The following is a 57,671-nucleotide window of genomic DNA, read 5'->3' on the forward strand; positions in this document are numbered from 1 at the left end:
GCCACACACGGCTTTAAAATACAAAACGCCCGATGAAGTGCATCGAGCGTTTTAATATTAAAAGTGTCAACCCATGCTAGGATGGGTCAGCTAAGTGCACGCCTATTTGTTTGCATCTAGCACAGCTTGTGCATTATTTTTTAATTCACTCAGCCCAAGTTTTTCGTAGCTTTTTACCATTAGCTCAAGGGCTTGTTTGGTATAGCTGCTTTTTGAAAAGTGCTCTACCACATACTTACAGCGGTTTGCCGCAGCAAGGTAGGCCTCACGATCATAATAATAGTTTGCCACTTTTAGCTCGTAACGTGCCATTTTATTAAGCAGCCACGCCATGCGTTTTTTGGCTTCGTTGGTGTATTTACTGTCTGGGTAATTTTTAACAAGCGTAGCAAAATCTTCGTATGCGATTCGTGTACGCTTGGTGTCGCGATCAGCGCGATCAATACCAAAATACTCTTGGAATGCATTTTCATGGGCTTTAATATTTACTAAACCACGCATGTAATACATGTAATCTAAATCTTTGTGATTTGGGTTTAATTTAATAAAACGGTCAATGGTTGCCGTAGCCTGCTCAGTATTATTTGATTGATAATAGGCGTAAATAAGGTCCATCTGAACTTGTTTTGATAGTGGTCCAAATGGGTAGCGTGAGTCAATCGCGCTTAGTAACTCGATTGCGCGTACATATAAACCTGAATCAAGCGTTTCTTTGGCATCTTGATAAAGTGCCTGTGGCGATTTATTCGGAACTCTTTGAATGTCCTCTTCGTCCGGCGCTGAAGAACATGCTGATAACACTGAGATTGCAAGCGCTAGCGCTAATGAACGTTTACTAAGCGAACGCTTCCCAACTACGTTTGTCATTAAAATACACCTTTTTATTATCTTGTTTGGGATTCCACCCTAGGCTCAGTCAGCAAAACCGAGTAAACTATGCATATTAGCGATTCTAACCGAGTAAGCAATAGCTTGCATTGGATTTTACATAATTAAGCGGAACAATGGCAGAGCAAATTACACTATCAGCTGAAGTACCAATTGAACTGGGCGGTAAACGTCTAGACCAAGTTTTAGCAAAAATGTTCCCAGATTATTCGCGTTCGCGAATTAAAAACTGGATCCTCGACAATATGGTAAAGGTCGATGGTGAGGTACGTAACGTGCCGCGTGAAAAATTAATGGGATATGAGCAGATTGAAATCCATGCTGAACTCGAAACCGAAGTGGTGTTTGAAGCACAACAAATCGACCTCGATAAAGTGTATGAAGACGATCATATTTTAGTTGTTAACAAACCTGCTGGCTTAGTTGTGCACCCAGGTGCCGGCAACCCTGATGGCACTATGCTTAACGCGTTGCTGCACGATTATCCTGACATAGATTCAGTGCCGCGTGCCGGTATTGTGCATCGTCTTGATAAAGACACTACGGGGTTAATGGTAATAGCCAAAACAGTTCCTGCACAAACTCATTTAGTTGCTAATCTTCAAGCAAGACGCAACTTTACGCGTGAATATGAGGCGATTTGTAATGGCACAATGACCGCTGGTGGCATGGTAGATGCGCCAATTGGTCGCCACCATACAAAGCGTACGCATATGGCGGTAACTGAATTTGGCAAACCTGCTGTAACGCACTACCGTGTGGCAGAAAAATTCAGAGCGCACACGCGATTACGTTTGCGACTTGAAACCGGGCGTACGCACCAAATCCGTGTGCATATGGCGCACTTAAATCATGCCTTGATTGGTGATCCGCTATATCACGGCAGACCGCGTCCACCTAAAAATGCGACTCCAGAGTTTATTGAAGTGCTTCGCAACTTTAAACGTCAAGCACTGCACGCGGTAAAATTGGAACTCGAACATCCAATTACTGGTGAAATGATGAGTTGGCAAGCGCCTATTCCTGACGATATGAAGTTATTAACAGAAGCGCTTCGTCAAGATACCAAAGCTAATCCTAATATTGGGTACTAGTGGACACACTTGTAGCAAAATGGCAAGTACCAAGCGAGGTAGTTGCCTTTTCCACAACGCGACAAGGCGGCGTTTCTAAAGCGCCGTTTGCGTCGTTAAACCTGGCGCAGCACGTAAATGATAACCCGCTAGATGTAGTAGAAAACCGCAAGCGTTTAACAACCCTATTACCACAAGCCCCTTTTTGGTTATCGCAAACCCACAGTACTCGCGTGGTGTGTGTCGATGCACAAACTGATGTGAATCAATTGTATGACGCTGATGCACTTTACACGCAACAGGTTAATCAACCTTTAGCGATTATGACGGCAGATTGCTTGCCTGTATTTGTGTGCTCAAAGCAAGGTGATGAAGTCGCGGTAATTCATGCCGGTTGGCGTGGTTTATTAAATGGTGTGATTGAAAATACACTCAATTGTTTTAAATCAAGCCAATTAATTGCGTATTTAGGTGCGGCAATTGGACCGCAAAAATTTGAAGTAGGCGATGACGTAAAAAATGCGTTTTGTAACAAGCATGAAGGCACTATTAGGTGTTTTCAGCCTATTGATGAGAAGCCTAATAAGTACCTTGCGAATATTTATCAATTGGCACATATTGTACTTGAAAAGCAAGGTGTTAGCTCAATATCAGGTGGTGAATACTGCACTGTAACGCAACATGATTTATTTTTTTCCTATCGTCGCGATGGCGTCACTGGTCGTAATGCACACATAATTTATATTGCTGATTGACCTTACTTTTTGTGTAATTATTTTTAACCTATTTTTACCTTTCTCTTGATCTTAAAAAAATTTATACCCATTTATAATTACAGTTAAGTTTTTTAAGGGTATCAAGCATGCGATTAGATCGTTTTACTAGCAAATTTCAAGCTGCACTTGCTGATGCGCAATCATTGGCACTAGGCCGCGACCATCAGTTTATTGAGCCAATTCACTTAATGTACAGTTTGCTTACGCAAACTGGGTCAAGTGTACGAGCATTGTTGGCACAAGCCGGTGTAAATGCCGACGAAATGATGACCAAGGTATCTGCGGAAATCGACAAGTTATTTAAAGTTGACGGTGTAGGTGGTGATGTTCAGTTGTCACATAATATGGCTAATTTGTTGAATTTATGTGATAAGTACGCACAAAAACGCAAAGACTCGTACATTTCTAGCGAGATCTTCATTTTAGTTGCCTGTGAAGATAAAGGGCCGCTGGGCAGCTTGTTTAAGCAATTTGGTTTAACGCAAAACAAAATTGAAACCGCAATAAGCGCGATTCGTGGTGGTCAAAAAGTTGATAGCCCAAATGCCGAAGACACCCGCCAAGCGCTAGAGAAATTTACGGTAGATTTAACTGAGCGCGCCGAGTTAGGTAAACTCGATCCTGTGATAGGTCGTGATGAAGAAATTCGCCGTACGATTCAAGTATTGCAACGCCGTACTAAAAATAACCCCGTACTCATTGGTGAACCAGGAGTGGGTAAAACGGCGATTGCGGAAGGGCTCGCACAACGTATTATTAATGGTGAAGTGCCTGAAGGACTGAAAAACAAGCGTGTACTATCACTTGATATGGGCGCGCTTGTAGCTGGTGCAAAGTACCGAGGTGAATTTGAAGAACGCTTAAAGTCTGTTCTCAATGAGCTTGCCAAAGAAGAAGGGCAGGTTATTCTATTTATTGACGAAATCCACACCATGGTGGGAGCTGGTAAAAGTGATGGTGCAATGGATGCCGGTAATATGCTTAAACCTGCACTTGCTCGCGGTGAGCTTCATTGCGTTGGTGCAACAACACTTGATGAGTATCGTCAGTACATTGAAAAAGATGCTGCGTTGGAGCGCCGCTTCCAAAAAGTATTGGTTGAAGAGCCAAGCGTAGAAGACACCATAGCGATTTTACGTGGATTAAAAGAGCGCTACGAACTTCATCATACGGTAGAAATTACCGATCCAGCGATTGTTGCTGCGGCAACACTTTCTCATCGTTATATCAGCGACCGTCAATTGCCAGATAAAGCGATAGATTTGATTGATGAAGCGGGTTCACATATCCGCATGCAAATTGATTCAAAGCCTGAAGAGTTAGATCGCTTAGAGCGTAAGATTATTCAGCTAAAGCTTGAAGATAATGCGCTGGCAAAAGAGACTGACGATGCATCAAAGTCGCGTCAGGCAGACATTCAAGCACAGATCAAACAACTTGATAGCCAGTATAATGAGTTAGACGAAGTATGGAATGCGGAAAAAGCCTCGCTGCAGGGCACGCAAGTAATCAAAACTGAGTTAGAGCAAGCGCGATTAGATTTAGAAGTGGCAAGACGTGCTGGCGATTTACAGCGCATGAGTGAACTGCAATATGGTCGTATTCCTGAGTTAGAGCGCAAACTTGATTTAGCCTCGCAAGCTGAAATGCAGGATATGAGCTTACTCGTTAACAAGGTTGGTGAAAACGAAATTGCCGAGATCCTCTCTCGTTGGACTGGTATTCCGGTGGCGAAAATGCTGCAAGGTGAACGCGATAAACTACTTTCAATGGAAGCAAAACTGCACGAGAAAGTAGTGGGGCAAGATGAAGCTGTGGTGGCGGTGTCAAATGCGATTCGTCGCTCGCGCGCAGGCTTGGCTGACCCGAATCGTCCAATCGGTTCGTTTTTATTCTTAGGCCCAACTGGGGTTGGTAAAACCGAGCTGACGAAAGCACTTGCCAACTTTATGTTCGATACAGAAGAAGCCATGGTGCGCATTGATATGTCTGAGTTTATGGAAAAACACTCAGTCGCGCGCTTGGTGGGTGCACCTCCCGGTTATGTGGGCTATGAAGAAGGTGGCTATCTAACAGAAGCGGTTCGTCGTAAGCCGTATTCAGTTGTATTGCTTGATGAAGTTGAAAAGGCGCACCCAGATGTTTTCAATATCTTGTTGCAAGTGCTTGATGATGGTCGTTTAACTGATGGGCAAGGGCGCACTATCGACTTTAAGAATACGGTGATTATTATGACCTCCAACTTAGGTTCAGATGTGATCCAAGAGCAAGCAAGTAATAACGACTACCAAGGACTTAAAAACACTTTGATGTCGGTGATTGGTCAGCACTTTAGACCTGAATTTATTAACCGTATTGATGAAACAGTGGTATTCCATCCGTTAGCACAAGCGCACATTGAAAACATTGCGAAGATCCAATTACAACGCCTCGAGCAACGTTTGCAAGATAATGGATATCAGCTTGAACTTACGGATGCGGCGCTGGCTAAAATCGCAGAAGCGGGCTTTGACCCAGTGTTTGGCGCACGTCCATTAAAACGTGCCATTCAGCAAACCATTGAAAACCCATTAGCACAAACGCTGTTATCGGGCGAGTTCAAAGCGGGAAGTTGTTTTGTTGTCGATTGTTATGACGGTGAAATAGCCATTGCTTCAAAGTAAAACATAACAAAGAAAAAACCACCCAATTGGGTGGTTTTTTTTATTCACAAAATGCTTTTATACGCTGTTGTGCTTGTTTTTTGTATTTATCTTTAGCACTACCTGAAATAGTCACTTCTTGGCCGTTTTCATCAACCTGACTAACTTGGTCGTAATTTTCTAATACGCTTAAATTATGTTTTGCGTTTTCACAGTATTCTTTTTTACGTGAAATCAGTGGGTCTGCATTGTCTGAAGTTGTATCGCTACCGAGTTCTAGTTTTCGTTTTTCGGCACCAAACGACGTATGATCTTTTAGCTCAAATGAGCGAACACCACTTTTGTGCGATGGTTCTACATATGAAAAATGGGCAATGCCTTTTTCATCAACCCAACTATAAACGGTTAACTGTTTCGCATCGACCTTGGCGATGAAGCAGCTAAGGGTTGTTAGTAGCAGGGTTATGACAGTAAACCTGTACATAGTTTAACTTTCCTTTGACTAAATATAATGTAACTATAGCGCAAGCTTTTGGCTAAGGCTACTGCCTTTTTAAGCGCTGGTTATCTACCTAAGCTACTAATCTCATTATTCTTTTAGGTAGAGTAAATAATCTTGTACTAATGCTATTAAAATCTAGTTACGAATAATTTTACCATCGCACCTTGAGGTATCGTAATGTTGACCATACATTGTTAAGATATTGAAAAAGCGACCACCTTACTAGGACTCGCGGTGAGAGGACTGAATTTTTGAAAACAGTGTCAATAGATTCGATACTAAGTACCTTATCTGAACAAGGCTCAGCGAGCGTATTAAAGGGTATCAAACGAGGTGTAGAGCGAGAGTGTTTACGTATAGATAAGCACCGTCTTGCAAAAACGTCACATCATAATGCGCTTGGCAGCGCGCTAACGCACCCATATATCACAACCGATTTTTCCGAGTCTTTACTTGAATTTATTACGCCTGCCTGTAGTGATATCGAGCAAACACTTGCGCAGCTTGAAGATATTCATAAATTTACGCTAGCAAATATTGATGGCGAAGAGTTGTGGCCGTTGAGCATGCCTTGCTTTATTGAAGATCAGGATGAAATTCGATTAGCGGACTATGGCAGTTCAAATGTCGGTAAAATGAAGACTTTGTATCGCCAAGGGTTAAAAAATCGTTACGGCAGTATGATGCAAGCAATTGCCGGTGTGCATTTTAACTTATCGTTTCCTGAAGCGTTTTGGACACAGTTGCAGCAAATTGAAGGCAACAGCGATAAATTAAGTGATTATATTTCAGATAAATACTTTTCGTTGATTCGAAATTTCAAACGAGAGTTGTGGCTGATCAGCTATTTATTTGGCGCATCTCCAGCACTGTGTAGTTCGTTCTTAGGTGGACGTAAAACCAATTTGCCATTTGAGTCATTAGGTAAAGGCACATTATATTTACCTTATGCCACGTCATTGCGATTAGGTGATTTAGGTTACACCAACAGTGCGCAGTCAAGCTTGCGTGTTACCTACAACAGTCTTGAAGAATATTTAGAGGGCTTTAAGCAGGCGATTTCAATGACTTCTGATTTATATCAGCAGTTTGGCGATTACCGCGACGAGCCAGCAAAGCAGCTTAATCAAAATATTTTGCAAATTGAAAATGAGTTTTACTCACCGATCCGACCAAAGCGAAACGCGCAATCGGGGCAAACGCCAAGCGAAGCACTCGCTGATGGTGGAGTAGAATACATTGAAGTGCGAGCACTTGATGTTAACCCGTTTTCTGAAGTTGGGATAAGCAAAGAACAGATTCAGTTTTTAGATGTATTCTTACTTTATTGTGCAATCAAACCAGCACAGGACCTAGCGTGGCAAGAACAAGTAGAAACGCAGGCAAACTTAGACCTTGTTGTTAATCAAGGACGTGAGCCTGGATTAGCATTGTCTGACAAAGGCAAAGCGCATTTACTCAGTGATTGGGCTGGCGATATTTTCACTGAGCTTAAGAAAATTGCGAAACTCTTTGACGAGGCATTTGGTACTCAAGAGTATAGCGCGGTGATTAGCAAGCTTGAACAATCAGTTGCAAATCCTGAATTAACTTACTCAGGGCTGTTCTTAGCACATTTGTTGGAACAGCAAGAAGATAATGGTCATTACGCGCTAAAACTGGCAAGTGATTATAAACAGAATACGCTTGGCAAAGGCTATCAAGTATTTGATCAAGCCTTGTTTGAACGTGAAGCAGTGGCATCACACAGCAAGCAAAAAGAAATAGAGGCCAGCGATACGCAAAGCTTTGTTCAGTTCTTAGATGATTATTTTAAGTAATAAAAAACGCGGCTGAATGGCCGCGTTTCACTTTCAGGGATGAAACAATGTGTTTTGCTTAATAATTGAGATAGGGTTTTGACGCAAAAGTTCAAAATTATTATGAAAAAAATTATCCCACTTGTACTTACCGCCACATTAGCCGGTTGTGCCACGCCACCACCGCAAAATCCGAATAACCTATGTGATATATTTTTTGAACATCGAGATTGGTATTTTGATGCCAAAGATGCGCAAGAAAAATGGGGAGCGCCAAAGCACTTACTGATGAGTATGATGTTTCAGGAAAGCTCGTTTAAGCATAATGCAGCGCCTCCAATGGAATACTTCCTTGGCTTTATTCCAACAGGCCGAGCGAGCTCTGCTTATGGGTACTCACAGGCAAAAACACCAACATGGAATGATTATGTGAGTAAAAGTGGCAATAGCGGCGCAGACAGAGACGACTTTGCTGACGCTATCGATTTTATGGGGTGGTTTGTATATAACACGCATAAAATAAATGGTGTATCGAAGTGGGACGCATACGGGCAATATTTAAATTACCATGAAGGGTGGGGAGGCTATCGCCGTGGTACCTACAAGAAAAAAGCATGGTTAATGAAAACGGCGCAAAAGGTGAAGGTGCGTACTGGTAATTATGGTGTGCAGCTTAAAAAGTGCGAAGATGATTTAAATAAAAATTGGCTACAACGTTTGTTTAGTTAATAAGAGATTTTAGCCTTTAGACAACAGGTTTTAGACTATTACTAAAACCTGCTTTTAATTTCTGCTGAAACCTGAAACCTGAAACCTGAAACCTGAAACCTGAAACCTGAAACCTGAAACCTGAAACCTGAAACCTGAAACCTGAAACCTGAAATCTATCGCTTATACTCAGGCATAATACGCGCTAGCTTAATCGTGTTCTCGTTTACTTCAACAATTTCGATTGGGTAGCCTGAAATTCGCATACTGACTTTTTCATTTGGAATATCTTCTAAAAACTCGATAATCAAACCACTTAAGGTCTTTGGGCCATCAATAGGAAAATCCCAACCCATTTCTTTATTCAGATCGCGCACGTTGGCACTGCCATCAACTAAGAATGAACCATCTTGTTGCGGATGCACGTTTTCACTTAACGTTGGTGTCATGCTGGTGGTAAAATCACCCACTACTTCTTCAAGAATATCTTCTAAGGTTACGAGGCCTTGAATATCGCCGTATTCGTCTACCACAATACCAATGCGCTCTTTTGCTTGTTGAAATTTAAGTAGCTGTACGTTTAACGATGTACCTTCAGGTATGTAGTAAATTTCTCGTACCGCGCGCAGCAAAGTCGCTTTTGTAAATTGCTCTTTAGTCAGTAAACGTAGCGCATCGCGAGCGTGAATAAAGCCAACTGTGTCGTCAATATTCTCACGGTATAGCAACACTCGGGTATGTTGTGCATGGGTAAGCTGACGCATAATCAACTTCCAATCGTCGTTAACATCAATCGCCACAATTTCGTTGCGCGGCACCATTACGTCTTCAACTTTTACCTGCTCAAGGTCAAGAATCGATACCAACATATTTTGGTGACGCTCAGGTAATAGAGCAGCAGATTCGTTCACTACAGTTTTAAGTTCTTCTTTACTTAAACTGTGCTCTTCAATTTGTTCTGGGCTAATGCCAAACAGTTTTAAAATACCGTTGGTTATAAGGTTTACTAAAATGACCAGCGGGTAGAGCAACTTAAGTAAAAAGTTAAGAATAAATGAACTTGGAAAGGCCACTTTTTCTGGATACAGTGCCGCCAATGTCTTTGGTGTTACCTCAGCAAAAATTAAAATAACAAAGGTTAAACCAAAGGTGGCTACGGCAATACCGATTACGTCGCCAAATAGGCGAATACCGATAATAGTTGCAACAGATGAAGCCGCAATGTTAACAAGGTTATTGCCAATTAGGATTAACCCTATCAGTCTATCTGGACGTTGTAACAGCTTGCTAACCCGTTTGGCGCCTTTATGGTGTTCTTTTTCAAGGTGTCGTAAACGGTATTTGTTTAGCGACATCATGCCCGTTTCTGAGCTCGAGAAATAAGCTGAAAGTAGTATCAATACACCAAGAATGATGAATAAAGTACTCGTCGATATGGCGTCCAATGAGGGATCCTTTAAAAACTGTCGAAAGAGTATTAACTCTTAGTTGAGATGATTAGTCAAGTGCTCTATTTGTATAAGCTCATTCGTACCAAAGGTACTAAAACTTACCTAAAATAATTTCTTGAACAAAGCGGCTACCAAAATACGCAAGCGTAAGTAATGTTGCCGCACAAATTGTCGTAATTACACTGCTTTTACCGCGCCAGCCACGGTACTTGTGGCCCCACGCAACTGTGACAAATAACGCCCAGGCAAGTAACGATAATACTGTTTTATGGATATAGCCTTTATCAAACATATTATCGATAAATAAAAAGCCAGTTGCGAGGGCAAATGTAAGTAGCAATGAGCCCATTGAAACCAGGTGGAATAGTTGTCTTTCTACCAGCATTAAAGGTGGTAAGTGACTGGTCACTATCGACATATCTTTTTGCTTTAATCGGCGATTAATAAAGTAAAATTGAATTGCGTATAACGTTGCAATAATCAGCACACAGTAGGCCATAAAGGCAAGTGAAATATGCGACACCAATCCGAATTCAAAATTAACCGATTGCAAAATAACATGATGTGGAATAAATAAACTGGCGATTAATAAAATTGCAGCAAAGCCATAAACAACTGGCAGTAATAAGGTGGCAGGAAAGCGCAGGGAAACAGTTGTTACCGACACCACAATTAGCCAACATATTAATAGTGCAACGTTGGCAAAGCTGAGGTCTTGCCCGCTTTCAGTAAAAATTGAATTAACAATAACAGCAAGGTGCAACAAAATAGCAACGGTACTAAGCAATAAAGTCTTCTTTTGATTTGGACCTTGCTTATCGAATAACTTACTCACCACATGCATAGTGGAAAGGCTATAAAACAGACTCGCAATTACAGTTAAAACAATTAAATTCATGACTTTGTTTAAAATCGGTTTCGATTAAAATTTTTACCTCATTGTATTTTATCAATCGCTAAAAGCCTAGCCCAGAATAGGAAAATAACCTTTAGTTACCGTTGCAAAGCTTTTTTATTCCTGTTTCTTAGGTATAATTCTCGCAAAATATTAGTTTGGATTAACGTGAATGTTTCAGAACTTACAGGAACGCCTTGGTAAAACCCTGAAAAATATCAGTGGTCGAGGCCGATTAACTGAAGACAATATAAAAGATACGCTGCGCGAAGTGCGTATGGCACTACTCGAAGCAGATGTAGCCTTACCGGTAGTGCGTGAATTTGTAAAAACAGTTAAAGAACGTGCTGTAGGTGTTGAAGTCACTAAAAGTTTAAGCCCGGGTCAGGTTTTCATTAAAATCGTTCGTGAAGAACTTGAAAAAGCCATGGGTGAAGCAAACGAAGAGCTTAACCTAGCGGCACAACCGCCAGCGGTTATTATGATGGCAGGTCTGCAAGGTGCAGGTAAAACCACCAGTGTGGGTAAGCTTTCTAAATTCTTAAAAGAGCGCAAAAAGAAATCTGTGTTAGTAGTGAGTGCCGACGTGTACCGTCCTGCCGCGATTAAACAGTTAGAAACACTTGCTAACGAAGTGGACGTGGAATTCTTCCCAAGTGATATTTCACAGAAACCAATCGATATTGCCAATGGCGCAATTGACCACGCTAAAAAGAAATTCATCGATGTCGTGATTGTTGATACCGCAGGTCGTTTGCACGTTGATAACGAGATGATGGAAGAAATCATTGAGTTACACGGTGCGATTAAGCCGGTAGAAACACTCTTTGTTGTTGACTCAATGACAGGTCAAGATGCTGCGAATACGGCAAAAGCATTTGACGAAGCGCTGCCGCTAACAGGTGTTGTACTGACTAAAACTGACGGTGATGCCCGTGGTGGTGCTGCACTATCTATTCGCCATATCACAGGCAAACCAATTAAGTTTATTGGTGTCGGTGAAAAAACCGATGCGTTAGAGCCATTCCACCCAGATCGTGTTGCGTCACGTATTTTAGGCATGGGTGATGTGCTTTCTCTAATTGAAGAAGTCGAAATGAAAGTCGACAAAGAGAAAGCTGAAAAAATGGCTAAGAAGGTAATGAAGGGCGATGGCTTCACATTAGAAGACTTTGCTGACCAATTACGTCAAATGAAAAATATGGGTGGCATGATGGGGATGCTTGATAAACTACCAGGTATGTCAAACTTGCCTGATGCGGTTAAAGATCAAGTAGGTGATAAAACCTTTAATCAAATGGAAGCCATCATTAGCTCAATGACGCCAAAAGAGCGTGAGCGCCCAGACATCATTAAAGGATCTCGTAAAAAGCGTATTGCTGCAGGTTCTGGTACGCAAGTACAAGACGTAAATAAGCTATTAAAGCAATTTACACAAATGCAGAAAATGATGAAGAAGATGAAAGGCAAAGGCGGCATGATGAAAATGATGCGCAATATGAAAGGCATGATGCCACCTGGCATGATGGGCGGCGGCCCTAAATTCTAAACTTTGCAAAGTTGTTAAAAAAGCACCAGTTTTGGTGCTTTTTTTGTATTGATGTTGGCATAACTGTCACAAAGTAGTCAAAAGAGTGCATTTTAACTTGCAATCAGAGTAAAAATTCGTACAATTCTCGGGCTTCCCGTTAGGGAAGTAAAATTAGTTTTTATGTTAATGAAATCAATCAATCTATGTAGAGGACGGTATGGTAACTATTCGTTTGCAACGTGGCGGCGCTAAGAAGCGTCCATTCTATCAAATCGTGGTTGCGGATAGCCGTTTCTCGCGTGATGGTCGTTTCATCGAGAAAGTAGGTTTCTTTAACCCGCTAGCTCGTGGTCAAGAAGAATCACTTCGCCTAGACCTTGATCGTGTAGATCACTGGGTAGGTCAAGGTGCAGGTCTTTCTGATCGTGTAGCTAAGTTAGTTAAAGACGCTCGTAAAGCGGCTTAATAGGCGTAATGTAACCATGAGTCAAGAGCAAGCCAAATTTATAGCAGGCAAACTCGGCGCCCCTTACGGCATTAAGGGTTGGCTTAAGGTGCATTCATTTACTGATGATCCCGAAGGGATCTTTGATTTCAGCCCATGGTTGATAGGGCAACAAGGAAACTGGCAAACCGTTGAAGTGGTCGACTGGCGTCGTCACAACAAAGGTTTTATCGCCAAGTTGGCAAATGTTGAAGACCGTGACCAAGCAAATGTGTTAACAAATGCTGAAATCGCTGTTTTTGAAGAACAATTGCCAGACTTACCTGATGGTGAGTTTTATTGGCGAGATCTCATCGGTCTTACTGTGGTAACTGATAAAGGTTACGACTTAGGTAAGGTCGACGACATGCTAGAAACAGGTTCTAATGACGTTTTAGTGGTTAAAGCTAACCCTAACGACGGATTTGGAAGAGGTGAACGTTTAATTCCATATTTAACCGAGAGCGTAGTGTTAAAGGTGGATTTAGATGCTAAAGAAGTTACCGTAGACTGGGATCCTAGCTTTTAAATGTCGCAACAGGCACACATGTGGTTCGGTGTTATTTCACTGTTCCCTGAAATGTTTGATGCGGTAACAAAGCAAGGTGTTACTGGTCGCGCAGTTAAAAACGGTTTAATCGATTTTAACTGTTGGAGTCCGCGAGATTATGCTTTTGATAAGCATAAAACTGTGGATGACCGCCCATATGGCGGTGGCCCTGGTATGCTAATGATGGTGCAACCATTGCGAGATGCCATCGATGCAGCGAAAGCTTCAGCGGGTGAAGGGGCAAAGGTAATCTATCTATCACCACAAGGTAGAAAGCTAGATCAACAAGGTGCGCAAGAACTTGCAAACCATAAAAAGTTGATTTTAGTGGCAGGTCGTTATGAAGGTATAGATGAGCGGTTAATTGAATCACATATTGACGAAGAATGGTCAATTGGTGACTTTATATTATCCGGTGGCGAACTCGCTGCAATGACATTAATCGATTCAGTATCTCGTTTAGTGCCAGGCGTGTTAGGTCACAATCAGTCTGCCGAGCAGGATTCATTTTCTGACGGCTTATTAGACTGCCCTCACTATACACGGCCAGAATTATTGGATGGTAAGCAGGTGCCCGCTGTATTGCTCAGTGGAAACCATAAAGAAATTGCTCGCTGGCGCTTAAAGCAACAGTTGGGTAGAACTTGGCTTAGACGTCCGGACTTGTTGCAAAACCTAGCTCTGACTGAGGAGCAAGCAAGGTTACTCGCTGAATTTCAGCAAGAACATAATGTTTGTGGCTAGAAGACAGTTACTCCTAGGAAATGTGAGAAATATAATGGCAAAAGTAAACCAAAATATTATTAAAGTGCTTGAAGATGAGCAACTTAAATCTGACGTACCAGAGTTCGGCCCTGGTGATACAGTAGTTGTTAAAGTACGTGTTAAAGAAGGTAACAAAGAGCGTCTACAGGCGTTCGAAGGTGTGGTAATCGCTAAGCGTAACCGTGGTCTTCATTCTTCTTTCACTGTACGTAAGATCTCAAGCGGCGAAGGTGTAGAGCGTGTTTTCCAAACACACAGCCCACTAATCGACAGCATCGAGCGTAAGCGTCGCGGTGCAGTTCGTCGTGCGAAGCTTTACTATCTACGTGAGCGTTCTGGTAAGTCTGCACGTATTAAAGAAAAACTTAACTAATACGTCTGAACTTTCAGAATCTAAACAGGCTGAGCTTTGCTCAGCCTGTTTTGTTTTTATAAAACAAAAGATTACCTTTCAAACAAAGAACGTATCTACACAAGCCTGCCAGACTCAACTCCTTATTAACTTCGATAAACTCTTACTTGATGTGCGTTGCGGGTATTATTGAATTACACACTAAAGCTTGATAGTCACAGCAATGCGAATTTACTCAACAAGCCTTTAATTCTTCGCACGCTACTAGCTATATTGTGGAGAGGTTTACTGATTCACTCACTTAAAATTGTGATATTTATACCAACCAACTTAAACTCGTATTTTTAGAAAGCTGAATATTTGCGTGCGATATTCAGGTTTATTGATGTGGAATAACCGCTTAAAAATAGCGATTTCAGAAGCTAATGTCATAAGTCTGTTAAAAATCCAGCGCTGTATCTAACAAGAAAGCTAACACCATCGAAAGCCTTCTTAAATAGTGGCTAAATAGCTAACTTGTATAACGTATTTAATTTTAACACTTTTACTTAGCGAGATAGCTTGATATGATTTTGTATATATTATTTTACTTGCTGTAAAGAAAGGTTTACTTTGTGATGGGCGCACTGAATACGTTAAGAGATCAAATTGATGAATGCGATAGGCAACTTGTTGAACTATTAGCTAAACGAAATCATATCACAGCTCAAGTTGGCGCTTATAAGCAACAACAAGGTCAACCCGTTTATGTACCATCGCGAGAAACTGAATTAATTGATGCACGGCGTTCACAAGCAATTGCAGCTGGGGTCAGTCCTGAATTAGTCGAAGATGTATTACGTCGACTTATGCGTGAATCTTACCAAAACCAACAACTCGGTTTAGCGTGCGTTGCGCCGCACTTATCGCCAATGGTGATAGTGGGTGGTAAAGGTGCAATGGGTCAATTGTTCAAGCGTCAGTTAGAGCGCTCGGGTTATCAGGTGAAGGTGCTTGATAAAGATAACCAAAGTGAACGTGAGACTATATTAGTTGAGGCACGTTGTGTGATTGTTTCTGTACCAATTCATGCGGTTGAATCAGTTATTGCAGATATGCCAAAACTACACCCTGAGTGTTTATTAGTTGATATTACCAGCGTTAAATCATCACCACTTAAAGCAATGGAAACTCACCATCAAGGACCGGTATTAGCGTTACACCCGATGTTTGGTCCCGATATTCCTCATTGGGTGAAGCAAACCGTTGTTGTTTGTCAAAATAAGCCCTGTGACGTAGCGAGTTCCTTACTCGAACAGCTTACTGTATGGGGGTGTAATTTAGTGTCTATGGATGCGAAGAAGCACGATGAAGCGATGCAAATTGTGCAGGTAATGCGCCACTTAACGACCTTTGTTTATGGTCAATTTTTGGCGAAACAAAGCCACAGCCTTGAAGAAATAGAATCTTGCTCTTCGCCTATTTATCACTTGGAATTAATGATGGTAGGGCGCTTATTTGCGCAGTCGCCAGAGCTTTACAGCGATATTATGTTGGCGCAATTTGAAGATGTCGCACCTTTGATGAAAGAGTATTGTGAGGTGTTCCAGCAAACCTTTGAAAAATTGAAGAACAATGATAAAGCGGGGTTAATTGATGACTTTGCCGCTGCAAAAACCTTCTTTTCAGATTCTGCCAGTACCTTTTTAAGTCAAAGCAAAGCGTTACTGAGTAAGGCAAATGACGCGAAAGTGTTAGATTATTAAAAAGGGGCGAAACGCCCCTTTTTTATTCCGTTGCAACGCTTACAGCGCTCAACGTTTCACTTTGGTAACAACCAAGAATACGAATGTAAGCAGTCACTTCTTTAAGCGCATCTAGCGCTTTTTTAACTTCTGGTAAATCGATGTTCGCTTCTAGGTCAACATAGAATACTTCTTCCCAAGGATTCCCCGGTACAGGTCGAGACTCTAGTTTTACTAGGTTAATGTTATGCTGTTTGAAGATCATCAGTGCATCAGCAAGCGCACCGGCCGACTGTTTAGTCGCCATAATTAATGTTGTTTTAGTTGGGATCTGCTTAGATACTTTAACTGCTTTACGCGCAACAACAATAAAGCGACTGTGGTTGTGGCTCTGATTGGCAAGGTTGGGCTCAAGTACCACTAATCCAGCTTTGTGAGCTGCGTCTTCAGAAGCAATTGCAGCACCTGCATCATCTTGTAACGCCTCTTTTAGTGCGCTTGATGTTGAGTCGCTGTAGGCCAGTTGTACGCCGCTTAAATTACTAATAAATTGGCTGCATTGAGCAAATGGCTGTGGGTGACCATATATTTTCGTCACATTCTCAATGGCGACACCTGGGCTTGCTACTAAACAATGTTCTACCGCTTGCGTTAGTTCGCCAACGATTGACACCTGTGTGTGCTGCAATAGGTCATATACTTCGTTGATACTGCCAGAGCAGGTATTCTCGATTGGTAATAAACCAAAATCGGCCTGTCCAGTTTCTACTTTATTGGTGATTTCATTAAAGCTGCTGCAACCCAGTTCAACAAGTTTGCCAGGACGACGGCTGAAGTACTTATGGCATGCAAGTTGGCTATAAGAGCCCTGACCACCTAAATAAGCAACGCGATTAGTTTCTGTGTGCAGATCTGGATTTAGGTTCTGCTGTAACATTGCCTGTTGATGCAGTACAGAATCTTCAATAATGGTTTGAAACACGCGATTTACGTAATAACCGTCAAGCCCCAGTGAACTGCCATAACTAATGAGTTTTTCTAGTAACGCCTGTTCACGTTGCTCATCACGGATTGGTTTGTTGTTGGCAATTTTATACTCAACAACACCATGGCTGACGCGACGTCTTTTGGCGAGTAAGACTAGCAACTCCGAGTCTATCTCATTGATATCCCGACGTAGGGACTCAAGTGCATTGGACATTTTCTTTTCCTCATTCCCAATTGCAAAAAAAAACCTCCCAGTGGGAGGTTTAGTTTGACTTTAGCTTGTTCGTGACAAAGTCGCCTCCCGAGTTACGGATGGTGAAAAAAGAAGCTAAAGTTAAAGATTAATTTGTTCATAACCCCGAATTTAGAAATAAGTGCTGTTAAAGTCAACAGTAAATTGAGAGTAACTTATGACAAAACAGATTTTTTCATTATTTATTATGGCTTTTTTGCAATAAACCGAAAAAAAGGTGTAGAAATTAGTGAGATTCTTTTATAGTTCCAAGCACCACAATCAACGAGTTGCAGCAGAAGTAAGGTTACATTGTGAACTCTAAACATTTGGATGCGAGTTTTGGCATTAACGCACTTAGTACCAAGTTATCCATATTAATATCAGCCATTTGTTTAATAGCTGGATTATCTGCTGCGTACTTGATGGTTAAATCTGAGCGCAAACAACTGCTTTTTGAAGAGTTTGGTGTGCTAACAGAGTTATCGAAGCCGTTTGTTAGCCGTTTTGAAAACCTACTTAATGAGAAAAAACGCATCGCAATTGATGCCAATACCATAGTTACAGAAGCCCTTTATTCCGAAAGCGCCCTCGCTGAAAAAATTGTTCCTAGTAAGTTGGTTTTTGGTAAAGACGGTAGTATTCGCAGCTCTTCAAGTACTAACGTAGCAGGAGTTCGTTCTGCAGCTTTTCTTCCCCAGCAAAGTTATAGTCACGAATATAAACGTATTTTTTCTCAAACAGAAAAAGTATGGTCGCAAATTGCACCAATTTTAACCGACGAAACCTTTTTTAACTTCTATTTTATTAGCCAAGACCGTTTTATTCGCATATCGCCACCAAACTGGGCGTTAAATGTGCCGGCAAGCCATGACTTTAGGCAAGATGTTTTTTACGAAATTGGTACTCCTGAATTTAACCCTAACTTAGAAGCAACCTGGACCCCTATCTATTATGATGATATCTGGGAGCGTTGGGTTATTAGCCTTATTGTACCGCTACATTACGGCGGAGAATTTAAAGGCGTTACTGGCAGTGATATTGAGTTGCCAAAGCTGCAGGCGATGTTCCCTGACAAAGTGGGTGATGCCAAGCTGTTTGTGTTAAACGGCAAAGGACAAATTATTCAGTTTGAAGGTAAAACAGATATTATCAATCGCCTCAGCGGCAGTATGAACGATTCGTTGGATACTAAAAACCAGTTACCAGATGAATTGCGTAATCAAGTTGAGCAACTATTAACAAGTCAGCGTCATGAGTTGCAGGGTGAATTTGCCATTGACGACAGCAAGCATATTTTTAGCATCAAAAAGTTTAGTGATTTTGATTGGTATATTGGTGTTTATAAAACCCATTCTGAAGCACTTTCGGCGATTGATGAAATAGAAGTAAAGTTTTTTGGCTTGTTTATTTTATATGCCGTGCTGGTCGTATTGTTGCTGCATCAAACGCTTTCTCATTTAGTAATTAAACGTATTAAAGCATTGGTTGCAAGCTCGCGAGAAGTTGCAAGAGGGCAATTTACTACAGCGCAAAACCTAACGGTTAACAAAGACGAAATCGGCTTGCTCAATTTTGAGTTTGGCGCAATGGCAGGCAAGCTCGAAAAGACCATGCGTGATTTACGCCAAGAGCTAGATGAAAAAGAGCAAGCAGAGCAGCGCGCAAGAAGGTTATCAAAAGCCGTTGAATTCTCTGGTTCAGCTATCGTAATTACCGATGAAAATCTCAATATTGAATACGTGAACCCTAAATTGCTTGAAATGACAGGGTTTGAGAAAAGTCATTTTATTGGGCAACCATTACTTGTTTTAATGGAACCCGATATGATGATTTTGGTTGAGGATATCGTTCAGGACTTACTTTCGCGCCATCACTGGAAAGGTGACACGTTACTGCATAACAATGACAAACGTGCACTTTGGGTGTCGTTATCTGTTTCACCAATTCGCGATGATAACCACAAAGTGTATAGCTATGTTGCCTCTGCGCAAGACATTTCCTTTGTAAAAGAAAGTCAGCGCAAAATGGAACAATTGGCGTATTACGACACACTAACAGGGCTTGCTAACCGTGCGTTATTTAGAATGCAGCTTAAAAAGTCTTTAGCCTTAGCATCGCGCGGTCATTACTCATTTGCTCTGTTCTATTTTGATTTAGATGAATTTAAACGTATCAATGATACATTAGGTCATGATGCGGGTGACCAACTGCTGTTGGAAGTAGCACAACGCCTACAAAAGCGTCTTCGAGCAGAAGATACCATTGCCCGTCTTGGTGGTGATGAGTTTGCCGTGTTGCTCAGTGGTATTGATGACCGCGAGAAAGCCACAGATGTGGCGCTCACCATCCAAAATACCTTAAGTCAGCCAATTCGCTTAGGCAGCAACGAGGTGATTGTTAGTGCCAGTATCGGTATTACAATGGCATCGGATCAAAGCCCTGAAGAAGATGTGTTACTGAAACACGCCGATCTTGCAATGTATGAAGCAAAAGCGTTAGGTAAAAACACTTATTACTTCTATAACGACACCCTTGATGCAGCGGCAAAAGAGCGATTATTTATTGAAAATGAACTGCGCATTGCGATTAAAGAACAGCAGTTCGAGCTTTATTATCAGCCGCAAATTGATATTACCAACGAGAAGATAGTCGGTTTTGAAGCACTGATCCGCTGGCACCATCCTACACTTGGGCATATTGCGCCAGATAAGTTTATTCCAATTGCTGAAACAACAGGGTTAATTGTTGAATTAGGTGAGTGGGTATTGTGGGAATCGTGTGCATTTGCTCAGCGTATGGCGCTTAAAGATCATGAGAGCAGCATCTCTATTAATTTATCAGCACGCCAATTTAAAGATACGAGTCTAATTCCTTTACTAGAAAAGGTGATTAAGAAAACGGGTATCGTACCTGAGCGCGTGCACCTAGAGTTAACTGAGAGTATGCTAATGGGCGATGTTGAAGGCTCTATTAAGCAAATGCATCAATTAAAATCGCTTGGGCTATCGCTGTCGATAGATGACTTTGGTACGGGATACTCGTCACTCAGTTATTTAAAACGCTTCCCATTGGATATCTTAAAAATTGACCGCTCATTTATTAAAGATATTCCAGAAGATAGTAATGATATGGAGATCACCGCAGCAATTATCGCGATGGCGCAAAAGCTTAATTTAGAGCTGGTTGCTGAAGGCGTTGAAAGCGATGAACAAATTGAGTTTTTAAAGCTGAATAAGTGTGATGTAGTACAAGGTTATTATTACAGTAAGCCAGTACCAGAACATGAGATTTCGTTGATGATAGATAAAACGAAAGGTATACACTTTTAGTGTTTAATTTGGTGATGGCTAGCTGCCATCACCAAGCAATGCTTATTATCCGCCTGCAATTTTCACCTTGAAGCCTTGCTGCTCAAGCAAACCCTTCAACTTATCGCGGTCATCGCCTTGAATTTCAATGATACCGTCTTTGACTGCACCACCTTGACCCATTTTAGACTTTAATGTTTTGGCTAGCTTTTTTAAGTCATGAGCGCTTGGATCAATTCCCACAACGAGCATCACGCCTTTGCCTTTTCGTCCTTTTGTTTGGCGTTCAATACGCACCGCACCGTCTTTAAATAATTTTACATCGAGCTCAGGTGCTTCTTTTGGCTGTTTTATTCTTCCGGTTTCTGTGGAATAGACTAAATTTGAGTCTGACATAATAAATCCAAGTAAATACGCATGACGCAAGTTTATCATAATTTTGCAACCATATTATTGTTCAATTTATTTTTAGTTTTTTTAAGATAATATTTGCAAATTAGCGGGTTAAGTACTTAATTTAAATAAAGCGAATGGCGTAAATTTAGCAGGCATTAGGACATTCCAAGGAGAATTAAATGAGTTTGAATAAGGCTCTATCGCCAGATGGCAAATTATTTACGATTGAGATTAAAGGCAAGTTTGACTTTAACTTAGTACAATCATTTAGGAGCGCATATGCCGACGTTGGCGTAAGCACTCCGAAAGTTATTATCGACTTACGTGAAACCGATTACATGGATAGTTCGGCATTGGGAATGTTATTAAATATGAAAAAATCGTTAGGCGACTCTGTGAGCAGTATTCATATTACAAATTGCAGACCTCAAATTAAGAAAATTTTACAGATCTCTCGTTTTGATAAAAAGTTCGACATCGACTGAACCATGAAAATTCTGGTTGTCGATGATCAGGAGCTAAATCGTAACTTACTGCGTTTTATGCTAGAGCAAGAACAGCACCATGTTGCCCTTGCGTCGGACGGGGTACAAGCACTAACGGTTTTCGATGAGCTTTCTCCCGACTTGGTTTTGCTTGATGTTGTAATGCCTAAAATGGATGGCTTTGAAGTAGCGCCTTTGCTTAAAGCCAAATCTGCAGATGTGTATCTTCCCATCATTTTTATCACCGCATTGGATGACAAAAGCAGCCTAGAAAAATGTTTGCAGGTTGGCGGTGATGACTTTTTGAATAAGCCTTTCGATAAAGTAATTCTCTCGGCAAAAATTAAAGCACATGCGCGGACACGCGAATTCAGTGTAAAAACCTACAAACAAAACCAAGAACTTGCGTATTATCAGCTGCATACTGAACGCGAACACGAGTTAGTTGAACATATTTTCGAAAATGCGCTGGAAAAGCGTTTTTTGTTACCTGAACTTGTTGAATTTAATTTATCACCGGCATCCATGTTTAACGGTGACTTATTTTTAATGGCACCGAGTTGTACCGGTGGCATTTATGTATTGATGGGGGACTTTACCGGCCATGGGTTAGCAGCGGCGATGGGGGCGCTGCCAGCATCAAAAATCTTTTACTCAATGACACAAAAAGGCTTACCTGTTGGCGATATTGCCGCTGAATTAAATTCAACTCTCAGTGAATTATTACCAGGCAACATGTTTTGTGCGGCAACGATTCTTGAGCTTAATAGCTCGGGACGTTCATTTTCAGCTTGGTTGGGAGGGCTTCCTGATAGTTTTCTGTTGAGTAAAGAAGGCAAGGTTAAGCAGAAACTAACATCGCGCCATATGGCATTAGGTATACTCGAAGATTACGAATTTGAACGCGATACCATTTATGTGGAAACGGAATTAGATGACAAAATTATTTTGTATACCGACGGTGTCATCGAGGCAGAAAATACCAAAGGTGAATTTTTTGGTGAAGAACGATTACTGCGTAAGGTGACTGCTTCATCGTTTACTGAATTAGGTTCCATTGTTGATTCGGTTAAGCGTTTTACGGGTAAACAAGATCAGCAAGATGATTTAAGTTTAGCGTTAGTAAAATGCAGACCATCAAATATTGAGCCCCAATTGAGCGATGAATACATGACAACGCCGTTAAACATGGCAATGACATTGGATGCAGAACGCTTAAAACAAACTGATCCAGTTGTTGATGTTGTTGAAATGATTTGTGCAATGAAAGGCTGTGCTGAGCATCGCTCTAATTTGTTTTTGCTGATCTCTGAAACATTTAATAATGCGCTAGAACACGGTGTTTTAGGGCTCGAGTCCTGTTTAAAAGATAGTGATGAAGGGTTTTGTGAATACTACGAACTCCGTGCTGAGCGATTGGCAGAACTCTCGGCAGGAGTAATTAATATCGATGTGAGCTACTTGCCAGAAGACCCGAAAATAAGGTTTACAATAACGGATTCAGGTGATGGTTTTGCAGGGAAAAATATTGCAAATAACGACGATAACTATCATGGTCGTGGTTTGGGGCTAATTAAAGAGATTGCAGAATCAGTTTCACAAAACGATCGCGGTAACAGTATAACGGTGACGTATTCGCTATTACATGATTAATCTGAACCCATCGTTAAAACGGCGTGTTTGTGGCTGCTTTGACTTCTTATTTTGTCATATTTATTTGTTATAGATACAAAGGTTTAGGTGACCTCAATAAAAAGCGCCAAAGTTGCAGTACAAGTTAATACGCTCAATTGGTTGGCACATTTAAAATGTACATTTCACCTTATAATATTCCCTTTATTTGTTACGAGCCCAAAAAAGCAATTAAATGCGTTATCTAAATTTATTTATAAATTAAGTTAAGAATAGTATTGCATAGACCAATATAAGCCATGTACACTTTATTTTTTTAAAGATGTTTAGATGGCTAAATGGCTGGTTCAATATATTTTTCAGATTACGTTTTAGATACGCAAAAAGTGGCTGATTTCCGTCAATTAATTGAAAATGAAATTACGCAAACAGAACACTTGGATATTACTTGGCAGTACCTTATTCCTGAACTGGGCGAGGGTGGAACCTGTAGCTTATTCGGTCAGTTGCAAGAAGCGCCGTTTGATCTTACGCAGTGTGTAGTTAAGAGCCAAAAAAATGTTGATGCAATGACTGCACTCGCTCGCATCGTTAAATTTGTGGAGCAGCAAAACCTAATTGATTGGTTTGGTATTTACCAATCACGCGCGATTGATAATCAAACACAACTACTTAAATTAAGCTATTTTGGCAAACCAAGCCGCCCACTTTTTCCTGTTGATGAAGACTATGCGCGTATTAGTAATAACGCCTTTGTTGCGCTTTACGGCAAAGGGCGCGTGATTAACAACGTAGAACACTATGTTGCTAATGGTGGCGAGTACTACACCTGCGATCCAGCAGTTAAATCGGAAGTTTGTCTGCCTTATTTTTCGCAATCGGGCGAAGTACTTGGCATTATCGACGCTGAAGCGTTCAACAACGATGTATTTACGAGTGATGCACTTGCTTTATTACAAGCAGTATGTGAAATAGTACCCAATTACTTACCTGAATAATCTAAAGCAAAAAGTTCTATTGATTATCGCCATGAAATTTTCTTTAGATACTTCTCCACAACAGAGAGTATGGTAAGCTAGGGCTTCATCCCATAGCAAAAATTCAATTTAAGAGATAACTATGTTTGCAAACTTAAAGCCATTACCAACGGATCCAATTTTAGGTTTGATGGCCAAATATCGCCAAGATACAAATCCAAATAAAATCGACTTAGGCGTTGGTGTTTATAAAACAGAACAGGGTGATACCCCAATTTTAAGCTGTGTAAAAAAAGCTGAAGCGTTTCGTTTAGAAAATGAAACAAGTAAATCATATATTGGCTTAGCTGGTGATTTAGGTTTTTGTGCAAAAATGGAATCTCTATTACTGGGTGAGCATAAAGCGCTTTTAGAAAACCGTGTTCGCACAGCGCAAGCGCCAGGTGGTACAGGTGCATTACGTGTTGCTGCAGAATTTATCGCAAAAGCAAATCCAAATGCGAGCGTATGGGTAACTACGCCAACATGGGCAAACCATATTGGTTTATTCTCAGCTGCTGGTCTAACAGTTAAAGAATATCCGTATTACGATTACGAGAATAAAGGCTTATTGTTTGATGAAATGATGGCCACGTTAAAGACAGTTCCTAAAGGCGATATCGTGTTGTTACACGCATGTTGTCATAACCCAAGCGGTATGGATTTAAACGCAGAGCAATGGCAACAAGTTGCAGATCTTGCAAAAGAAGTTGGTTTTACGCCGTTAATTGATATTGCTTATCAGGGTTTTGGTACTAGCCTTGAACAAGATGCGGCAGGCTTACGTTTATTAGCTGAAACAGTTGATGAAATGATCATTTGTTCTTCGTGTTCTAAAAACTTTGGTCTTTATCGCGAGCGTATCGGCGCGTGCTCAATTATTTCAGAATCGAGCGCAGTTGCCGACGTTGCTAACTCAGTACTATTAAGCGTTGTACGCAGTATCTATTCAATGCCGCCAGCTCACGGTGCAGCAATTGTTGATACTATTCTTGGTAGTGACGAGCTGACTGCCGAGTGGCATCAAGAGCTTGCTGAAATGCGTAATCGTATTAACGGTTTACGTAGCACGATTGTTGAGGCGCTTCATAGCCGTGGCGTTACACAAGACTTTTCATTTATTGAAAAGCAACATGGTATGTTCTCTTTCTTAAGTATCACGCCAGAGCAAATTGAACGCTTACAAAAAGAATATTCAATTTACATTGTTGGCTCAAGCCGTGTAAATGTAGCAGGCGTTAGCCAAGCAAACTTAGATTACTTTGCCGATGCAGTTGCAACTGTAATTAAGTAAATTTACGCATAAATAAAAAGGCCACCGAATACGGTCAACTCCTATCAATTAAGGTGTTTTGAGCGAATTGGGTAGCGAGTTTTACTGATACGAACGGTCCTGCTTTTGGGCCGTTTTTTTCGTTCGGGTAATATATATCGTTTTACACGTTCCCGCATTGCCCTCAGCTTTTTGGGGATTGAACCTGGCGATGCTATCGCGCACCACATCAGCTCATCCTGAATATCCCGTAACGCCATCATAAAGCTTATTCTTAATGGGGAGACCTTGGCTTCCTTGGCTATTCGACTGATTTCCAAACGTACAAGATTATAGGCGATGAGTATGCCCCTGATTTCTTGCTCTATTCCCTCTACAGACTGGCTGCGAAGCAACACCTTGTCTTCCAGCATATCGTGTTTTATTTCGCCATAGCTGTTTTCTATCTCCCATCGTTCAAAATAAACATCGAGTAAAGACTGAGTTTCATACTGTTTGTCCGTCAGTGAGGTGAGCACGCCTTTGATGTGATTTGGCTGGGTTTTTTCCGGATATAACACGAGTCTTGCCCGCCATTTCTCAGGCAGGCTTGGGTCTTGCTTTCTGGCATGTCCAGAGACCTTCATTTCAACGATGAAGTCACGTCCTTCTTTGTCCAGCTGCTCTACCACTTCATATTGTGTGTTGGATTTCACCGGCGTCATCCAGTGGCTTGAACCATGTTGGCGCTGCCAGTTGAGCATCAGTTCGGCACTTAAGTAACAGCGATCAAAAATGGTCAGAGAGTCGGCAGGAACCGACATCGCCAGCTTCTTGGGGTGGTTCACTTCCCCGGTGGAACTCGGACCAAAGGCGACATCGTGCAACAAGCGGCTGCGCAGTGAACACAAGGCGCATAGCCTGACAACTGGGTACTAGGTGTGACGATTTTCACTGTGCTTAACGTAATTGAAGTGCTCGGCAAGGGCCTGCGTGTCATGGGTTTTGAATTGGGTTCCGTCAACAGAGAAGAGTCTCAATCCGCAACAGGTATCATCGCTGTCTTCGGCTTGCGTCTAGTGCTTGGCAGTTGTTGAGAACAAAGCTTCGAGTGGCTTGGCTGTGAGTCGCTTTCTGGCTTGCGGGATAGCGCTCGGTGCAATTGATTCTCCGAGCGAGTTTGAAAGTTTAAGATCCAACTTATCAAGTACATCGTTGACGGGCCTGTCGCGATAAAGGCCAATACCAATGATCAACCAAACAACCAGCTCAGCAGGCAACTTACGCCGTCTCATACTCGCTTTATTAGTGTCATCAAGCGCTTGAGTTATCCACTCCAATGGAAGCTCTTTTTGAAAAAGAGCGAGTGAGTCAGGGGAAGCGAAATCATCCACATCGATAAGCCAGTGTTCCAACATAAAAAATACCCTCAAACAAATTGCTTGAGGGTATTTTCACTTGATCTCAGGATCAGTCAACCGAACAAATGCTTAACTGATTAGTGTTAACCTTCACGGTGGCTTTTTTATTTAACTTACTTTTTTAATATCAGTTACTTTTGCTTTATTGTTAGGCGGGGTTGGTTTTCCCCCTTTTAAAGCTGCAATAAATTGGTCTTTACGTTTTGCCATTTCGAGGGCCAGCGCTTCATTTTGTTGCTCGCTTAACGGCACATCAACTTCACCAAGCATGGTTTCAAGTGCTTCCGCAATATCCAGCATTTTGTCATATGCGTCTGCCTCTTTTTTTGATGTAAATGTCATGCGTTCGACTCCATCTCTAACTACTTTGTAACATACCTCAACGGCCATATTGCACCTTCTTAACTGTTGTTTTATACAGTACTATAGCAGTAACTAAAAAAAAATAAAGTGTAATTATAATCACACCTTACAGAACCCCGCTGTGGTAAGCAATGTGGTAAGCAATTTTAGAGACTAAATGCTTGATAACATTGCACCGCTACCGCAAGTACATTAATCTTACACTATGTAAAAGATTAGGGGTTCTAATGTCAATTGATCAGATAATAACGTTTCTCGGATGGGCCACAATTGCTAATTGCTTAATTGTCAGTATTAGCATGGTGATTTTTTTACTTTTCCGCAGCACTATTGTCAGTATTCATAGCCAGCTATTTAACGTAGAGCATAAAGCATTGAATGTGGTTTATATTCAATATTTTGCTTTTTATAAGATCTTAATTGTTTTCTTTAATCTAGTTCCTTACCTTAGTCTTAAGTTAATTATGTGATTAGTCATTTATATGTGAGTAACTTTGTGACTGATAGATTTAAATAGTAGCTAGCATAGTGAAAACATAACGTATCGTTTGATATTAAGCTACCCACTGTTGCACCTGTTGCAAAAATATAATGAGTTTGAATCGGGCCCGAACATAAAGGTTCAGACCCAAAGTAGCATTTATTACTTTTTGATGCCTTCAATGTGAAGGTCGAAATCGATTTGGCCAAAATCCATTTTATAGCCGAAGTCTTTCATTTGAATCGCTGTAGTACCTGAAAAACCAGCGCGGTAACCGCCCCAAGGATCTTTACCTTCACCGATTTTTTCTACATCGATAGTAATTTCTTTCTCAATTCCTTGTAGCGTTAAAAGACCGGTAATAGCCAGTTTACCATCACCTAAATCTTTCACTTTTGTGCTGTTAAATGTCGCTGTAGAGAATTTTTTAACATCTAAAAAGTCGCTATCGCGCAAATGCTTGTCGCGCTCTGCATGGTTTGAGTCAACGCTGGTGGTATCAATATTAACTGAAATTTTACTTGCTTCAGGTTGTTTCTCATCGTAGCTGAACTCACCTGAGAAGGTATTAAAACGGCCTGTTAACCAGCTGTAGCCTAAGTGCTTCACTTTAAAATTAATTGATGCGTGAGCGCCTTTGGTGTCAATTACATAATCTGCAGCCATTGCTGGCATTGTTAAGCTTGCCATCGTAAGTGCTGTTGCTAAAAGTGTTTTTTTCATAATTGTTTCCTTTAAATTTATACAACCTGAGCTTTGACTAGCCAAATCTGAGGTTACTTAATCATTCGGCGTAATGTGTCATCTTTATCAATAAAGTGATGCTTTAACGCCGCTAATATATGAATACCGACAATCGCCATTAAGCTATAAGCGGCATATTGATGAATACTGCCTGCAATATCTTCTTGATTTGCAATTAATTCGCCTAAACTTGCTACTTCGAACCAGTCAAAAACAGCAATTGCGCGACCATCAGCGGTTGAGATCAAATAACCACTGGTTAAAATTATCAATAAAATCCCATACAAGGCTAAATGGCCTAGTTTTGTTGCAACGCGAGTTTTAGATGAATGGGTAGAGATCGGCTTAGGTGATACCGTAATCACTTTCCAAGCAATGCGCACTAGCGTGAATGCCAGCAATAAAATGCCAATACTTTTGTGCCAATGGGGCGCTGTGCGATACCATTCACTGTAATAATTCAAATCAACCATCCAAAATCCAACGCCGAATAATGCAAAAATAACAAGTGCACTAAGCCAGTGAAGCAGCTTACTAATAGTACCGAATTTAGTGTTGGAATCGAGAAGCATAATCATTTCCTTAAATAGATAGAAACACTTTAATTGAGCTTCATTTGAATGTGAATAGCTCAAAAGTGAATTCATTGTTCACTTTTGACTATTAATAGAGGTGTTTAAGTTGAAAGGGTATTAGAAAAGCGATGAGTAAAGTGCAATCACTTCGTCTTTGCGAAAGCATTGATTGTGATGATCATTAACCATGCCGCATGCCTGCATATGAGCATACACAGTGGTCGGTCCTAAAAACTTAAAGCCACGTTTTTTAAGGTCTTTCGCAAAAGCTTGCGACTCGGCAGTGGTGGCTTGGTAATCAGCTTTACTGTTGATGTTATTGACAATAGGTTTATTGTTTACAAATTGCCATTGATAGTTAGCAAAGCTATCAAACTCTTTTTGTATTGCTAAAAAGCACTGTGCATTGTTAATTGCGGCATTAATTTTTAAGCGGTTGCGAATAATGCCTTTATCTTCCATTAAGGCAAGCGCTTTTGCTTCATCAAATTGGGCAACCACAGTTGGGTCAAAGTTGGCGAACGCGTTGCGGTAGTTATCGCGTTTTTTTAATACTGTGTACCAACTCAGTCCAGCTTGCGCTGATTCTAGTGTGAGGAATTCAAACAGTGCATTATCATCAAACAAAGGCACGCCCCATTGGGTATCGTGATAGGCTACATAATCAGCTTTAGTGGTATCTAACCACTCGCATCTAAAACACATAAAAATCCCCTAGACAAATAATTGACGTCTTATTTTTGAATTTAACTTGTTGTATTTATTGAAAATAAAAATTGGCACGTTTTGTGTATCTACACCGATTAGTTAGAGTAAATTATTTGGTGTAACTATGGCGTTAGCTCAAATCATACCCCAACAATTTCAAGAGGTATACAACCCGTGTTTGATGCAGGAAAAGTACGTGGGTGAACTTAGTGAATTAAGAAAACAGGCAAGCTGGCTTAGCCATTTGGTTGATACCATGCCTGCGGGCGTCATTGTGCTTGATGGTAACGGCATGGTAGCAAAGGCCAATCAAATCGCGATTGACTTACTCGGAGAGCCGTTAGAAGGCGAGCGTTGGTTTACTATTATTCAGCGTTCTTTTGCGCCTAATGGTAGTGATGGTCACGAGGTAACGCTTCGTGACGGTCGATTAGTGAAACTTGATATTTCACCACTTACACCTGAACCAGGCCAGTTGATTTTAATGACCGATCTTACGCAAACACGTCAATTACAATCACGCATCGCACATATGCAGCGTTTGAGTGCGCTAGGTAAAATGGTAGCGTCATTAGCGCACCAGGTAAGAACCCCATTATCAGCGGCGATGTTGTATGCCGCTAACTTGTCGTCAGAAAAATTAAACCCAACAGCGCGTAGTAATTTTCATGAAAAGTTAATGTCGCGTTTGCAAGATTTGGAAAGCCAAGTAAACGATATGCTGTTATTTGCCAAAAGTGGCGAGCAACAGGTACTTGCACCTGTATCTATGCAAGCCTTGCTAACTGATGTAACGCACGCGTCAGAAGCAATGATTATGCGCCAGCAATGCATTCTCGACCTTAAATTGCCTGAGCCTGATATTGAAATTATCGCTAATAAAGTGGCTCTGAGCAGTGCAATTAGCAATTTAGTGCACAATGCGGTGCAAGCTTGTGGCCAAGGTGGAAAAATTGAGTTAAGTGCAACGCGGTCTGAAAAATTCGCAGATCACGTCAAAATTTCGGTGAAAGATAACGGCACGGGGTTAAGTGAAACGGCTATCCAACAGATCTTTGAGCCGTTCTTCACCACTAAATCACACGGTACCGGGTTAGGTCTTGCCGTGGTTCAATCGGTCGCTAACAGCCATCAAGGGTTTGTAAAAGCAGGCAATAGTGAGCTTGGTGGGGCTGAGTTTAACTTGTACCTACCGATTATCTCTAAAACAGCATGTTAGGAGTAATTATGAACGATGCAAAAGTATTAGTCGTAGAAGATGATTCTGGTTTACGAGAAGCGTTAGTCGATACCCTAGCATTGGCTGATATTAATTGTGTTGAAGCCGACAGTGCCGAACAAGCGATTATTAAGCTTAAAGAAGGCGGTATTTCAATGGTGGTCAGTGACGTGCAAATGGGCACTATGTCAGGTATCGATTTACTTAAAAGTATTAAGCTTAACTACCCTGATTTACCTGTGTTAATGATGACAGCTTACGCGACTATTGATGATGCGGTTGAAGCGATGCGCTTAGGGGCCATCGACTACATGGCGAAACCATTCGCACCAGAAGTGTTATTAAACATGGTAAGTCGTTATTTACCAGAAAAAGAAGCCATTAAAGATGGGCCAATTGTTGAAGACCCAGCCAGTAAAGCGCTGATGCAACTTGCAGAGAAAGTGGCTAAATCTGATGCATCCGTTATGGTGCTTGGGCCAAGTGGCTCAGGTAAAGAAGTGATGGCACGTTATATTCATGATAGTTCACCGCGTGCAGAGCAGAACTTTGTTGCGATTAACTGTGCGGCGATTCCTGAAAATATGCTAGAAGCCACTTTATTTGGCTATGAAAAAGGCGCGTTTACCGGCGCTATTCAAGCATGTCCTGGTAAGTTTGAACAAGCGCAAGGCGGCACTATTTTACTCGATGAAATTACTGAGATGGATTTGAGCCTACAGGCGAAATTACTGCGTGTACTGCAAGAGCGTGAAGTGGAACGTCTTGGCTCTCGCAAGACCATTAATTTAGATGTACGTGTGCTTGCAACGTCTAACCGCGACTTAAAAGAGGCGGTGGCGCAAGGCGTTTTTCGCGAAGATTTATATTATCGCCTTAATGTTTTTCCGCTCGAGTGGCTGCCACTTGCTGAGCGTCCAGGGGATATCGTCCCGTTGGCTGAGCATTTAATTCAGCGTCATAATAATGACATGCCGGTGCAGTTTGACGTACAAGCTAAAGAAAAATTACTTAGTTACAACTGGCCAGGTAACGTTCGTGAGCTTGAAAATGTCGTGCAGCGCGCATTGATTTTACAAAGCCATAAAATGATTACCGCAGATGATATTTTCTTAGGCTCGGTAGCAAGCATGCAACCAACAAGCCTGTCGCCAAAGATACAGCTGACTTGTGAAGAACCTGAGCAAGTAGCACCAGACGTCGCAACAGTGCAATCAACCCAAGTAGATGATGCTCAGGGTTATAAACAAGAGCTTAAAGATAAAGAAAACTCAATTATCTTAGATATGCTTCGCGCGTGTGATGGCAAGCGTAAAGACGTTGCTGAGCGTCTTGGTATGAGCCCGCGAACACTGCGTTATAAACTTGCAAAAATGCGTGAGATGGGAATTGAATTACCTGCATAAGAAATCATTGTACTGAGCAAAGCAGATACACCTACTTTTTAAATCGAGCCTCTGACAGGAGGCTTTATTTCTGTCTAAATTTTATCAAAGTCAAAAAAATGCCATTATAAACTGTTGATTTTAAATGTTTTATTTTTGGCATTAAGCTTGCATTAATCGTATTAAGTCAATTTTTACGGTTTGTTAGTATGAACATTTCACCAAACAATCTTTATCAAGAAATGCAGTCACTTGCGGTAGAAGCAAGTAACTTTTCTAAACCGAAACAGCCTATTGAATCTATTCAAGGTAGCTCACAGGTTGAATTTAATAATTTATTAAAAGATGCGCTCGATACGGTTAACGGTTTACAGCAAGACTCTAAAGCGAAAGCAACGGCGTTAGAAATGGGTGACCGCAATGTGTCACTGGCTGAAGTAATGATCGCATCGCAAAAATCTTCGGTGGCGTTTGAAGCAACCGTTCAAGTGCGTAATAAGCTTATTGAAGCTTATAAAGACATTATGAACATGCCTGTATAAGAAATAGTGGAGTAGGGTTGTGGCTAATACATCAACAGATTTATCAACACTAGACGCTAACGACTTAGGTGTCGGCGATGTAGGTGGTGGTAATCAAGAACAAAAATCAGGGTTTCTTGGCAGCTTAAGTGGTGTTGATGTAATGCGCCAAGTCACGCTCATTATCGCACTAACAATTTGTGTCGCAATTGCCGTATTTATCATGATTTGGGCGAAAGAGCCTGATATGCGTCCTCTTGGCAAAATGCCAATGGATGAACTGATCCAAACGCTTGAATTCTTAGACGCACAAAAAGTGGAATACAAGCTCGACGGCAATGTTGTTTCAGTACCGGTTGAAGCGTATCAAAATATCAAGTTGTTGATGGCTAAAGAAGGTCTTGAGCAAGTACCTTCATCGGGCACCGAAATTTTAATGCAAGATATGGGCTTTGGCGTGAGTCAGCGTCTAGAGCGTGAGCGTTTAAAGCACTCACGTGAGCAGCAGCTTGCACGTACTATTGAAGAGCTTAGTAAAGTAGCGCGGGCTAAAGTTCTGTTAGCGATTCCAAAAGAAAACGTCTTTGCCCGCCGTGAGAAAAAACCAAGTGCAACGGTTGTATTAACGGTAAGACGTGGTCGCACACTTGACGGTGAAGAAGTTGATTCGGTTGTTGATATGGTCGCCTCTGCGGTACAAGGGCTAGAGCCTAGCCGAGTAACGGTAACAGACCAAAATGGCCGCTTGCTTAACTCGGGTTCACAAAACTCACTTACCGCGCGTTCGCGTAAAGAATATGAAATTGAACGTAAGCGTGAACAAGAATACTTAGAAAAAATTGATTCAATTATGATCCCTGTTGTTGGTTTAGGTAACTATACTGCGCAGGTCGATCTGGTGATGGATTTCAGTTCAATAGAAGAAACGCAGAAGCGTTTTAACCCAGACTTACCGGCGGTACGCAGTGAAATGACACGTGAAGACACTAATATTGGTGGCCTTGCAGTGGGCATTCCAGGCGCGCTAACGAACCAACCGCCAGTTAACTCGCAAATTCCAGAGCAAACAGGCGATGAATCAGCACAAAGCACATTACCGAGTAGAAACAGTAAAGAAGCAACCCGTAATTATGAGCTCGACACCACCATTTCACATAAGCGTCAGCAAACCGGTGTGATCCGTCGTATCAGTGTATCGGTTGCGGTGAACTACACAAACGGTGTAGCAGAAGGTGGCGAAGCGACACGTGATCCGCGTACTCAGCAAGAATTAGCGAACATCCGCCGTTTACTGCAAGGTGGCATTGGCTTTGATATGCAGCGTGGCGATGCGTTAGAAGTCGTGACGATTCCGTTTGTACAAGAAGAATTCAGTGAAGCGATTGAGCTACCAATTTGGGAGCAACCTTGGTTCTTCAAAGTAATCAGACTAGCTTTAGGTGCCTTGGTTATTATCGTACTTATTCTTGCAGTAGTGCGTCCAATGTTACGCAAGTTGATTAATCCAGAAGACACGACAGAGGATTATGATGACGCAAGCCTATCAGCAGGTGTAGACTTAGGTGATGATACCATTGATATGCTAAGTCAAGAATTTGACGAATCGGCAGTCGGCTTTAGCCCAGATGGTACGTTACAATTACCAGACTTACATGGTGATGAAGACTTACTGAAAGCAGTAAGAGCATTAGTGGCAAATGAGCCAGAACTTTCTTCTCAAGTAGTTAAAGCGTGGTTAACTGAAGATGACTGATCAAGATACGCAAGTAGCAGAACAAACAACAAGTAGCGGCTTTGACGTAGATAAACTTGATGGTGTAGAAAAAGCATCGATTTTATTACTGAGTTTATCTGAAGAAGATGCTGCGCAGATTTTAAAGCACTTAGAACCAAAGCAAGTACAAAAAGTAGGTATGGCGATGGCGGGCTTGGATGATTTAAGCCAAGACAAAATTGCCGCGGTACACAAACTGTTTATCGACCAAATTCAAAGCTTTAGTACTATTGGTTTCCAATCTGAAGACTTTATTAAGAAAGCGCTTACCGCAGCGCTTGGTGAAGAAAAAGCGGCGAACCTAATTGACCAAATTATCATGGGCTCAGGTGCGAAAGGACTGGATTCACTGAAATGGATGGACTCAAAACAAGTAGCGAATATTATTCGTAACGAGCACCCGCAGATCCAAACCATTGTTTTGGCGTATTTAGAACCAGAGCAATCTGCTGAAATTATTAATCAATTCCCTGAAAAAGTGCGTCTTGATTTAACCATGCGTATTGCCAATCTTGAAGAAGTGCAACCTGCCGCACTGCAAGAATTGAATGAAATTATGGAAAAACAATTCGCAGGTCAGGCTGGTGCACAAGCTGCTAAAATGGGTGGCTTAAAAGCAGCGGCAGATATTATGAACTACCTAGATACTAATGTTGAAGGGCAGTTGATGGATTCAATTCGTGAACATGACGAAGAAATGTCACAGCAAATTCAAGACTTAATGTTTGTATTTGATAACTTAATTGACGTTGATGACCGCGGTATTCAAGCGATTCTACGTGAAGTACAGCAAGATGTACTGATGAAAGCAATTAAGGGCACAGATGAAGGGCTTAAAGACAAGATCCTTAAGAATATGTCTAAACGTGCGGCTGAAATGATGGCTGATGACCTTGAAGCAATGGGGCCAGTTCGCATTAGTGAAGTAGAAGCGGCACAAAAAGAAATTCTGAGCATAGCACGACGCTTAGCTGATTCAGGCGAAATTATGCTTGGCGGCGGTGGTGGTGAGGAGTTCCTCTAATTTATGAAATTAGGCAAGTACCGCTCAGGGCATAAAATCGAAAATGCAGAGGCGATAGAAACGCTGCTTGAGAATTGGCCGATCCCGGATGTTAAGGATGAAAGACGCAATTTAAGAGGCCGCTCAACGGCAATGGGCAAGTCGCTAGAAGAGCTCTATCAGAAAAAACAAGCCGAACAAGAACCCGAGCCAGAAGAAGAGTTTACGCCACTAAGCATTCAAGAAATTGAACAAATTCGACAAGAGGCGTACCAAGAGGGGCACGCTGAGGGCAAAGAAGCTGGCTATCAGGAAGGTTTTGAACAAGGTAAGTTAGAAGGTGCGCAAAAAGGCTATGAAGAAGGTTTAGAGCAAGGTAAAGAAGAAGGACTTGAGCTGGCAAAACCTGAAGTCGAAGAGAAAATCGCGCAACTTACCAAGCTGTTAGATGAAATAGCCACGCCCTTTGAGCAAGTGAGTGACGAAGTTGAAAAGCAAGTTGTGATTTTAGCATCTGAGCTGGCGAAAGCGGTAGTTCATGGCGAACTTAGCATTAATGAAAAAGCTATTTTCAGCGCCATGAAAGTGGCAACTGATGCATTAAAAGGTCAACACCGTGCCCTTGAAGTATTATTGAATCCAGAAGATTTTGAATTGGTACAACAAGCCATACCAGCCGAGCAACTCGCCGATAGAAGTTGGAAGCTAGTTGTTGAGCCGAGTATCACTAAGGGTGGCCTCCATATCAATTCTGACAATTCATCAATTGATTACTCGGTAGAATTGCGCCTTAAAGAAATACTGGAGAGCTTTTTGCAAGAAGCAGGTATCGATAGTCAAAAACGCGACGGTTAATTATGAGCCAAGGGCTTGCACAGCGTCTTGCTAGTTACCAATCAAAAATTAAAACTCACCGCCCAGCAGTTGCCGGCAGTTTAAAGCGTGTAGTCGGTCTTACGCTTGAAGCCGAGGGGCTAAAAGCACCCGTTGGCAGCAGTTGTCAAATTGAAACCCAACAGGGCTTAGTGGATGCTGAGGTAGTAGGCTTTAGTGGCGAGACACTCTACTTGATGCCAAACGATGCCATTTCGGGAGTACTACCTGGGGCGCGCGTGATTCCTCAACAATCAGATGTGGGCTTACCTGTCGGTATGGGGCTGTTAGGTCGCGTTGTTGATGGATTAGGACGACCGCTAGATGGACTTGGCCCAGTAAAAGCCGAAGCCAAATTAAAGTTCGCAGCAAAACCAATTAATCCATTAGCCAGACGCCCGATCAAACAACCGATGGACGTTGGCGTTCGAGCGATTAATTCCGTACTTACCGTAGGTCAAGGGCAGCGTATGGGCTTATTTGCGGGAAGTGGTGTGGGTAAATCGGTATTACTTGGTATGATGACTCGGGGTACTAATGCCGATGTGATTGTGGTTGGTTTGGTTGGTGAGCGTGGTCGCGAAGTTAAAGAATTTATTGAAGAAATCTTAGGCGCTGAAGGGCGTGCACGTTCAGTAGTCGTGGCGGCCCCTGCGGATGCATCACCGCTGATGCGTTTAAAAGGCTGTGAAACCGCCGTAACGATTGCTGAATATTTTCGTGATCAGGGATTAAACGTACTGTTGCTGCTCGATTCAGTAACGCGTTATGCCATGGCACAACGTGAAATTGCGCTTGCGGTAGGTGAACCTCCGGCAACTAAAGGTTATCCACCTTCTGTATTTGCCAAACTTCCAGCCTTGGTTGAGCGTGCAGGTAATGGCGGCGAAGGGCAAGGCAGCATTACGGCGTTTTTTACCGTGTTATCCGAAGGTGATGATATGCAAGACCCGATCGCCGACGCAGCCCGTGCGATTCTTGATGGGCATATTGTACTGTCCCGCGAATTGGCCGATTCAGGGCACTATCCTGCGATTGATATTGAAAAATCGATTAGTCGTGTTATGCCGCAAGTAATTAGCGAAGCACATTTGCAACAAGCCCGCGTGTTAAAACAGGTCTACTCACTTTACCAACAGAACAAAGACCTTATTACCTTGGGTGCTTATCAAAAAGGCAGCGACCCTATGCTTGATAAAACCATCGAAATGATGCCAGGAATAAACCACTTCTTACAACAAGGCATGACAGATGTTATTCCTTATGATGAAGGGTTAACTAGCTTGGCTCGTATTCTAGGGCAAGGCTAATGGCGCGCGATCAACTAGCACTATTAATAAAGCTTGAATCTGACAAAGAAGAAAAGCTGCGTTTCGATTTTGTTGGTGCGCAGCAACACCTTGCTAATTTACAGCGGCAATTAACGGGGATTGAGTCGTTTCGATCAGACTATTTAGCTCAATTACAAAGTCGTGCTGCGCAAGGGGTTGGCGGTAGTTATTATAATCAGTTTCAGCAATTTATCGGCAAGTTAGATGATGCATTAAAGCAACAACTAAATGCGATTAATACGGCAAACAAGGTGTTGAAACAGCGTGAGTCGCTGTGGTTAGGGCAAAAAGCAAAATTAGAAGCAATCGAAAAGCTCAAACAGCGTAAATTAGATAAACAGCAAGCTGCGTTGGCAAAGGCAGAGCAGAAGCAGCTTGACGAGTTTGCTACCAATATATTTGTACGAAATCGAAAAACACTGGCTTAGTTTTTGCTTAATTTTTAGCAAGGCATTAAAAGCGGCAATCTTTAGTTAAAGAAGAAGTGTGTTATGGCAACGATAAATTCGCAGTTAAGCATTACAAATGTGGGATTAGACTCCTCAGCAACAACGAGTGAAAGCGAAAATAAAAGCGGTTTTTTAGCTGTTTTTGAATCTGTGCAAAATGAAGTACAGAGCAAACATGCATCCGCCGATGAAGAGCAAAATAGTCGTGATGATAGTCAATTATCGGACGAAAATGATACGCCTAAGCAAATAGATGATTCAGAAAATGCCACTGATGAAGGTGAACAAACTGAATCTGCCGTTGCCAATATCGATAAGTCACCTACGCAAGATGATATGCCAGTGACTCGCTCATCCGAATTTAAACAGCTCGATGACAGTGCTAACACCAACAAGGGGGATTCTGAATCGACCCCTGTAAAATCAATGCCAGTTGATGAAACAAAGCCTGTTGCTAAACAGACAGAGACTCAACAAGCGCAAACTGAACAAACACAAAAAGCAACGAGCAACAATAATAATACGGCTATCTCACTGCTTGAGCAACTAACTAAAAGTAAGTCTTTTGATGTGAGTATTTCAAAAGGCAGTGAAAGTACAGAGCAAGCACAAAGTGTAAAAGCGCCAGTAGATAGTGGCAATGCAGGTGAAAGCACTTCGGTGAAAGACGGTGCAACTAAGGTCAATCTAACTCAAAACTTAGTGTCGCTTGATAATGAATTTGCCAAATTAGACAAAGAAGGTCTTGAAACACTTAAGCAATTTTTTACACAGCTCGATAACGAAAGGGAACTACCACAAGGGCTTTCTAAACACGATCTCCGTTTGGTTATGGATAAGCTAAACGTGGCAATTGCAAAAGCTGATTCAAAAGCGAAAGAGCAGTCTGTCACCTTGCAATCAGTGCTGGCCTCACAATCAGCGAAGCCAAATACTGAGCAACAAACAGTTGAACAAAATGCAACACCGGATGACTTTGCAACGGACAGTGATAATGACCAAGCAAAATTGCAAAGTACGTTAGCGTCACGTCCTCTTGGTGAGGCTGTGCCTGTGGCAAATAAACAGCAAACGATCACACGCCCAGATGCACAAGTTCCACATAATGTGACCGCGGTTGCTAAAGCGGTGGCACAAGAGCAAAACGTTGACCTCGACGTACAGCAAACAACAGCAGAGCTAATTAATCAACAGGCAACAAAACCCTCGCCTGCAAGTGTTGTATCGTTAAGTAGCCAAGCTGCGGAAAAATTACAGGCGAGCAATGAGCAAACCAGCAACGCTAAACAAAGTAATGTTAAGGTTGATACAACTCAGTTGGTGGATGAGCAAAATGTTGAGACAGAGGCAAGCACAGAACAATCGCAAAGCTTTGCAAAATTGCTTAATAGTTTAAAAACAAATGCGAATACACCGGTGCTATCGCAATTAGTATCGCAACTTCAAGCGAGTCAACTACAGCAGGCTGAAGTAAGCGAAATCAACCAGCAGCACTTAGCGATGCAAACTGCACAAGTGATACAAAACACCAAAAAAACTACAATTAGTGCAGATCAAGCATTGCAACAACCGGTTAATATCGCCAAAAGTGATGCAGCTAAAGCATTATTTAATAAAGCAAATATGCTACTAAACTTGAACTTGAAAGAAGCCGAAATTAGATTGGACCCGCCAGAATTAGGTTCGATGCAAATTCGCATTCGTTCTGATGCCGAACAAGCTCAAATAAACTTTGTAGTGCAAAGTCAGCAAGCGAAAGATGTGCTTGAACAGTCAATGGGACGGCTAAAAGAAATGCTTGCCGAACAGGGCATTAATTTAGGTGAAAGTAGCGTATCTGAACAAGGGCAAGGTGAGCAGCAAATGGCGGGGCAGTCGGGTCATTCGTCGAGCTCAGAGCATGAGCCTGTTAGTAATGTAAGTGAACAAATTGTCAGCAAACAGCAAGATGGAATCGATTTTTACGCATAACACTAATTGCTATTAAACGGAAATAAACGCACTATTATATAAAATAATAAATAGCAGCTACGGAAACGTCACAATGGCAGAAGAAAAAGATCTTGAAATTGAAGAAGGTGGAGAGAAAAAAGGCGGCAAAATGATGATTATCATTATTGCTGTTGTGGTATTGCTCGCTGGTGGCGGCGCCGCATTTTTCTTTTTAGGTGGCGATGATGCCCCCCCTGCAGAAACGCTTGCTGAGGAAACCACATCTGCCGAAGGTGGCGAAGGTAAACTAAGTGGTAATAGTGCAGAAATTGGCAGCGCGCTTTATGTAGGTATGCCAAGACCATTTGTGTTTAATGTACCGGGTTCAAATAAAGACCGGTTGGTACAGATTAAAGTGCAATTGTTAGTGCGTGGCGATGTTAACGAAGAAACGGCAAAACGCCATATTCCGCTGATTGAAAATACCTTATTACGCGTATTTTCAGCAAGTAATGCAGATGATTTAAGCACCACAGCAGGAAAAGAAGCACTGCGCTATAACGCATTAACCGAAGTGCAAAATGCATTGGTAGAAATTGAAGACAGTAAAGTCGTAGAACGCGTATTGTTTACTGGCTTTGTAATGCAATAATTAGGAGTTTAGGTGAGCGATTTATTATCTCAAGACGAAATCGATGCGCTTTTACATGGCGTCGATGATGTTGATGAAGAAGAGATAGACGAAGGCGGTGATAGCGATTCGTCCGCGCTGCAATACGATTTCTCATCTCAAGATCGTATTGTTCGTGGCCGTATGCCGACGCTGGAAATCGTTAACGAACGATTCGCTCGCCACATGCGTATATCCCTATTTAATATGATGCGCCGCACTGCTGAAGTGTCGATTAACGGCGTGCAAATGATCAAATTTGGCGAATACATCCACACCTTATTTGTGCCAACCAGCTTAAATATGGTGCGCTTCAGACCGTTAAAAGGCACCGGCCTTATTACTATGGAAGCGCGTTTAGTATTTATTTTGGTAGATAACTTCTTTGGTGGTGATGGACGTTACCATGCCAAAATCGAAGGCCGTGAATTTACACCAACCGAACGCCGTATTGTGCAAATGCTACTTAAAATTATCTTCGAAGATTATAAAGAAGCGTGGGCACCGGTGATGGATGTGTCTTTTGAATACCTTGATTCAGAAGTAAATCCCGCAATGGCTAACATTGTAAGCCCGACAGAAGTTGTGGTCATCAGTTCGTTTCATATTGAACTTGATGGTGGCGGCGGGGATTTCCATATTGCGCTGCCGTATTCAATGCTTGAGCCAATTCGAGAATTACTTGATGCTGGTGTACAGTCAGATACGGAAGACACCGATTTACGTTGGTCTAAAGCACTGCGCGATGAAATTATGGATGTAGAAGTCGATCTTAGTACGCGTATGCTTGAAGTGGATTTAAGTCTGCAACAAATTATGGACTTAAAAGAAGGTGATATTATTCCGGTAGAAATGCCAGAACATATTACGGTATTCATTGAAGACCTGCCGACTTACCGCGCCAAAATGGGGCGTTCTCGCGATAACGTTGCGCTTCAAATTAGTGAAAAAATTAAACGCCCAGAATCTGTTAAGTCAGAGCTGCATGTATTTACAAAGGGCGGGAAAAAGCTCGATTCAGATGCTGAATTGGAGCAATTGGAAGAAGATTTACATTTATCAGATGGCGTAGACCTCGACTGGTAATTAACTGAGAGAAATTTAGTATGAGCGATGATCAAGATACAATGGATGAATGGGCTGCAGCCCTAGCCGAAGCTGAAGGCGAAGACGGTGGTGATGCCGAAGTTGCTGAACTCGAAGAATTGTCTGAAGATTCGAAAGCCGATTTAACGACAGAAGAAAAGCGAAAACTTGATACCATTTTAGATATTCCAGTTACTATTTCGATGGAAGTGGGTCGTTCTAAAATTAGTATTCGTAACTTACTGCAATTGAACCAGGGCTCAGTGGTTGAGCTTGACCGCGTGGCGGGTGAACCACTTGATGTACTCGTAAATGGTACCTTAATTGCCCACGGTGAAGTGGTTGTTGTTAACGACAAATTCGGTATTCGTTTAACAGATGTGATCAGTCAAATTGAGCGGATCAAAAAGTTACGATGAAAAAAGTTATCGGTTTACTCAGTACGTTACTGATATTACCGTTTAATCTGTTAGCGGCAGAGCCAGCTGGATTTCAGCAGTTGGCTTCGATGATTATGTCGTTGCTACTTGTGGTTGGCTGCATTGTTTTGCTTGCCGTGTTAATTAAGCGATTTAACCCACAAATGACGCCCAGTGACGAGTTTAAAGTGATTCGTTCCATTAACATTGGTAGCAAAGAGCGCCTGCTAGTAGTGGAAATGGATAACAAACATCATGTACTGGGTGTAACTTCAGGCTCTATAAACTATTTATATCAATTAGAAACGCCGTTGGCTGAGCAGCAAATGCCTGAGTTCGCCAAACAATTGGCGCATTTTATAAATCCTAAAAATAAGAAATAAAATATGAACCGGACGTGTTTCAATTTAGTGCTATTTGTGTTGTTACTGTTATTGCCTGAGATGGCATGGGCGAATGATGCTTTGCAAGCGCTAACGGTTAAAACTAATGCGGATGGTGCTCAGGAATACTCGGTTACGCTCCAAGTTTTAATTATGATGACGGCGCTGAGTTTTATTCCAGCTGCCGTGATTATGATGACATCTTTCACCCGCATTATTGTGGTGCTGGCTATTTTGCGTCAAGCAATTGGTTTACAGCAAACGCCGTCGAGTCAGCTTTTGGTGGGTATGGCATTGTTTATGAGCATTTTTATTATGGCGCCCATTTACAAGCAAATTGATGACCGCGCAATTCAGCCATATCTCAAAGAAGAGCTCACGTCGGTACAGGCGCTCGACCAAGCAAAAGAGCCACTTAAAGCATTTATGCTCTCGCAAACACGTATTTCTGATTTAGAAACCTTCGCTAAAATAGCCGGCTACGAACAACTCGACTCCCCAGAAGATACGCCATTTATTGTGGTTATTCCTGCATTTATTACCAGTGAATTACAAACCGCGTTTATTATTGGTTTTATGTTCTTTATTCCGTTTTTAATTGTTGATTTGGTGGTTGCCAGTGTGTTGATGGCTATGGGTATGATGATGCTATCGCCAATGATTGTGTCACTGCCATTTAAAATTATGCTGTTTGTTTTGGTTGATGGCTGGTCGTTGGTAATGGGCACGCTCGCACGTAGTTATGGGTTAGGTACATAGTACTGTGACGATAACTTACCCGCGAATAGGAGGCTAAATGCAACCCGAAGTTTTTGTAGAAGTACTCAGCGATGCGCTTTTTCTGGTTATTAAGTTGGTTGCAGCAATTATCGTACCAAGCTTAATTGTAGGGCTCATTGTTGCAATCTTCCAAGCTGCAACCTCAATTAACGAGCAGACCTTAAGCTTTCTACCGCGTCTTATTGTAACCTTACTTGCGCTTATTTTTGGTGCTCACTGGATCACCCAAGAATTGACTGATTATTTCCGTCAGATGGTGGAGATTATTCCGCAAATTGCTGGTTAAAATAGGCCTTTATGGAAATTTTATTTTCGCAATTAGTACAATACCTTTCGGACTTTTTGTTACCGTTATCACGCATTGCGGCAATGTTTATGGTGATGGTAGGCATTGGCGTGAAAACTGTTCCGACGCGCGTAAAAGTTGGGTTGTCGGTACTGGTGACCTTGCTGGTAATGCCGATTTTACCACCCAGTCAATTTAACGAGCTATTCAGCTTTCAAATGGTCATTGTGGTGCTGCAGCAGATCCTGATTGGTGTTGCCATGGGGTTTGCGTCAGTAATGATGCTCAATACCTTTATTCTTGCGGGTCAAATACTAGCAATGCAAACAGGCCTTGGTTTTGCTTCAATTGTAGACCCTGCCAATGGACAAAGTGTGCCTGCGGTTGGTCAGTTTTATTTGATTCTTGCAACCTTGCTATTTTGGGTGTTTGACGGTCATTTAATGATGATCCAAATGCTGATACATAGCTTTACTGCACTGCCTATTGATGGCACCTGGTGGCCTGTTGCAAACTTTCAAAAACTGGCGTTATGGGGCAGTTGGATGTTTGCGACAGCCTTAGTGTTATCGTTAGCGCCATTAACAGCCATGCTAGTAATTAACTTCTCATTTGGTGTGATGACTCGCGCCGCGCCGCAACTTAATATTTTCACCATAGGTTTTCCGTTTACATTGCTTGCAGGCCTTGTCATTATTTGGGCGACAATGACTAACTTTACTGCGCAGTTTGAATTTCAATGGCTAAAAATGGTTGAGCTAATGTGCGATCTTGTTGGTTGTCAGGTGTAAGGAGCAGGTATGGCTGAAGGCTCAGATCAAGAACGCACCGAAGAACCCACCCCCAAAAAGCTGCAAGACGCAGCGAAAAAAGGACAAGTAGCGCGCTCAAAAGAAACGGGTACCACATTTGTATTGATTGCTGCTGCAGTGAGCTTTTTACTGTTTGGTAAAGACATCGCGGTAGGCTTATATAATGTGATGGGGCGTTTGCTTTCGCTTAACCGTAATGAAGTATATGACACGACCAAAATGTTCTCGGTGTGGGGCGAAGTTGCGAGCGAACTTTGGTATGGCATGACAATGTTTGTGTTGTGCTTATTGGTTGCAGGTGTAATTGGCAATACATTTTTAGGTGGTTTTAATTTTAGCTGGCAAGCAGCTGCGCCTAAAGCGAGTAAAATGTCACCTCTCAAGGGCTTTGCCCGTATGTTTGGTAAACAAGCCGCAATTGAATTAGTTAAAGCATTATTAAAGTTTGGCCTGATTGCAACGGTTGCTGTTTACTTAATCAAAGGCTATTTCCCCGAAATTCTTACCCTGAGCTTAGAAGCGGTGCCCGGTAATATTGAACACGCATTGTGGATCTTGGCGTGGATGTTTTTTGCGCTGGCGATGACGTTAATCGTTATCGCATCAATTGATGCACCATTTCAAAAGTGGAATCATAACGAACAGCTCAAAATGACCTTGCAAGAGGTTAAAGATGAATACAAAAACAGCGAAGGTGATCCACAAATTAAAGCGCGTATTCGTCGCACCCAGCGAGAAATGTCGCAGCGCAGAATGATGCAAGACGTGCCAGATGCCGATGTGGTAGTAACAAACCCCACGCACTACGCCGTTGCACTTAAATATGATACAGCGAAAGCTGGCGCTCCTATGGTTATTGCCATTGGTGGTGACCAAATAGCGCTGCAAATTAGAAAAATAGCAGACCGCTACGAAGTACCCATTGTTGAGTCGCCCGCATTGGCGCGTTCATTGTTCCACACCGGAGAAGTGGGTCAGCAAATTCCTGAGCAGCTGTTCGTTGCGGTGGCGCAAGTACTTGCGTATGTTTTCCAATTAAAACAGTTTAACAAAGGGCGTGGAAAACGTCCTGAAAAGCTTGCCAAAGAGCTGCCAATTCCTGAAGATTTCAAATACTAAACAGTAAGTTATCGCCACTTCCCTTGTTGGAACGGTATTTGCTTTAGCTATACCAGTGTCAATATATTGAATAGCTGCTGTATGGACTTCAAGGCCACATTAAATCAACTAAACGCAAATAAATCGGATTACCTAAAAGGCATAGGTACACCTATTCTGGTGCTTGCTGCGCTCGGTATGGTTGTATTGCCAATGCCTGCGTTTTTACTCGATATACTGTTCTCTTTTAACATAGCGTTATCGCTGGTTGTTTTACTTATTACTCTGTATACCTTGAAGCCGCTTGATTTCGGTATTTTCCCAACGGTTTTGCTAATAGCCACTATATTGCGTCTTGCCCTTAATGTAGCCAGTACCCGAGTCGTGTTGCTTGAAGGTCATGAGGGCGGCGATGCAGCAGGTAAAGTAATTGAAGCGTTTGGCTCAGTTGTGATTGGCGGTAACTATGCCGTTGGTTTAGTAGTTTTCCTTATTCTAATTATTATTAACTTTGTGGTAATTACCAAAGGTGCAGGCCGTATTTCAGAAGTTTCTGCACGTTTCACCTTAGATGCAATGCCAGGTAAACAAATGGCGATTGATGCAGACTTAAATGCAGGTTTTATTACCGCGGAACAAGCGCGAGAGCGTCGTACTGAAGTAACGCGTGAAGCGGACTTCTACGGTTCAATGGATGGTGCCAGTAAGTTTGTAAAAGGCGATGCGATTGCCGGTATTATCATTCTTGTTATCAATATTATTGGCGGTTTATTTATTGGCATGATCCAGCACGATTTACCGTTTAGTCGTGCAATGGAAGTATATACGCTACTTACGATAGGTGATGGCCTTGTTGCCCAATTACCATCGTTACTTTTATCAATTGGTACCGCGATTGTGGTAACGCGTCAAAATGAATCGCAAAACATGGGCGAGCAATTTCATGCCCAGTTAGGCAATGATAAAGCCCTTTATATCGCAGCAGGTATTTTGATTGTAATGGGGTTAGTGCCAGGCATGCCGAAAGTTGCGTTCTTGGGATTAGGCTTTTTAATTGGCGGTGTAGCTTATGTGAATCAGCGCATTAAAACGCAAAAAGCAGAAGAAGAATCGAAACAGGTTGCAAAAGGCAGTACACCAGGCCAAGAACAAGCGCAAATTGAGCAAAAAGAGTTGGGTTGGGATGATGTACAGCAAGTAGATGTAATTGGCTTAGAAGTTGGTTACCGTTTAATTCCACTTGTCGACCAAGCACAAGGTGGTGAATTACTGAGCCGCATTAAAGGGGTGCGTAAAAAGTTATCCCAAGAGCTTGGCTTTTTAGTACCGCCGGTTCATATTCGAGACAATTTAGAATTAGATCCGAACGAGTACCGCATTACATTAATGGGTGTTTCAAGTGGTAACGGTGAATTAAAACACAATAACGAATTGGCGATTAACCCAGGCCAAGTATTTGGTGAAGTAAAAGGGGTTGCGACTAAAGACCCAGCATTTGGCTTAGATGCAGTTTGGATTGCACCAGAACAAAAAGATGAGGCGCAATCACTTGGTTATACTGTGGTTGATGCTGCAACCGTGGTCGCAACACATATTTCTCAGTTATTACACAATAACGCAGCCTTGTTATTGGGCCATGAAGAAGTACAAAACCTACTTGATATGTTAGCCAAGTCGCATCCGCGTTTAATTGAAGGCTTAGTACCCGATATTTTACCGCTCACTACAATTGTAAAAGTACTGCAAAACTTACTTAATGAAGGTGTGCCAATTCGTGATATGCGTTCGATTGTTCAAACCCTCGTTGAGTATGGCCCTCGTAGCCAAGACCCAGACGTACTAACAGCTGCAGTTAGAATTTCACTACGTCGATTAATCGTTCAAGACGTTGCTGGCAATGCACCAGAAATCCCTGTCATAACATTGGCACCTGAGTTGGAACAGATGTTGCATCAGTCCCTTCAAAGTGCAGGTGACGAAGGTGCTGGCATTGAGCCAGGACTCGCAGAAAGACTACAAAATTCTCTCGGCGATGCGCATCAAAACCAGGAAATGGCAGGTGAACCTTCAATACTGTTGACATCAGGTATGTTGCGCAGCGTGTTATCGCGATTTGTGAAACACAGCCTACCGGGTTTGCGCGTGATGTCATATCAGGAAGTACCTGAAGAAAAACAGATCAAAATTGTTTGCTCAGTCGGTCAACAGTGATAAGTAGAGACGAGGTGTCACATGAAAATTAAACGTTTTTTTGCAAAAGATATGCGCAGTGCATTGAATGAAGTAAAGCATGAGCTAGGTCCTGATGCGGTTATCATGTCAAATAAGCGCATGGCTGATGGTGTTGAAATTGTGGCAGCTGTTGATTATGAAAAGTCAGTGCCAGCTGCACCAGCAGCGCCTAAGTTAAGCGAAGAAAAGCCTCGTTTTAGCAATAATTTTGTTAAGCCAAAACCACAAACGGCGACCCCTGAAAAACAAGCAGCGGTAGCAGACAGTTTATCGGCATTACTTGAGCGTCAAGCGAAAAAATCACCTCAATTTGATAAAGCACCTGAGCCAAAGCAACCTCGTAATTGGTTTGATGACGATGATTCACTCACATCGACACAGCAAGATGCCCTAGATAGCTTTGCTAAGCCAAAGCAACAAGGCAGTTATGGCAACCAAGCTCAGTCGCTTGATGAAATGCAAGCGATGCGTGATGAAATGGCATCGATCAGACAGTTACTTGAGCACCAACTTTCTGGTTTAATGAATGAAGATATGGCGCGCCGTGACCCAACTCGTGCTCTTTTACTTGACCGTTTGAAAGGTATGGGTATCAGTGAAGCAGTAGCGGACCAGCTTGCGTGTTTTATTCCAGATGATGTAGCACCGCGTCAAGCGTGGCAAGAAACACTTAATATGCTGAGCAAACAGCTATACACTGCAAATAATGAGATTTTGCGTCGTGGCGGCGTATATGCGCTAGTTGGTCCTACTGGTGTGGGTAAAACTACCACAGTTGCAAAGCTAGCTGCGCTTGGCGCACAAAAATTTGGCGCCAACAATATTGCGCTAATCACAACAGATACTTATCGTATTGGCGCATATGAGCAATTATCGACTTATGGTCGCATTATTGGCTGCCCAGTAAAGCAAGTTAAAAATGCAGAAGAACTCACTGAAATTCTTTATCATTTAAGAAATAAGCGTCTAGTATTAATTGATACAGCAGGAATGAGCCAACGAGATATACGTTTGACTGAGCAACTCAACACGTTAATGCGCAATAGCCGAGTAGATATTCGCAGTTACCTTGTGTTAAGTTCAACAGCACAGCTTGAAGTACAGCAAGAGGCGATTAAACAGTTCAAACAGGTACAGTTAAGTGGTTGTATCTTCACAAAACTTGATGAATGTCTAAGTTTAGGTGAAATTATCAGTGTAGCCATTCAAAATCGTCTGCCAATAGGCTATCTTACCAATGGGCAGCGTGTACCAGAGGACATTCGTGTGGCAAATGCGGAAAAATTGGTCAGCAAAGCTCAGCAGTTGTATGCAAAACGAACAAACGCGCAAGCAAGACGTGCATCAAGCATGGCGCATCAAGCAGTAGGAATGTATGATTAACCCAGAATTAGATCAAGCTAGTGGCCTGCGGAAAATGACAAACAATAACAAGGCTGTAAAAGTAATTGCGGTAACTGGAGGTAAAGGGGGAGTTGGTAAAACTAATGTCTCTCTTAACATGGCAATTGCCATGGCTCAGCAAGGCCAAAAAGTACTGGTACTCGATGCCGATTTGGGTTTAGCAAACTGTGATGTAATGCTGGGTTTGCGTGTAGAGCGTAACCTTTCTCATGTGCTTTCAGGGGAATGTGACCTCGAAGATATCTTAGTTGAAGGGCCGTACGGTATGAAAATCGTACCTGCGACATCTGGCTCTCAAAATATGGTGGAATTAACACCATCTGAACACGCTGGCCTTATTCGTGCTTTTGGCGAATTAGATTCTCATTATGATGTGCTGGTAGTTGACACCGCGGCCGGTATTTCAGATATGGTGCTTAGTTTCTCTCGCGCTTCACAAGATGTGCTTGTTGTTGTGTGTGATGAACCAACGTCAATAACCGATGCTTACGCACTGATTAAAGTGTTAAGCCGTGAGCACGGTGTGTACAAATTTAAAATAGTTGCGAATATGGTACGCAGCTTAAAAGAAGGCCAAGAGCTTTTCGCAAAATTATCAAAAGTAACCGACCGCTTTTTAGATGTATCACTTGAGCTAGTCGCGACAGTTCCATTTGATGAAAATATTCGAAAAGCGATTCGTAAACAAAAAACCATTGTTGACGTATTTCCAAAATCGCCTGCAGCAATTGCGTTCAAAGCACTTGCGACGAAAGCAGCGAGCTGGCCAATTCCAAATCAGCCGTCAGGACACCTAGAGTTTTTCATTGAGAAACTGGTTAGTAATTAGGAACGCCTATGAAAAGAACCGCTGCCTATGCTAATCAAAATCAATTATCGCAACTTGTCGAACAGCATACGCCGTTGGTTAAACGCATTGCCTACCATATTTTAGCGCGTTTGCCGGCAAGCGTTATTGTCGAAGACCTCATTCAGGCGGGCATGATAGGACTAATTGAGGCTGCTAAGAACTTTGATGGCAGTAAAGGTGCGAGCTTTGAAACCTATGCGGGTATCCGTATTCGCGGTGCAATAATTGATGAAACGCGTAAAGGAGACTGGGTTCCTCGCTCAGTACATAAAAACGCTCGTGAAGTCGCCGCGGTCATAAATCAGCTAGAATCATCACTCGGACGTGAACCAAAAGACAGTGAAGTAGCTGAAAAACTTGATATTACGTTAGATGAGTACCATCATATTCTAAGGGATATAAGCAATGGTAAAATTATCGGCATTGAAGATCTCGGTGTTGATGAAGATGTCATCGACGCAGGGCTCGGCAATAAAGAACAAAATCCATTAGTTGATATTCAACAGGATAAATTTAATAAAGCGTTAGTAGAGGCAATACAAACTTTGCCAGAAAGAGAAGCGTTAGTGCTGTCACTTTACTACAATGATGAAATGAATTTAAAAGAAATTGGGCTAATTCTTGAAGTGAGTGAATCAAGGGTGAGCCAAATACATAGTCAGGCCATGGTGCGCCTTAAAGCAAAAGTCCATGACTGGATATAGAATAAAAGTAGTAAGTAAACAATTAGGTGCATACCTCACTGGAGGATATTTTGGATAAAAACATGAAAATTCTTGTAGTTGACGACTTTTCAACGATGAGAAGAATCATTAAAAACCTGTTAAGAGATCTTGGTTTCACAAACGTGCAAGAAGCAGACGATGGTAGCACTGCGCTTCCTATGCTGCAAAACCAAGAGTTTGACTTTGTAGTTACGGATTGGAATATGCCAGGTATGCAAGGTATAGATTTGCTGCGCGCGATTCGCGCGGATGACAGTCTAAAACACATACCGGTACTAATGGTAACTGCGGAAGCCAAAAAAGAGCAGATCATTGCTGCAGCGCAAGCAGGTGTAAACGGTTATATCGTTAAACCATTTACAGCAGCAACGCTTAAAACAAAGCTTGATAAAGTTTTTGAGCGTTTAGGCTAACGGGAAGGAGAGGTTTATGTCAGCAAGTGCTGCGCCTCAAATTACCTTAGAACAAGCTAAGCAGCTAGTTGCGTTTCTTGAAAACGATGAGCAACAACAAGCGCAAGAGCTGCTAAAGCAAGTTACGGCAATTGAGCAAGATGAATTATTTGGTGAGGTAGGTAAACTAACTCGTCAACTGCATGATTCATTGAAAAATTTTCAACTTGATACCACTTTATCGGCGTTAACAAACGAGTCTATTCCTGACGCAAAAGAACGTCTCAATTATGTTATGGAAATGACAGAGCAAGCTGCGAATACAACGATGGACGCCGTTGAAGCATCGCTGCCTATTGCCGATAACTTGCAAACAGGTCTCAACAATATTAAGCCCAAATGGGACAAATTAATGTCGCGAGATCTTAAAGTTGGTGAGTTTAAAGTGTTATGTCATGAGCTAAACGGCTTTATGGACGAAGCAAAAACTAATTCTGATAAATTAAATGCATTAATGACAGAAGTGCTCATGGCCCAAGGTTATCAGGACCTCACAGGTCAAGTTATTCGACGTGTGATCGAGCTTGTCCGCGAAGTCGAAGATAGCCTGATTCATATGTTAACCGTGTTTGGCACACCTGTAGAACATGATGAGTCGCCTGAAACGACAATACAACAAGAACAACAAATGGTTGCTGATGGTGAATTAGACCAAGTAGCTGAAGGTCCAATTATAAATGCTGAATCACGTGAAGATGTGGTTTCAGGTCAAGATGAAGTAGACGATCTGCTGTCTAGTTTGGGCTTCTAATCGGAGAAAAATGCATGAGCTTTGATGTCGATGAAGATATTTTACAAGACTTTTTAGTCGAAGCCGGTGAAATCTTAGAGTTGCTCTCAGAACAGTTAGTTGAGCTGGAAAATAATCCAGAAGATGCTGATTTACTGAATGCGATATTTAGAGGGTTTCATACCGTAAAAGGGGGCGCTGGCTTCTTGTCTATGACAGAGCTAGTCGATGCATGTCACGGCGCAGAAAATATTTTCGATGTTTTACGACAAGGCCAACGCAGGGTTACTCCTGAATTAATGGATGTGATTTTACAGGCACTTGATACCATCAATGAAATGTTTGCTCACATTCAAAATCGCGCTCAGCCCGATCCTGCTGACCCGCAGCTACTGGCAGAACTACATAGACTTAGTCAGCCTGAAAGCGCGGATGAAGCACCGGTAGCCGAAGCGCCAGCAGAAGAAATTGTCGAGCCAGAAGCTGTCGAAGAAGACCCGTTTGGTGATATTTTATTTGATGCTGATGCGCCAAGTGATGAAGCACAATCTTCTGGCGATAGCGTTGACGATATTACAGAAGAAGAATTTGAAAGCCTGTTAGATGAGTTACACGGCTCTGGTAATGGCCCTGCCGCTAATGCAGCGCCAGAAGCGAGTGAAAGTAGCGACTCTGATGAAATCACTGATGATGAATTTGAGAGCTTACTAGACGAATTACATGGGGCTGGTTCATTCGGTGGCGGGTCTGAGACGAGTGCACCAGAAAGTGCGGCTCCTGCGGCTTCATCGGGTGACGATGAAGATATTACCGAAGATGAATTCGAAGCCTTACTTGATGAGCTTCATGGCAAGGGCAGTGCGCCAAGCACTGCTGAAAAGTCATTTAATACTGATGCGGTAGCGGCAAAACCGGAAACGCCAACACCACCTCCTGCAGCTAAGCCAACGCCGGCGAAACCAAAAGCGCCAGCGCCAAAACCAGCAGCTGCTAAGCCTGCAGCGCCAAGTGCAGCCAAACCAGCTGCAGCGCCAAGTAAAGCGCCAGCTAAACCGGCAGCGCCACCGGCTGAAACGACAGTGCGTGTTGATACCAAACGCCTTGACCAAATCATGAATATGGTCGGCGAGCTGGTATTGGTTCGAAATCGACTTGTCAGCTTAGGTGCTAACGTTAGCAATGAAAGTATGGGTAAAGCCATTTCTAACTTAGATGTGGTGACCGCAGACTTACAAGGCGCGGTAATGAAAACCCGGATGCAGCCAATCAAAAAAGTATTTGGCCGTTTCCCTCGCGTTGTTCGTGACTTAGCTCGCAGCTTGAAAAAAGAAATTAATTTACAGCTAGTTGGTGAAGAAACCGATTTAGATAAAAACCTTGTTGAGGCACTTGCAGATCCGCTAGTTCACCTTGTACGTAACTCGGTGGATCACGGTATTGAAATGCCAGACGATCGTGAAGCTGCAGGTAAACCACGCACCGGTACGGTGACGTTATCAGCATCACAAGAAGGTGATCATATCTTGCTTACCATTGAAGATGATGGTGCGGGTATGGACGCAGAAAAGCTGAAAAGTATAGCGATTGGTAAAGGTGTAATAGATGCCGATCAGGCAGCTCGACTGTCAAACAACGAAGCGTATAACTTAATCTTTGCGCCAGGTTTCTCTACCAAAGAAGAGATTTCTGATATTTCTGGTCGTGGCGTGGGTATGGACGTGGTTAAAACCAAAATTACCCAATTAAACGGTACAGTGAATATCGAATCAGAAAAAGGTAAAGGCACAGTACTTGAAATTAAAGTACCACTGACGCTCGCTATTCTACCTACCTTAATGGTCGTAGTTGGTCAGCAAACGTTTGCATTACCACTTGCGGGTGTAAGCGAGATATTCCACTTAGATCTTACTAAAACAAATCTAGTTGATGGGCAGCTAACGATTATCGTACGTGATAAAGCGATTCCGTTATTCTATCTAGAAAAATGGTTGTTACGGAACCCTCGCAGCGAACAAAAGCGTTCGCAGGGACATGTTGTTATTGTGCAATTAGGTACGCAACAAATGGGCTTTGTGGTTGATTCCTTAATTGGTCAGGAAGAGGTGGTAATCAAGCCATTAGACGCTTTATTGCAAGGTACGCCGGGTATGGCGGGCGCAACAATTACGTCAGATGGTGGCATTGCACTAATTTTAGATGTACCAAGTTTGTTAAAGCACTACGCAGGCCAAGGTCGCAATAAAAAGTAAGAGAGCACTTAATGACAATTAGGGTTTTAGTAGTAGATGATTCAAGCTTTTTTCGCCGTCGTGTGAGTGAAATCTTGAGTCAAGATCCCAATATTGAAGTGATTGGCACAGCTAACAATGGTAAAGAGGCGGTTGAAAAAACTGCCGAATTACGACCATCTGTTATCACAATGGATATTGAGATGCCTGTACTTGACGGTATTAGCGCTGTAAAGCAAATAATGCAGCAAACGCCGACACCAATATTAATGTTCTCTTCGTTAACGCATGATGGAGCAAGTGCAACGCTTGATGCACTTGATGCCGGCGCGTTAGACTTTTTACCTAAAAAGTTTGAAGACATTGCTCGCGACAAAGAAGAAGCAACGAAAGTGCTTCAACAAAAAGTTAAAGAAATAGGCCGTCGCCGAGTAGGTGGTTTTAGGCCACAGCGTGCAACATTAAATCAAGCGCCAACGGCAAGAACAACACCTGAGCGCAGCACTAGCTCAACGTTACGCCAGCCTGATAGAACCTTTGCTGCTCGCTCCACACCGGCTGATTCGCGTGCGGCAACTAAAAGCGAAAGACCCAAAGCATCTGGTAAACAATACAAGTTAATGGCAATTGGTACTTCTACAGGTGGTCCGGTTGCGCTGCAAAAAGTACTTACGCAGTTACCAGCTAACTTTCCCCATCCAATTTTGTTGATTCAACACATGCCAGGTGCATTTACACCGGCGTTTGCACAGCGATTGGATTCACTTTGTCGAATCAAAGTTAAAGAAGCAGAAAACGGCGACTTGCTCAGACCAGGCGTTGCATATTTAGCACCTGGTGGTAAGCAAATGCTAGTGGAAGGTCGTAGCGGCAATCAAAAGCTAAAAATCTATGAAGATGATAGCGCTCGTGTCACCTACAAACCAAGCGTTGATATCACTTTTGCTAGTGCAGCAAAAAGTTACGGTGACTCTGTGTTGGCAATTGTACTTACCGGTATGGGAGCTGATGGCCGAGATGGCGCACGCATGCTAAAACAGGCAGGGTCTAAAATTTGGGCGCAAGATGAAGCCTCTTGCGTTGTATACGGTATGCCACAAGCAGTTGCAAGTGCTGGTTTAAGCGAGAAAAGCATCGCATTGGATGACGTTGCTAAACATATCAACACGGAAATAGGTTGTGGATAAACTAGCCGTTTTTGGTGCGATTATCGCGTTTGTAGCAATTGGCTTAGGATATACCATTGAAGGTGGTGTGCTGGCGAATTTATTTGATTTGTCAGCATTCATAATTGTGTTTGGCGGTACGCTTGGCGCGGTAATGTTGCAGGCAACTAAATACCAGTTTACCACAGCCATTAAAATGCTGCCTTGGGTGATAACGCCACCTAAGCACGATTTTGCAAAAGGCATTGAGCAAGTAAAAAGTTGGGCTGCAAAAGTACGTCATGACGGCTATTTATCGTTAGAAAACCTTGCTATTGATGAAAAAGATCACTTTGTATCAAAAGGCCTAAATTTGCTTGTTGACGGTAGTGACGAGCAGCAGTTCTTTGACACCATGGAAAACGAAATATTGCAACGTCGCAATGCACTTAACGAGTCAAGCCAAGTGTATCATGCCATGGGGGGTTACAGTCCAACTCTTGGCATTCTGGGGGCCGTACTCGGTCTTATTCAAGCAATGAACTTTATTCAACAACCCGATATGTTAGGTGCGGGTATTGCCACTGCGTTTGTTGCTACTATTTACGGTGTTGGCTTTGCGAATCTTCTTTATATTCCAATTGCCAATAAATTGGCTTATTTAGTGGACGAACATTGCCGGTATCATCAAATGTTAGCTGAGGGGATGTTTTGCATTCTTCAAGGTGATACGCCTAATGCCATTGAACAAAAGCTTTCGGCGTACTTAATCGAAAAAAATAATAAGTCGTTGTTTAGGTAGTCGCGTATGCCACGCTTTAAGCCTTTTAAGCAAACCGAACAAAACGATAACACACATCGCTGGTTAGTTTCTTATGCCGATTACATGACATTAATGTTTGCGTTATTTGTTGTGATGTACGCGATGGCCATTATCGAAGAAGAAAAATTTTCAGTGTTGTCAGACACAATTTCTCATGTGTTTAAAACAACAGACCAATTTAGTAAAGGTACGGGAAAAGGCGTATCTGGTGAAGGTATTCTTACGAGCAACGAACCAGAAGTTGATTCACAACTGCACGGCATTAGTATTGTAAATGAAGAAAAAGGGCCAGAACTTGTCGATGGGCGAGGAGAGCTAAGTAATTTACAGCAAAAGTATTTAGGCCAGCCGCTCGATGCGCTTGAAGAAGAGCTTAAAAAAGCGATATCTGATGAAATTGAAGCGGGGCAAGCGCAGTTAGAAAAAGACATGAATTGGCTTACCATAGAGCTAAGTTCAAGCTTGTTGTTTGCCAGTGGTAGTGCGGTTGCCACTGAACGTGCAAGAACTGTTTTACGTTCATTACTACCAATTTTAAATGCTAACCGAAACTACTTAAGAATGCGTGGTTACACCGATAATCAGCCGATAAATAATGAAGTATTTCGTTCTAATTGGCATTTATCGGTAGCCCGTGCGACCGAAGTGCTGGTATGGCTTGAGTATCTCGGCATAATCCCTGCAAGAATGGCAATTGAGGGGTATGGTGAGTACTCACCGTTTAGCGATAATAATAATGAACAAGGGCGTCAACAAAATCGCAAGGTGGTGATCGCAATTTCAAAATATGCATTGCCAGAAACCGATGAAACTGAGATAACAGCTAACGCAAAACAAACCACTGAGCAAGCGGTGGAGAAGTTAAAGCAGGATGCAGAAAAAGACGATTCACTTAAAGTAATCGAATTACCAAATGGTGGTATTCGCATAACAACCCGAGAACAAGAACAATAGGTATTCGCTTGAAAATTTGGACGGTAGCAAATCAAAAAGGCGGTGTGGGTAAAACCACAACCACAGTCACCTTGGGAGGCTTATTAGCGTCTCGTGGTAAACGTGTGTTGCTGATTGATACTGATCCACACGCGTCATTGACTTATTATTTTGGTATTGACTCTGAAGAGCTAGAAGTGAGTGTGTTTGATATTTTCTCACGTGGTAAAACCATGGCGCGTGAAGAAATTTTGCAATCACTGTGTCCGTCTGGGGTAGAAAATTTAGATATATTGCCAGCTACTATGGCAATTGCCACACTAGATAGAAGTCTCGGTAAAAAAAGTGGTATGGGCCTTATTTTGCGTAATGCACTCGATAAAAT

Annotated in this window: 55 protein-coding genes, 1 pseudogene and 1 other annotated feature (1 of these 57 running past the window's edge); of the genes and pseudogenes, 45 read left to right on the forward strand and 11 right to left on the reverse strand. The window is 42.2% G+C overall.

Features of this window, described 5'->3' with window-relative positions; all coding sequences use genetic code 11:
• Positions 1-102: 102 nt before the first annotated feature.
• Positions 103-867, reverse strand: a complete 765-nt coding sequence (locus tag AN214_RS02500) for an outer membrane protein assembly factor BamD (protein ID WP_054978284.1) — start codon at positions 865-867, stop codon at positions 103-105.
• A 137-nt stretch (positions 868-1,004) separates the two neighbouring features.
• Between AN214_RS02500 and rluD the strand changes: the two genes are divergently transcribed.
• The 3 genes from rluD (at position 1,005) to clpB (ending at position 5,400) form a co-directional block, all read left to right on the forward strand.
• Complete coding sequence (gene rluD, locus AN214_RS02505) at positions 1,005-1,982, forward strand: 23S rRNA pseudouridine(1911/1915/1917) synthase RluD (RefSeq protein WP_054978285.1); 978 nt, start codon at positions 1,005-1,007, stop codon at positions 1,980-1,982.
• Positions 1,982-2,716 (forward strand): peptidoglycan editing factor PgeF, encoded by a 735-nt coding sequence (pgeF, locus tag AN214_RS02510; RefSeq protein ID WP_054978286.1) that lies wholly within the window; start codon positions 1,982-1,984, stop codon positions 2,714-2,716. The genes rluD and pgeF overlap by 1 nt, the downstream gene beginning before the upstream one ends.
• A gap of 107 nt (positions 2,717-2,823) precedes the next feature.
• The gene (gene clpB / locus AN214_RS02515) at positions 2,824-5,400 is read left to right on the forward strand and encodes an ATP-dependent chaperone ClpB (protein WP_054978287.1); all 2,577 of its coding nucleotides are present in this window, start codon (positions 2,824-2,826) and stop codon (positions 5,398-5,400) included.
• A 40-nt stretch (positions 5,401-5,440) separates the two neighbouring features.
• On the opposite strand, the gene AN214_RS02520 is transcribed toward clpB, so the two are convergent.
• The gene (locus AN214_RS02520) at positions 5,441-5,863 is read right to left on the reverse strand and encodes a hypothetical protein (protein WP_054978288.1); all 423 of its coding nucleotides are present in this window, start codon (positions 5,861-5,863) and stop codon (positions 5,441-5,443) included.
• 269 nt (positions 5,864-6,132) lie between these two features.
• Between AN214_RS02520 and gshA the strand changes: the two genes are divergently transcribed.
• Both gshA and AN214_RS02530 read left to right on the forward strand, forming a co-directional pair.
• Positions 6,133-7,701 carry a glutamate--cysteine ligase gene (gene gshA / locus AN214_RS02525; RefSeq protein ID WP_054978289.1) on the forward strand — a complete coding sequence of 523 codons (1,569 nt, stop codon included), beginning with the start codon at positions 6,133-6,135 and terminating at the stop codon, positions 7,699-7,701.
• Positions 7,702-7,803: 102 nt separating this feature from the next.
• Complete coding sequence (locus tag AN214_RS02530; RefSeq protein WP_010560634.1) at positions 7,804-8,409, forward strand: hypothetical protein; 606 nt, start codon at positions 7,804-7,806, stop codon at positions 8,407-8,409.
• 155 nt (positions 8,410-8,564) lie between these two features.
• Here AN214_RS02530 and AN214_RS02535 read toward each other — a convergent pair whose 3' ends face one another.
• Together AN214_RS02535 and AN214_RS02540 are read right to left on the reverse strand one after the other, a co-directional pair.
• Positions 8,565-9,833 carry an HlyC/CorC family transporter gene (locus tag AN214_RS02535; protein ID WP_082428468.1) on the reverse strand — a complete coding sequence of 423 codons (1,269 nt, stop codon included), beginning with the start codon at positions 9,831-9,833 and terminating at the stop codon, positions 8,565-8,567.
• A gap of 97 nt (positions 9,834-9,930) precedes the next feature.
• Entirely contained in the window at positions 9,931-10,737 is an 807-nt protein-coding gene (locus AN214_RS02540; protein ID WP_010560632.1) for an inner membrane protein YpjD, read from the reverse strand.
• A 169-nt stretch (positions 10,738-10,906) separates the two neighbouring features.
• Between AN214_RS02540 and ffh the strand changes: the two genes are divergently transcribed.
• The 6 genes from ffh to tyrA all read left to right on the forward strand — a co-directional run bounded on the left by ffh (position 10,907) and on the right by tyrA (position 16,161).
• Positions 10,907-12,283 (forward strand): signal recognition particle protein, encoded by a 1,377-nt coding sequence (ffh, locus tag AN214_RS02545; RefSeq protein ID WP_054978291.1) that lies wholly within the window; start codon positions 10,907-10,909, stop codon positions 12,281-12,283.
• A 199-nt stretch (positions 12,284-12,482) separates the two neighbouring features.
• The gene (rpsP, locus tag AN214_RS02550; protein WP_010560630.1) at positions 12,483-12,731 is read left to right on the forward strand and encodes a 30S ribosomal protein S16; all 249 of its coding nucleotides are present in this window, start codon (positions 12,483-12,485) and stop codon (positions 12,729-12,731) included.
• 16 nt (positions 12,732-12,747) lie between these two features.
• Complete coding sequence (gene rimM, locus AN214_RS02555; protein WP_054978292.1) at positions 12,748-13,278, forward strand: ribosome maturation factor RimM; 531 nt, start codon at positions 12,748-12,750, stop codon at positions 13,276-13,278.
• A gap of 18 nt (positions 13,279-13,296) precedes the next feature.
• On the forward strand, positions 13,297-14,043 hold the full coding sequence (gene trmD / locus AN214_RS02560; protein ID WP_010560628.1) for a tRNA (guanosine(37)-N1)-methyltransferase TrmD: 747 nt from the start codon (positions 13,297-13,299) through the stop codon (positions 14,041-14,043).
• A gap of 34 nt (positions 14,044-14,077) precedes the next feature.
• Entirely contained in the window at positions 14,078-14,437 is a 360-nt protein-coding gene (rplS, locus tag AN214_RS02565) for a 50S ribosomal protein L19 (RefSeq protein WP_010560627.1), read from the forward strand.
• 596 nt (positions 14,438-15,033) lie between these two features.
• On the forward strand, positions 15,034-16,161 hold the full coding sequence (gene tyrA / locus AN214_RS02570) for a bifunctional chorismate mutase/prephenate dehydrogenase (protein WP_054978293.1): 1,128 nt from the start codon (positions 15,034-15,036) through the stop codon (positions 16,159-16,161).
• A 22-nt stretch (positions 16,162-16,183) separates the two neighbouring features.
• Here tyrA and AN214_RS02575 read toward each other — a convergent pair whose 3' ends face one another.
• Positions 16,184-17,341, reverse strand: coding sequence for a chorismate mutase (locus AN214_RS02575; RefSeq protein ID WP_054978294.1), 1,158 nt, complete (start codon positions 17,339-17,341; stop codon positions 16,184-16,186).
• A gap of 24 nt (positions 17,342-17,365) precedes the next feature.
• Positions 17,366-17,482 (reverse strand) — a sequence feature (Phe leader region).
• Between the two features lie 191 nt (positions 17,483-17,673).
• Here AN214_RS02575 and AN214_RS02580 point away from each other — a divergent pair.
• Entirely contained in the window at positions 17,674-20,691 is a 3,018-nt protein-coding gene (locus AN214_RS02580; RefSeq protein ID WP_054978295.1) for an EAL domain-containing protein, read from the forward strand.
• Positions 20,692-20,736: 45 nt separating this feature from the next.
• Here AN214_RS02580 and yciH read toward each other — a convergent pair whose 3' ends face one another.
• A complete protein-coding gene (gene yciH, locus AN214_RS02585; RefSeq protein ID WP_010560623.1) occupies positions 20,737-21,066 on the reverse strand; it encodes a stress response translation initiation inhibitor YciH in 330 nt (109 codons plus the stop codon).
• Positions 21,067-21,245: 179 nt separating this feature from the next.
• On the opposite strand from yciH, the gene AN214_RS02590 reads away from it, so the two are divergent.
• The 4 genes from AN214_RS02590 to AN214_RS02605 all read left to right on the forward strand — a co-directional run bounded on the left by AN214_RS02590 (position 21,246) and on the right by AN214_RS02605 (position 25,493).
• Positions 21,246-21,551, forward strand: coding sequence for an STAS domain-containing protein (locus tag AN214_RS02590; RefSeq protein WP_010560622.1), 306 nt, complete (start codon positions 21,246-21,248; stop codon positions 21,549-21,551).
• A gap of 3 nt (positions 21,552-21,554) precedes the next feature.
• Positions 21,555-23,204 (forward strand): fused response regulator/phosphatase, encoded by a 1,650-nt coding sequence (locus AN214_RS02595; protein ID WP_054978296.1) that lies wholly within the window; start codon positions 21,555-21,557, stop codon positions 23,202-23,204.
• A 317-nt stretch (positions 23,205-23,521) separates the two neighbouring features.
• The gene (locus AN214_RS02600) at positions 23,522-24,181 is read left to right on the forward strand and encodes a GAF domain-containing protein (protein ID WP_054978297.1); all 660 of its coding nucleotides are present in this window, start codon (positions 23,522-23,524) and stop codon (positions 24,179-24,181) included.
• Between the two features lie 121 nt (positions 24,182-24,302).
• The gene (locus AN214_RS02605; RefSeq protein ID WP_054978298.1) at positions 24,303-25,493 is read left to right on the forward strand and encodes an amino acid aminotransferase; all 1,191 of its coding nucleotides are present in this window, start codon (positions 24,303-24,305) and stop codon (positions 25,491-25,493) included.
• A gap of 44 nt (positions 25,494-25,537) precedes the next feature.
• Here the strand turns inward: AN214_RS02605 and AN214_RS02610 are convergent.
• Both AN214_RS02610 and AN214_RS02615 read right to left on the reverse strand, forming a co-directional pair.
• Positions 25,538-26,869: pseudogene (locus AN214_RS02610) on the reverse strand (IS4 family transposase).
• A 111-nt stretch (positions 26,870-26,980) separates the two neighbouring features.
• The gene (locus AN214_RS02615) at positions 26,981-27,262 is read right to left on the reverse strand and encodes a YebG family protein (protein WP_054978299.1); all 282 of its coding nucleotides are present in this window, start codon (positions 27,260-27,262) and stop codon (positions 26,981-26,983) included.
• A gap of 200 nt (positions 27,263-27,462) precedes the next feature.
• Here AN214_RS02615 and AN214_RS23245 point away from each other — a divergent pair, with 200 nt between their 5' ends.
• Complete coding sequence (locus AN214_RS23245) at positions 27,463-27,705, forward strand: DUF6868 family protein (RefSeq protein ID WP_054978300.1); 243 nt, start codon at positions 27,463-27,465, stop codon at positions 27,703-27,705.
• Between the two features lie 173 nt (positions 27,706-27,878).
• Here AN214_RS23245 and AN214_RS02625 read toward each other — a convergent pair whose 3' ends face one another.
• The 3 genes from AN214_RS02625 to AN214_RS02635 form a co-directional block, all read right to left on the reverse strand.
• Positions 27,879-28,439 (reverse strand): YceI family protein, encoded by a 561-nt coding sequence (locus tag AN214_RS02625; RefSeq protein WP_054978301.1) that lies wholly within the window; start codon positions 28,437-28,439, stop codon positions 27,879-27,881.
• A 53-nt stretch (positions 28,440-28,492) separates the two neighbouring features.
• Positions 28,493-29,032 (reverse strand): cytochrome b, encoded by a 540-nt coding sequence (locus AN214_RS02630; protein WP_054978302.1) that lies wholly within the window; start codon positions 29,030-29,032, stop codon positions 28,493-28,495.
• Positions 29,033-29,152: 120 nt separating this feature from the next.
• Entirely contained in the window at positions 29,153-29,740 is a 588-nt protein-coding gene (locus AN214_RS02635) for a DNA-3-methyladenine glycosylase I (RefSeq protein WP_054978303.1), read from the reverse strand.
• 127 nt (positions 29,741-29,867) lie between these two features.
• On the opposite strand from AN214_RS02635, the gene AN214_RS02640 reads away from it, so the two are divergent.
• From AN214_RS02640 to AN214_RS02775, 28 genes are all read left to right on the forward strand, one after another.
• Complete coding sequence (locus tag AN214_RS02640; protein WP_040642454.1) at positions 29,868-30,962, forward strand: PAS domain-containing sensor histidine kinase; 1,095 nt, start codon at positions 29,868-29,870, stop codon at positions 30,960-30,962.
• 8 nt (positions 30,963-30,970) lie between these two features.
• Complete coding sequence (locus AN214_RS02645) at positions 30,971-32,368, forward strand: sigma-54 dependent transcriptional regulator (RefSeq protein WP_054978304.1); 1,398 nt, start codon at positions 30,971-30,973, stop codon at positions 32,366-32,368.
• A gap of 188 nt (positions 32,369-32,556) precedes the next feature.
• Entirely contained in the window at positions 32,557-32,889 is a 333-nt protein-coding gene (gene fliE / locus AN214_RS02650; RefSeq protein WP_010560587.1) for a flagellar hook-basal body complex protein FliE, read from the forward strand.
• A gap of 19 nt (positions 32,890-32,908) precedes the next feature.
• Complete coding sequence (gene fliF / locus AN214_RS02655) at positions 32,909-34,621, forward strand: flagellar basal-body MS-ring/collar protein FliF (protein ID WP_054978305.1); 1,713 nt, start codon at positions 32,909-32,911, stop codon at positions 34,619-34,621.
• On the forward strand, positions 34,614-35,666 hold the full coding sequence (fliG, locus tag AN214_RS02660) for a flagellar motor switch protein FliG (RefSeq protein ID WP_010560585.1): 1,053 nt from the start codon (positions 34,614-34,616) through the stop codon (positions 35,664-35,666). The genes fliF and fliG overlap by 8 nt, the downstream gene beginning before the upstream one ends.
• 3 nt (positions 35,667-35,669) lie before the next feature.
• Positions 35,670-36,500 (forward strand): flagellar assembly protein FliH, encoded by an 831-nt coding sequence (gene fliH / locus AN214_RS02665; protein WP_054978306.1) that lies wholly within the window; start codon positions 35,670-35,672, stop codon positions 36,498-36,500.
• Between the two features lie 2 nt (positions 36,501-36,502).
• Positions 36,503-37,828, forward strand: coding sequence for a flagellar protein export ATPase FliI (gene fliI / locus AN214_RS02670; protein WP_054978307.1), 1,326 nt, complete (start codon positions 36,503-36,505; stop codon positions 37,826-37,828).
• Positions 37,828-38,277 carry a flagellar export protein FliJ gene (fliJ, locus tag AN214_RS02675; RefSeq protein ID WP_054978308.1) on the forward strand — a complete coding sequence of 150 codons (450 nt, stop codon included), beginning with the start codon at positions 37,828-37,830 and terminating at the stop codon, positions 38,275-38,277. The genes fliI and fliJ overlap by 1 nt, the downstream gene beginning before the upstream one ends.
• Before the next feature lie 63 nt (positions 38,278-38,340).
• Positions 38,341-40,269, forward strand: a complete 1,929-nt coding sequence (locus tag AN214_RS02680) for a flagellar hook-length control protein FliK (protein WP_054978309.1) — start codon at positions 38,341-38,343, stop codon at positions 40,267-40,269.
• 73 nt (positions 40,270-40,342) lie between these two features.
• The gene (fliL, locus tag AN214_RS02685; RefSeq protein ID WP_054978310.1) at positions 40,343-40,882 is read left to right on the forward strand and encodes a flagellar basal body-associated protein FliL; all 540 of its coding nucleotides are present in this window, start codon (positions 40,343-40,345) and stop codon (positions 40,880-40,882) included.
• 12 nt (positions 40,883-40,894) lie between these two features.
• Positions 40,895-41,986, forward strand: coding sequence for a flagellar motor switch protein FliM (fliM, locus tag AN214_RS02690; protein WP_010560579.1), 1,092 nt, complete (start codon positions 40,895-40,897; stop codon positions 41,984-41,986).
• Positions 41,987-42,006: 20 nt separating this feature from the next.
• Entirely contained in the window at positions 42,007-42,405 is a 399-nt protein-coding gene (fliN, locus tag AN214_RS02695; RefSeq protein ID WP_010560578.1) for a flagellar motor switch protein FliN, read from the forward strand.
• Positions 42,402-42,788, forward strand: coding sequence for a flagellar biosynthetic protein FliO (fliO, locus tag AN214_RS02700; RefSeq protein WP_054978311.1), 387 nt, complete (start codon positions 42,402-42,404; stop codon positions 42,786-42,788). Before fliN ends, fliO begins: the two co-directional genes overlap by 4 nt.
• Positions 42,789-42,848: 60 nt before the next feature.
• On the forward strand, positions 42,849-43,547 hold the full coding sequence (gene fliP / locus AN214_RS02705) for a flagellar type III secretion system pore protein FliP (RefSeq protein WP_100914502.1): 699 nt from the start codon (positions 42,849-42,851) through the stop codon (positions 43,545-43,547).
• A gap of 37 nt (positions 43,548-43,584) precedes the next feature.
• Positions 43,585-43,854 (forward strand): flagellar biosynthesis protein FliQ, encoded by a 270-nt coding sequence (fliQ, locus tag AN214_RS02710; RefSeq protein ID WP_010560575.1) that lies wholly within the window; start codon positions 43,585-43,587, stop codon positions 43,852-43,854.
• Positions 43,855-43,865: 11 nt separating this feature from the next.
• Positions 43,866-44,645, forward strand: coding sequence for a flagellar biosynthetic protein FliR (gene fliR / locus AN214_RS02715; RefSeq protein ID WP_054978313.1), 780 nt, complete (start codon positions 43,866-43,868; stop codon positions 44,643-44,645).
• 9 nt (positions 44,646-44,654) lie between these two features.
• Complete coding sequence (gene flhB, locus AN214_RS02720; protein WP_054978314.1) at positions 44,655-45,785, forward strand: flagellar biosynthesis protein FlhB; 1,131 nt, start codon at positions 44,655-44,657, stop codon at positions 45,783-45,785.
• An 81-nt stretch (positions 45,786-45,866) separates the two neighbouring features.
• Positions 45,867-47,975 carry a flagellar biosynthesis protein FlhA gene (flhA, locus tag AN214_RS02725; RefSeq protein WP_054978315.1) on the forward strand — a complete coding sequence of 703 codons (2,109 nt, stop codon included), beginning with the start codon at positions 45,867-45,869 and terminating at the stop codon, positions 47,973-47,975.
• A 21-nt stretch (positions 47,976-47,996) separates the two neighbouring features.
• Complete coding sequence (gene flhF / locus AN214_RS02730) at positions 47,997-49,379, forward strand: flagellar biosynthesis protein FlhF (protein ID WP_054978316.1); 1,383 nt, start codon at positions 47,997-47,999, stop codon at positions 49,377-49,379.
• Entirely contained in the window at positions 49,372-50,229 is an 858-nt protein-coding gene (locus AN214_RS02735) for a MinD/ParA family protein (RefSeq protein ID WP_054978317.1), read from the forward strand. The genes flhF and AN214_RS02735 overlap by 8 nt, the downstream gene beginning before the upstream one ends.
• Before the next feature lie 8 nt (positions 50,230-50,237).
• Complete coding sequence (locus AN214_RS02740; RefSeq protein WP_010560569.1) at positions 50,238-50,954, forward strand: RNA polymerase sigma factor FliA; 717 nt, start codon at positions 50,238-50,240, stop codon at positions 50,952-50,954.
• 50 nt (positions 50,955-51,004) lie between these two features.
• Positions 51,005-51,388 (forward strand): chemotaxis response regulator CheY, encoded by a 384-nt coding sequence (cheY, locus tag AN214_RS02745; protein WP_010560568.1) that lies wholly within the window; start codon positions 51,005-51,007, stop codon positions 51,386-51,388.
• Positions 51,389-51,404: 16 nt separating this feature from the next.
• Complete coding sequence (locus AN214_RS02750; protein ID WP_054978318.1) at positions 51,405-52,178, forward strand: protein phosphatase CheZ; 774 nt, start codon at positions 51,405-51,407, stop codon at positions 52,176-52,178.
• Between the two features lie 14 nt (positions 52,179-52,192).
• The gene (locus AN214_RS02755) at positions 52,193-54,406 is read left to right on the forward strand and encodes a chemotaxis protein CheA (RefSeq protein ID WP_054978319.1); all 2,214 of its coding nucleotides are present in this window, start codon (positions 52,193-52,195) and stop codon (positions 54,404-54,406) included.
• A gap of 11 nt (positions 54,407-54,417) precedes the next feature.
• Positions 54,418-55,572, forward strand: coding sequence for a chemotaxis response regulator protein-glutamate methylesterase (locus AN214_RS02760; RefSeq protein ID WP_054978320.1), 1,155 nt, complete (start codon positions 54,418-54,420; stop codon positions 55,570-55,572).
• Entirely contained in the window at positions 55,565-56,332 is a 768-nt protein-coding gene (locus AN214_RS02765; protein ID WP_054978321.1) for a flagellar motor protein, read from the forward strand. The genes AN214_RS02760 and AN214_RS02765 overlap by 8 nt, the downstream gene beginning before the upstream one ends.
• 6 nt (positions 56,333-56,338) lie before the next feature.
• Entirely contained in the window at positions 56,339-57,307 is a 969-nt protein-coding gene (locus AN214_RS02770) for a flagellar motor protein MotB (protein ID WP_054978322.1), read from the forward strand.
• 8 nt (positions 57,308-57,315) lie between these two features.
• Positions 57,316-57,671: the beginning of a ParA family protein gene (locus tag AN214_RS02775; RefSeq protein WP_054978323.1), read on the forward strand. It continues 421 nt past the right edge of the window; the window shows 356 of its 777 coding nt (coding positions 1-356); it begins with the start codon at positions 57,316-57,318; the stop codon falls past the right edge of the window.

This window comes from Pseudoalteromonas sp. P1-9 (assembly GCF_001399975.1).
Lineage (GTDB): Bacteria > Pseudomonadota > Gammaproteobacteria > Enterobacterales > Alteromonadaceae > Pseudoalteromonas.

Coding starts and splice junctions, on each gene's coding strand:
- AN214_RS02595 (WP_054978296.1), top strand. CDS start 21,555: ATGAAAATTCTGGTTGTCGATGATCAGGAGCTAAATCGTAACTTACTG.
- AN214_RS02735 (WP_054978317.1), top strand. CDS start 49,372: ATGATTAACCCAGAATTAGATCAAGCTAGTGGCCTGCGGAAAATGACA.
- fliH (WP_054978306.1), top strand. CDS start 35,670: ATGAAATTAGGCAAGTACCGCTCAGGGCATAAAATCGAAAATGCAGAG.
- AN214_RS02635 (WP_054978303.1), bottom strand. CDS start 29,740: ATGTGTTTTAGATGCGAGTGGTTAGATACCACTAAAGCTGATTATGTA.
- AN214_RS02500 (WP_054978284.1), bottom strand. CDS start 867: ATGACAAACGTAGTTGGGAAGCGTTCGCTTAGTAAACGTTCATTAGCG.
- flhF (WP_054978316.1), top strand. CDS start 47,997: ATGAAAATTAAACGTTTTTTTGCAAAAGATATGCGCAGTGCATTGAAT.
- AN214_RS02755 (WP_054978319.1), top strand. CDS start 52,193: ATGAGCTTTGATGTCGATGAAGATATTTTACAAGACTTTTTAGTCGAA.
- yciH (WP_010560623.1), bottom strand. CDS start 21,066: ATGTCAGACTCAAATTTAGTCTATTCCACAGAAACCGGAAGAATAAAA.
- AN214_RS02740 (WP_010560569.1), top strand. CDS start 50,238: ATGAAAAGAACCGCTGCCTATGCTAATCAAAATCAATTATCGCAACTT.
- tyrA (WP_054978293.1), top strand. CDS start 15,034: ATGGGCGCACTGAATACGTTAAGAGATCAAATTGATGAATGCGATAGG.
- fliJ (WP_054978308.1), top strand. CDS start 37,828: ATGGCGCGCGATCAACTAGCACTATTAATAAAGCTTGAATCTGACAAA.
- flhA (WP_054978315.1), top strand. CDS start 45,867: ATGGACTTCAAGGCCACATTAAATCAACTAAACGCAAATAAATCGGAT.
- fliG (WP_010560585.1), top strand. CDS start 34,614: ATGACTGATCAAGATACGCAAGTAGCAGAACAAACAACAAGTAGCGGC.
- AN214_RS02750 (WP_054978318.1), top strand. CDS start 51,405: ATGTCAGCAAGTGCTGCGCCTCAAATTACCTTAGAACAAGCTAAGCAG.
- AN214_RS02540 (WP_010560632.1), bottom strand. CDS start 10,737: ATGAATTTAATTGTTTTAACTGTAATTGCGAGTCTGTTTTATAGCCTT.
- fliO (WP_054978311.1), top strand. CDS start 42,402: ATGAAAAAAGTTATCGGTTTACTCAGTACGTTACTGATATTACCGTTT.
- AN214_RS02590 (WP_010560622.1), top strand. CDS start 21,246: ATGAGTTTGAATAAGGCTCTATCGCCAGATGGCAAATTATTTACGATT.
- AN214_RS02645 (WP_054978304.1), top strand. CDS start 30,971: ATGAACGATGCAAAAGTATTAGTCGTAGAAGATGATTCTGGTTTACGA.
- AN214_RS02625 (WP_054978301.1), bottom strand. CDS start 28,439: ATGAAAAAAACACTTTTAGCAACAGCACTTACGATGGCAAGCTTAACA.
- AN214_RS02575 (WP_054978294.1), bottom strand. CDS start 17,341: ATGTCCAATGCACTTGAGTCCCTACGTCGGGATATCAATGAGATAGAC.
- AN214_RS23245 (WP_054978300.1), top strand. CDS start 27,463: ATGTCAATTGATCAGATAATAACGTTTCTCGGATGGGCCACAATTGCT.
- AN214_RS02680 (WP_054978309.1), top strand. CDS start 38,341: ATGGCAACGATAAATTCGCAGTTAAGCATTACAAATGTGGGATTAGAC.
- AN214_RS02605 (WP_054978298.1), top strand. CDS start 24,303: ATGTTTGCAAACTTAAAGCCATTACCAACGGATCCAATTTTAGGTTTG.
- AN214_RS02520 (WP_054978288.1), bottom strand. CDS start 5,863: ATGTACAGGTTTACTGTCATAACCCTGCTACTAACAACCCTTAGCTGC.
- AN214_RS02630 (WP_054978302.1), bottom strand. CDS start 29,032: ATGCTTCTCGATTCCAACACTAAATTCGGTACTATTAGTAAGCTGCTT.
- flhB (WP_054978314.1), top strand. CDS start 44,655: ATGGCTGAAGGCTCAGATCAAGAACGCACCGAAGAACCCACCCCCAAA.
- fliN (WP_010560578.1), top strand. CDS start 42,007: ATGAGCGATGATCAAGATACAATGGATGAATGGGCTGCAGCCCTAGCC.
- AN214_RS02530 (WP_010560634.1), top strand. CDS start 7,804: ATGAAAAAAATTATCCCACTTGTACTTACCGCCACATTAGCCGGTTGT.
- fliQ (WP_010560575.1), top strand. CDS start 43,585: ATGCAACCCGAAGTTTTTGTAGAAGTACTCAGCGATGCGCTTTTTCTG.
- rluD (WP_054978285.1), top strand. CDS start 1,005: ATGGCAGAGCAAATTACACTATCAGCTGAAGTACCAATTGAACTGGGC.
- clpB (WP_054978287.1), top strand. CDS start 2,824: ATGCGATTAGATCGTTTTACTAGCAAATTTCAAGCTGCACTTGCTGAT.
- fliR (WP_054978313.1), top strand. CDS start 43,866: ATGGAAATTTTATTTTCGCAATTAGTACAATACCTTTCGGACTTTTTG.
- AN214_RS02640 (WP_040642454.1), top strand. CDS start 29,868: ATGGCGTTAGCTCAAATCATACCCCAACAATTTCAAGAGGTATACAAC.
- AN214_RS02770 (WP_054978322.1), top strand. CDS start 56,339: ATGCCACGCTTTAAGCCTTTTAAGCAAACCGAACAAAACGATAACACA.
- rimM (WP_054978292.1), top strand. CDS start 12,748: ATGAGTCAAGAGCAAGCCAAATTTATAGCAGGCAAACTCGGCGCCCCT.
- rpsP (WP_010560630.1), top strand. CDS start 12,483: ATGGTAACTATTCGTTTGCAACGTGGCGGCGCTAAGAAGCGTCCATTC.
- rplS (WP_010560627.1), top strand. CDS start 14,078: ATGGCAAAAGTAAACCAAAATATTATTAAAGTGCTTGAAGATGAGCAA.
- ffh (WP_054978291.1), top strand. CDS start 10,907: ATGTTTCAGAACTTACAGGAACGCCTTGGTAAAACCCTGAAAAATATC.
- fliE (WP_010560587.1), top strand. CDS start 32,557: ATGAACATTTCACCAAACAATCTTTATCAAGAAATGCAGTCACTTGCG.
- trmD (WP_010560628.1), top strand. CDS start 13,297: ATGTGGTTCGGTGTTATTTCACTGTTCCCTGAAATGTTTGATGCGGTA.
- AN214_RS02615 (WP_054978299.1), bottom strand. CDS start 27,262: ATGGCCGTTGAGGTATGTTACAAAGTAGTTAGAGATGGAGTCGAACGC.
- fliP (WP_100914502.1), top strand. CDS start 42,849: ATGGCATGGGCGAATGATGCTTTGCAAGCGCTAACGGTTAAAACTAAT.
- AN214_RS02760 (WP_054978320.1), top strand. CDS start 54,418: ATGACAATTAGGGTTTTAGTAGTAGATGATTCAAGCTTTTTTCGCCGT.
- fliI (WP_054978307.1), top strand. CDS start 36,503: ATGAGCCAAGGGCTTGCACAGCGTCTTGCTAGTTACCAATCAAAAATT.
- AN214_RS02600 (WP_054978297.1), top strand. CDS start 23,522: ATGGCTGGTTCAATATATTTTTCAGATTACGTTTTAGATACGCAAAAA.
- fliL (WP_054978310.1), top strand. CDS start 40,343: ATGGCAGAAGAAAAAGATCTTGAAATTGAAGAAGGTGGAGAGAAAAAA.